This window comes from Streptomyces sp. NPDC032198, assembly GCF_040636975.1.
Classification (GTDB): domain Bacteria; phylum Actinomycetota; class Actinomycetes; order Streptomycetales; family Streptomycetaceae; genus Streptomyces.
In genome coordinates this window covers 1-57671 of record NZ_JBEZVL010000020.1, presented here as the reverse complement: position 1 = coordinate 57671, position 57671 = coordinate 1, and the positions used below count along the sequence as shown (strand labels likewise).

Genomic DNA, 57671 nt, shown 5'->3' with positions numbered 1-57671 from the left:
CGGCCTGAGGAACCCGGCGGCGATCACCAGCGCTCCGGCCAGGGTGACCGAGAGGGGGAGCACCGAGAGCCCCGCGTCCGTCTCGGCGATCGCCCCGGCGTCGCCGGAGAGCCCGACGGAACCGCCGACCGCCATGACGACGACGGCCGCGACGACGGCGGGAAACGCACCGCCCGGCAGATCCGCGGCTCCGGCGGCCCACAGGCCGAGCGCGGCGACGACGGCCATGGCCAGCAGCGCGGCGAGCACGGCCAGCAAGGCGTGGATCCAGCCGTGGGGGGCCCGCGTGGGCCGTGTCTGGTCGCTCACGTTGTCACGCTAAGCAGCACCGGGGCGGTCCGCCCCTCGGGAGGGCCGACCGCGTCGGCTTGCGGGCTCCCGGGAAGCGGGACACACAATAGGCGCGTAACGGAACAAGGCGTGCAGATCGCAGGAAAGCATGTGTGAACGGTCTTCGCGTCGTGGATCCCCTCCCCAGGGAAGAAGTCTTCGTGAGCGCCGAACCGCCGTCGTCAGGACGCCCCACAGGACCCCCGTCCGGCCCGCTCTCCGGCCCGCAGGGCGGTCCCCCGAGTGGCCCCCCGAGCCCTCCGCCGGACTCACCGGGCCCGCCGGGCGGCGCGAGCCCCGGAGGCGGCTCCGGCGAGGGCCCGGAGAAGCCCGACCGCCCCTGGTGGAAGTCGGCGCCGCGGGTGGCGGCGATCTCCCTCGTGCTCGTGGCCGCGGTGGTGCTGACCGTCGTCCTCACGCGGCCCGACGGCACCTCGAAATCCGGCGGCGAGGTCGCCCTCCAGCCCGCGGGGAAGCAAGGACCTGACCCCTTCACCGAGTCGACGGCCCGGGACGACTCCACACCGCCGTCCCCGAGCGCCCTGCCGAGCTCCTCGGCGTCGGCCAACGTGACGCGCGGCGTCGACGGCGCCGCTCCCGGCCTCTACGGCGGGACGCGCAAGGTCGGCAGCTGCGACGTGGAGAAGCAGGTCGCCGCCCTGCGGAAGGACCCGGCGAAGAACAAGGCGTTCGCATCGGTCCTCGACATCGACGCCTCCGCCGTCCCCGCGTACCTGCGGGCCCTCACCCCCGTACAGCTGCGCATGGACACCCGCGTCACCAACCACGGCTACCGCGACGGCGCCCCCACCGCCTATCAGGCCGTCCTGCAGGCCGGGACCGCCGTACTCGTCGACGACCGCGGCGTGCCGCGCGTGCGCTGCGCCTGCGGCAATCCGCTGCTGCCCCCTGTCGCACAGAGCTCCCCGAAGCGGACGGGTGGCGCCTGGCCCGGCTACCGGTCATCGAACGTCGTGGTCGTCGCACCCGCCGCCCGGACCGTGAATGTGTTCGTCATGTACGACCCCGAGAGCGGCGACTGGTTCGAACGTGACAAGGGCGACACCGGCACCGGGGACACGAAGACCCGGCCGCCCGCGCACCAGCCCTCCCCCTCCACCTCGACCTCCCCGCCCGAATCCTCCTCCGCGTCCCCTTCGTCCCCCTCCGCATCCCCTTCCTCCGGCGAACCCTCCTCCCCGCCCGCCTCCTCGTCCGCGTCGCCGCCGCCGTCCACGGAACAGGAGCAGCCGCCCGCGTCGCAGTCCGCGCAGCCGCAGTCCTCTCCGTGACAGATCGAGGTTCGTGATCGAGCAGGTGCCGACAGGCGCTAGCGTGGTGGGTGCTGTCGGCGAGGCCCGTGCTGGGGCGGTGCTGGATCCGGGGCGTAGGAGGGGAAAGCGACCATGCGGGCCGGAGCGGCGTCTTGAGAATTCTGCACACGTCCGACTGGCATCTGGGCCGGGCGTTCCACCGCGTGAACATGCTCGGCGCCCAGGCCGAGTTCGTCGGCCACCTCGTCGCCACCGCGCGTGAGCGCGAGGTGGACGCCGTCGTCGTGTCCGGGGACGTGTACGACAGGGCGGTGCCGCCGCTGGCCGCCGTGGAGCTCTTCGACGACGCGCTGCACCGGCTCGCGGACCTCGGCGTCCCGACGGTGATGATCTCCGGGAACCACGACTCGGCACGCCGCCTCGGCGTCGGCGCCGGACTCATCGGCCGCGCGGGCATCCACCTGCGCACCGCGCCCGCCGCCTGCGCGGACCCGGTGGTGCTGGCCGACGACCACGGGGACGTGGCGTTCTACGGCCTGCCCTATCTCGAACCGGCCCTGGTCAAGGGCGAGTTCGGGGTGGAGCGGGCCGGTCACGAGGCAGTGCTCGGCGCCGCCATGGACCGGGTGCGCGCCGATCTGGCCGCCCGGACCCCCGGCACCCGCTCCGTCGTCCTCGCCCACGCCTTCGTCACCGGCGGCGAGGCCAGCGACAGCGAGCGGGACATCACGATCGGCGGGGTGGCCGCCGTCCCCTCCGGGGTCTTCGACGGTGTGGACTACGTGGCGCTCGGACACCTGCACGGCAGCCAGGTCATCAGCGAGCGCGTGCGCTACTCCGGCTCCCCGCTGCCGTACTCGTTCTCCGAGTCCACGCACCGCAAGACCATGTGGCTCGTCGACCTCGGAGCCGCGGGGGAGATCGCGGCCGAGCGGATCGACTGCCCTGTGCGGCGGACCCTCGCGCGGATCCGGGGAGATCTCGGCACGCTGCTCGCCGCCCCGGAGCTCGCACGCCACGAGGAGGCGTGGGTCGAGGCCACCCTCACCGACCCCGTACGCCCCGACGACCCCATGGCCCGCCTCTGCGAGCGCTTCCCGCACACCCTCAGCCTCGTCTTCGACCCGGAACGCGCCCCCGAGGACCCGGACGTCTCGTACGCCCAGCGCCTGAAGGGCCGCAGTGACCAGCAGATCGCGGAGGACTTCGTGACCCATGTGCGGGGCGCGGGGCCCGACGTACGCGAACAGGCGGTGCTGCGGGCGGCGTTCGACTCCGTCCGCACCGACGACACACTGCATGAGGTGGCCCGATGAGGCTGCACCGGCTCCGGATCACCGCGTTCGGCCCCTTCGGCACCACCCAGGACATCGACTTCGACGACCTCTCCGCCGCCGGGCTCTTCCTGCTGCACGGACCGACCGGCGCGGGCAAGACGTCCGTCCTGGACGCCGTCTGCTACGGCCTGTACGGCTCGGTGCCCGGGCCCCGGCAGGGCAGCGGCCAGGGAGTGACCCTGCGCAGCGACCACGCGCAGCCTGGCGTGCGCACGGAGGTGTGCCTCGAACTCACCGTCGCCGGACGCAGGTTGGAGGTCACCCGGCAGCCGCCGTGGGAGCGCCCGAAGAAGCGCGGCACCGGCACGACCATGGAGAAGGCGCAGAGCTGGCTGCGGGAGCACGAAGCCGGTGACGGGGGCGGGGTGTGGAAGGACCTCAGCCGCTCCCACCAGGAGATCGGAGAGGAGATCACGCAGCTCCTCGGGATGAGCAAGGAACAGTTCTGCCAGGTGGTGCTGCTGCCCCAGGGCGACTTCGCGCGCTTCCTGCGGGCCGACGCCGAGGCCCGCGGCAAACTGCTCGGCCGGCTCTTCGACACGCGCAGGTTCGCGGCGGTCGAGCAGCGGCTCGCCGAGCAGCGGCGCGAGGCCGAGGGCGCGGTGCGGGAGGGGGACCGGGAACTCCTCGCCGACGCGCACCGGATGCAGCAGGCCGCCGAGGGGCTCCTGGAGGACACCGAGTCGCCGCTGCCCGACCTCTCGCCCGGCGATCCGGGGCTCGCCGAGGCCGTCCTGGCCTGGGCCGCCGTCGCCCGAACCAGCGCCCGCGAGCGCCGCACGATCGCCGAATGCGCTCTCACGGCCGCCGAGTCCGCGCAGGCCGCCGCCGCCCGCCGCCTCGACGACGTACGCGAACTCGACCGGTTGCAGACGCGGTTCGCCCAGGCGCGGGAGCGGTCCGGTCGCCTCCAGGAGCGTGCCCAGGAGCACCGGCAGCGGCAGACCCGCATGGAGCGCGCCCGCAAGGCCGAGACGGTCGCCCCCGCGCTCGGGCTGCGCCGGGCCACCGAGGAGGAACACCGCCGCGCGTCCGCCGACGAGGCACGCGCGCGTGGACACCTGCCCGCCACGTTCGCGGACTCCGGCGCGTCGGGCCTCGCCGCCGCCGCGCGCAAGGCGGCCGAGGAACTCGGCGGCCTCGAATCCGCCCGGCGCGCCGAGCAGCGCCTCGCCGAACTCGGCACGGAGCGTACTGCCCTGGAGCGCGAGGAGCGCGCCGACGACGAGCTGCTGCGCGAGGCCGCGGGCTGGCTCGACGGATGGGAAGCGACCCGGACCGCGCTCCAGGAGCGCATCGAGTCCGCCCAGGAGGCGGCGACGCGCGCCGAGCACCTCGCGGGCCAGCTGGAGCCGACGCAGGGCAGGCTGGACGCGGCACGGCGTCGCGACCGGCTGACCCAGGAGGCGGCTGCCGCGCACGAACGCGCCCTCGCGGCCCGGGAGCGCGCCACCACGGCCCACGAGCACTGGCTCACCCTGAAGGAACAGCGCCTGACGGGCATCGCGGCGGAACTCGCCGCGGGCCTCACGGACGGCGCCCCCTGCGCGGTCTGCGGAGCCACCGAACATCCCGCGCCCGCACCCAAGGACGCCGGTCATGTCGACCGGGCCACGGAGGAGTCCGCGCTCACCGCCTACCGGCAGGCGGAGGAGGCACGCACGCAGCACGATCGGCATCTCGGCGAGGTGCGCGAGGCGTTGGCGGCCGCCGGGGCCGCCGCGCTGGGGTCCTCCGGCGCGGACACGGCCGCCGAGGAGCCGGAGACCGCCCCACAGGGGCCGTCGGTCGAGCAACTCGCCGCACTGGTCGAGGATTTGCGAGGTGAACACGCCGAGGCCCGCGGCCGCGCCTCCGGTCTGCACGCCGCCCGCGAAGCCCTCGCCCAGGCCGAACGTGAGCACGACCGCAGGGTCGCCGTGCAGCAGGAAGCCGCCGTGCGGGCCGCCTCCCGCACCACTCTGCGGGACACCCTCGACCGCGAACAGGCAGCCCTGGACGTCGAGTTGACCCGCGCGCGGGGCGCCAGCGGCAGCGTCGCCGCCCGAGCCGCCCAGCTGGAGCGGCAGGCCGCGCTCCTGACCGACGCGGCGGAAGCCGCACGTGTCGCCGACGACACCGCCCAGCGGCTCAAGGACGCCGACGCGCGACTCGCCGACGCCGCGTTCCGCGCAGGGTTCGACACGCCGGGGGACGCGGCCGGAGCCCTCCTCGACGACGCGCACCACCGCGAACTGCAACACCGTATCGACGAGTGGCAGAACGAAGAGGCGGCGGTGCGTTCCCTGCTCGCCGAGCCGGACGCGGCCGCCGCCGCCCAGCAGCCGCCCGCCGACCTGCGGGCCGCGCAGGAAGCCGCCGAGCACGCCGACCGGCGCGCCCGCGTGGCCGCCTCCGCGCTCGACGCGGCCACCCGGCGCTGCGCCGAACTCGACCGGCTCTCCGAGCGGTCGGCCGCCGGAGCCCGGCGGCTCGCGCCGCTGCGCGGTGCGTACGACCGCGTGGCACGCCTCGCGGGCCTCGCCGCGGGCACCTCGGCGGACAACGACCGCAAGATGCGCCTGGAGTCCTATGTCCTCGCGGCCCGCCTCGAACAGGTCGCGGCGGCGGCGACCGCACGGCTGCGGCGCATGTCGTCGGGCCGCTACACCCTCGTCCACTCCGACGACCGCACGGGACGCGGACGTTCGGGCCTCGGACTGCACGTCGTCGACGCATGGACGGGCCGCGAGCGCGACACGTCCACGCTCTCCGGCGGCGAGACCTTCTTCGCCTCGCTCGCCCTCGCGCTGGGCCTCGCCGACGTCGTCACCGACGAGGCGGGCGGCGTACGGCTCGACACGCTCTTCATCGACGAGGGCTTCGGCAGCCTCGACGACCAGACCCTCGACGAGGTCCTCGACGTCCTGGACTCCCTCCGCGAACGGGACCGCAGCGTCGGCATCGTCTCGCACGTCGCTGACCTGCGACGACGTGTCCACGCGCAGCTGGAAGTGGTCAAGGGGCGAGCAGGGTCGGTCGTGCGTCAGCGGGGAGCCAGCGACTGATCCGCCGGTGTGCTGCGGCCGTCAGGACGGATTCCTTCACTGTCTTGCCCTCTCTGTCCTTGATCGTCTTCGTCCTCGTGTCCCCCGTCCGTCCCCCGGACGGCCCCTGTGTCTTGGCTGCCAGCGTGGTCGACTCGATGGTCCGTCCATCCCTGCAGATAGCAGGCCCCTACCGATTCGAGTGACTACCGCTCCAAGTTCGCGGCATCCTGTACCCGGGCAGAGGCTCGTCGGCCTCCCGGCGGATGCACCCCTGTTCCTCGTTGAGTCCTGCCGAGCCTCAACTACCGCCGCAGTGTCCACACGCGCTCAACTCGCTCAACCATGAAGCAGAGTTTGATACCCCCGTCCAAACGGCACTGAACTTCTCCCGAGCTCGGGCAGAGCAAGTCACGCCACAAGTGCCGATGGCACCCTCTTCCCTCGGGAGCGCCGCCGTGCCAGAAGACCAGCCGTACCGCAAGAACCCAGTCAGCGCATGAGGCTGTAGTGGAGAAGACGCGACCGGGCATCCTCCTGAGACAGGCCGAGAGCCTGGCTGATCGATTCCATCGAGAGGTCGTCTGCCGCGGCGTACTCAGCGGCGCGACGGCTGATGTTCTTGGTCGTACGCTCCAAGGCCGCAACAGCCTTCAGCGCGGCTAGCGGCGCGTCCTTGACAAGGGCGTACAACTGCTGTTCCACCCGCCCCAGCAGCTCCTCAAGCTCCGGCGGCAGCGGAATCGTCTGCGCCTCGACGTCCCGAATGTGTTGCCGCCACTCGTCGTACGGCTCCTTCATGGGGAACTCGTCGGCGAAGGCGTCGAGTTCGCCCCAATCGATCGGGTACTGGTCTTCACCACGCCAGCCACACGAGCACGCTCCCCGCGCCACGGTGGCGCGCGGCCTGTTCAGCTTCCCGCTGTACGCCCACCACTCACGCGTTCTATGGAAGTTGGCGCTACTACCAGCATCGAGCACTGCCGCCTTAGGTTCGCTGCCGTCGGCCAGGACCGCGCCCACCCAGCCCTCGTGGGACGCACCGAACTCCTCGGTCTTCCACGCCATGGGATCTCCGCTCCGTGAATGCTTGCTCAACTCCACGATGCCCCGCCCTGGCCACGGATGACCGGCGAATCCACAGACTGGCTGCACCCACGTTTCGGCGATCTCGTCAGTACTCGGGGGGCTTGTGGCACGGCAACGGGAACATCAACTACGAGCCGACTTGAGGCCCGTTGTGCATCCCGCCACGCCAAAGCCGCAGGTGACGGGCCGCTAAGGGAACGGAGGACTACCGCTTGGGGTTCGCGGCTCCTGCCTTGCTGGGGCCGGGCGACATCCAGGCCCTCCTGTCACTTCGACAGAACCCCTCCCCAACGGGCGGACGTTCGAGATCATGGAGGTATGGATGGGGGACAGGCAACGGTCTACGCCGCAGGTCTTGCTGCGAGCGTCACGCTTCTGGGCGCCGCCATTGCCTACAAGGCTGGCCGGCGACAGGTGCGTGATCAGGCTGCTGTGGAGCATGAGCGGTGGCTTCGCGGCCAGCGCGAGCAGGCATATGTGGACTTTCTGGGCGCATGCGAGCGGGCGACGGAGGCCGTTCACCAGTGCCGAGGGCAAGCGGATGAGCTGCATGGCCGTCTCGTGCGCCGAGAGATCCAGATTGGGCAGGGTGAGCCTGTCTCGATGGACGAGGGCTGGCGTTTGCATGATGCCACCCAGCAGCTGTTGAACAGGATCTTGATGCTGGGGCCGGACGCGGTCATCGAACGTGCAGAAGCGACTCAGTCCGCGATCTTCAATTTCTGCATGGCTGTGCAGGGTGTCAGCCAGCAGCTGATGCTGCGCCCAGTGGAGCAAGTGGAGTTGGACCTGGCCTCGGACAAGATGAGCGAGGTTTACGGGGCCCGCGGGGAATTCTCCGTGGCGGCTCGACGAGTGTTAACTGGCGGGGCCAACACCGTTGCCGAGTGAGGGCCGCCCTCCGAGGGGTCTTCGACGTCGAAGGGGAGAAGGTCTTGGGGGCGGCCCCCAGTTGGTCTGCCGTGCGGACGCCGGGCGGCGGAGGCTATCTCCATCGCCACGGCCGTACCGATCGCGTCAGTCAGTAGTAAGGCTCGCGGCTTCGCAGCCCTCACAGTGCGCGGAGCACAGCGTCGCGGCGCCCTGCATCTGGCCCTTGTCGCAAGCCCGGCAGTTCGCCCAGACTCGCGGGGTGAACACCACCTGGTCTGAGCCGCATGCGGTGCAGCGTACTCCGTGTACGCGGGGGAGCTTCCCGTCCTCGCCCGGCTCGCCGGCGGCGTAGCCCTGGAGCTGGACGTGCCCGCTGGTCATGTCGACCTCGGGTATGTCCGGGTGCTGTTGGTTGATGTAGAGCCACACCTGATGGCCGACTGTGCGGTTCGAGGTGAGTGGGTGCGCTTCGACCTCGGTGGTCCAGCAGCGGCCGTTCGGATTGTGGTCGGCGCCGTCTTCGGCTGCTTCGTAGTAGGTGACCTGCCATACCGCTTGCGTGTCGTCGGACAGGCCCGGTCGCATCGCCGTCGTGCGTGGGGTTGTTGTTGTCACGGGGAGAGTTCGTCCTTGTCGCGGTGCGCGGGTGGTCAGGGCAGGGTCATGCGGTGGGTCGAGGGATCCCAGCGACATTCGCGGTAGAGCCGGTTGAAGTCGTGCATGGCGCCGGGGTCGTCGGCGTTGCAGGGCTGGTAACCGTCCGGGGTGGGGCGGCAGTAGAAGCCGTACTCGGTGCATTCGGGCTCGCCGGGGATGTGACCGGCCCAGACGGTGTTGCAGGTGTTGCCGGGATGGCAGTGGGCGCGCTGGAGGCCAGTGATGGCGCAGCGTGCGATGTCGCATCGGTCGGCGTGCAGTGTGCCGGGTGCGGTGGCGCAGTCGGGGCAGCGGCCTGTGGCTGTCAGGGTGAGGTGGATGCGTGGGTCGACGGTGTTGGTAGGGGTGTCGAGCCGGCCGAGCCAGAGGGTACGGAGCGCGTTGTTGAGGTCGCGGCTGGGGGCGATGGTGTGGAGGCCCAGGGTGCGGTGGATGAGTTCGCGCAGGAGTGTGGGCGGGAGTTGGGCTGTGGCCCAGTGCAGGGTGAGTCCGCGGGTTGGGTGGTTGTGGGTCCACGTGGTGCGCATGCGAGTGGAGAAGGTGACCGGTACGGAACTGATTGGGGTGTATCTGGCGATCAGCGGCTGGTTGAGTTTCAGCCATTCAAATCCGGTTTCGGCATAGAAGTTGATGATAGTTCGTCATCCTTCGCCCAGATTTAGCGTGGTGCTGCGGCGCATGTGGAGCCAGCCGCCGGTCGGTGTGTTCCGGTGCTGGACGAGCGGCTCGTCCTGGTCGTCGTCGAGGACGATTCGCAGACGGTGTGGTCGGCCGAGGACGTCGAATCCTGCGCCGCGGATGAGTTCCCTTTGGGGGTTGTCGGGTGCGGTCTCGGCGAGGTGTGAGAGCTGCCGGTAGATCCACGAACGCCGTCGTTCGACGAGGGTGGCGGCGTCCGTGTCGGTGGTGGTGTCCGGGCCGCGGACGATGATGTTGCCGCCCCTGGTGACGGTAACGGTGAGCGTGGTTCTGTTGCTGGTGCGAACGGTGATGTCGGTGTTGCCGACACGTATGGTGCGGTCGCTGGTGGGCATGGTCGAGGGTCCTTGGAGCGGAGGGGTGGGCGGCCTGCTGGGCGAGCGTTCTGGTGCGGCTAGTGCTGGTCGCAGACCCAGGCCTGCGGGAGGCCGTGGACGGGGAGATCGAGGACGCGTCGGCCGGTGCGGGGGCAGAGCTGGCAGATGAGGTCGAAGGCGCGCAGCATGCGCAGCGGCCGTATCGGCTCCTCGTCGCGAAGCGTGATCGGTGAGAGGTGGCCTTCGAGTCCGAGGAGCCATAGTGGCTGGAGGTGACGCCGCTTCGTGAGGATGGTCAGTGGACTGTCGTTGCCGACGAGGGTGAAGGTGTCGCCTTCTTGCAGGGTGGTGGCGTGGACGGTGGGGGTCTGTTCGACGGTGACGATGAAGCCGTTGGGCATGGTGTTCCTTGGTTAGGGAGGGTGCCCCCCTCTCATTTCGCAGGGTTAATTCTACTATGTTCGAGAGGGGGGTAAAGCCCGTGTATGCAGGTCAAGCAGGGGTGGTGTGGCTTCCGTCAGGTCTCGATGCTGTCCGCATACCGCTCGGCGGTGGCGAGCATCAGAGCGAGCCCTCGGGCGAGCTTGCGGACTTCGCTACTGAACAGGACCAGCTCGACGGCTTGCCCGTCGGTGCCGACGTGAAGACGGTCGCTGTACTGGGCCCGATAGCTCATCGCTTCGTAGTGCCCTGCCCTGGCGCGTGCCCAATCCTCGGCGCCGCGGAAGCGCCCCTTCCGAAACCAGTAGCGGTTCATGGCCGCCTCGACGAACGTCCCCCACGCCCGGGCCGGCACGCGAGCCGCTTCGACTCGTGTGGTCGCTCCCTCGTTGTCGACCATGATGTACCAGCGGCCGAGCGCCTCGCTGTCGATGCTGAGATTGTTCCCGTAGCGGGCCTGCAGCGAGGGCCACACCATCTGGATCAGTTCCACCGCGCGGTCGACGGCTGCTTGCTGCGCCCTCTTGTGCGCTGCGACGGCGGTCTCCCACGGCTCGCGGTCGGTGGTGAAGCCGTCCTGCTGCGTGTAGTTGGCCACCCTCGTTCGTGCGGCCTTGTCGACCAGGGCATATCCGAGGCCCTCGGCGTGGCCGGGGGTCATCTCGGTGATCAGCTCGCGTCCTTCGTGGACGGTGTGCAGGCAGAGGTGGCGTATGTACTCCTGCTCGTCGGGCAGGGCGTCGATGATGTGCGGGTTGCGCAGGGCGAACTCGGTAGGGGCCAGTTCGGCTCCCTCGTCCCGCGTGGTCCAGGCGCCGCTAGTTGTGACGGCCTGCGAGAGGTGCTTGGAGACTTTCGGGTACCAGGTGGCCTTGCGGCGGTTGATCTTCATGGGTGTTTTGGACCGTTCAGGAAGCGATGGTGCTGGCCGACGGGGTGCGGTGCTTGGTGCCGCAGACGGCGTGAAGCACTTCCGCGAAGGCGCTGGTGGACAGGTCGGACAGGTCGAGGTGGACGATGCGAACGCGGCCTTCGTCATCGGCGTGGATGGTGGCCCTGCCGCCGGGCCAGCGCAGGTCCGCGACGCCCGGCACGGACCCGTAGCTCACCTGCGCCTCCGGGCCGGCCAGCTGCTCGGCTGTTGTCATGAAGGCCCGCAGCACGCCGCGCGTCCGGTCGGTGCGCACGCGCAGCTCGGCGAGGAGCGTGGTCCACGCGGGCAGGCCCGTGGTGCGGATGGAGTCGGCGACGGCCTGTGGGTCGCTGATGGTGCCGGTGACTCTGTGCTGGTCGCTGCGGCGCGGCCAGACGAGGGCGTGCGTGACCGACACCGAGACGCTGACGGGGCTCGACGAGCGGACGGGCGATGAGACGGCGATTTCCAGTGACATGAGCGGACTGTTGAGGAGGGCGAGGTCACTGTGCCCGCAGCTGTCTGCTGTCCAGCCGTGGCCAAGGAGGGCGGCAAGGATGCGGACATAGTCGAGTGCGGAGCGAGCGGTGGACATGGAGGACTCCATTCGAAGAGGTGGCAAGGGGGTGCTGGGGCTGGCGGCCGGCGGGAGGCCGACAGGAGCCTCCCGCCGCAGAGGTCAGGCCGTAGCCGCCAGTGCCTCGCGCTCCTGAACGTCCTCGCTGTCCTCGTGCGGCTCCGGCTCGGCGTCCTCGCGGGCCTTTTGGTCCTGCTCCTCCTGCTGGGCGCGGCCCTTGGCCACGGTCTCCGCTTCGACGCTGCTCAGCGCATAGCCCTCCGCTTGAAGGAACGTCAGCCAGGCGACGGTCTGCCCGTTGATGTGGTTGCGCCAAGCCGTGTCGTCCATGTGCTCCAGCTCGTAGGCTGCGGCGACATGGGCGAGCAGGACCCTCCAGGCGCGCGTCGGGCTGGTGCGCGCGATGACCGCACCGAACGGGTCGTCCACCCGAGTCCACTGGCTTTTGCCCTCGTTGGGGTCCTCGACGCCGAGAAAGCGTGCGGTCAGGTCGGTCCGTTTGCGGCTGACGTAGTTCTCGTATCCGTAGCTGGTACCGGTGACCAAGGAGAGGATCAGCGGCCACACCCGCGTGCTCGCCTCGGGCTGCTGGCAGAGTTCCTTGATGAAGTCGGCGCGGACCTCGCGGGCCTGCCTCCATGCCTTGTTGTTAGCGATGACCAGGCGCCGCTCGGCCCTGGCCGCCTCTTTGTCCGGTCCTGCCTGAGTGGTGTCCTTCGTGGCGGCTTCGGCGGTGAGCGGATGGCCGTGGCGGTGCCAGGCGGTGCACACCCAGATCACCTCGGCGTCGCTCGGGGCGACGCATGCCGCATGACCAGGGCAGGTGCGGTGGGTCTGCTGGGTGTGCGGGGAGCCGTCATCGGTGAGGAGGTCGGTGAGCGGCCTCGTGCTGGTGTCGGACCAGTTCCAACGCCAGTCGACGACCGTGACCGCCGCGGAGGTCAGCTCAGCGGCCTGCTGGGCGCACTTGTCGGTGAGTTCCTTCTCGGCGCGCAGGCCAGCAAGGGCGTGCTTCCAGTGGCCGTGCTTGGTGTTGTTCTCCCGCTGGTCACGCGCCTTGGCCCGCGTCAGGGCCCACAAGGCGTCCTCGACGCTTTCGACTTCCTGGAACTCGGCCAGTTCGATGAGGTTGAAATCTTCCTCGACCGCCTCGGCCAACGACGTGTCGGAGAGTTGGGCGGCCTTGCTGGCGGCGCCGAGCTCAGCAGGCTTGAAGCCCATGGCGCGCGCGTTGCGCATCTTGCGGGCCTTGGGGATGTTCATGAGGGAGAGCTGCCGGGCGGCTTCGATGTCGTCGCGGACGGAGGCCTGGCGGCGGTGCTTGTTCTCGATGAACGACACCGTCAGTGCCGCATCATCAACCCCTGCGAGGTCGTCGCGGACGATCGCGGGAACGAGCCGGTACGGCTTCTTCTTCGCCTGGGCCTTCTTCGCGGCGGCCAGGGCCGCGTTGTTGCGGCGCTGGCCGAAGATGATCCCGAGCTTCCCTTCGCTCTCGCCTCCCTGCGGGCGTAGCACGAGCGGGGTGAGGACACCGAGTTCATCGACGCTGGCCTGGAGTTCAGGGTCGGGCTGGGTGGTGTCCTCGCCGTCCGTCTCGGCGCGGTCCTTGCGGTGGTTGTACGGGTCGACAACCAGGTCGTGGGGATCGACCCAGACGAAGCGGCCGGCGAAGCCCTCGACGGTGTCGGGCTGGGCGGAGGTGGTGATGCTCATGGCGGTGGTCCTTCAAGTGACGGGGCGGGCGCGTGACAAGGGGCGCCCGCCCGATGCTGGGTTGGTGCCAGGTTCAGGACGCAGCGGTGGCCCGGTGCTTGCTGGTGCGCGTGGCCGATGCGGCACGGCGTGATGCGGCCTTCGGCTTGGTCTTGGCTGCCGGGCTATTGCAGGTGCCCGTTTCGTGTGTGACGGGCGGCAGGACGGCGGGCGGGATCAGCGCGCCGTTGGAGCGCAGACCCGGACGCGGGCCGTCGAACGCGGGCAGTAGCACTGTGCGGATCGTGTCCAGGATCTCGGCCACGGGTGAAACCGTGGTGAAGATGACGCTCTTGCTGTAGCGCATTCCCTTGGGCAGTCGGGTGTTCTCGGTGGGCGCATCGCTGGCTCCGGCCGACTGCTGGGGGGCGGGGCCGCCGACAGCGAAGGTCTGCACGGCGCGCCCCTGCCACTGGTGACGGATGCCGATGGAGCGGCCGTCGGAGTGGACGAGGCGGATCGATTTGTCCGCGAACCCGGCCGGGCTTTCTTCGGTGTCCTCGCGCCAGCCGTCAGCGAGAGCCGCGGCGAGGGGCTGTCCCAGCAGGTACAGATCGGCCTCACTGAGAACGGCAGGCTCGGGTACGTCGGTGCCTGATGCCTCCGTGTCTGTCGTCTCGGGCTCGATGGTGTCGGTGCTGCTCACGGAAGTGCTCCTAGTCCTAGGGGTGTGTAGCTAGCGGGACTTGCGCGATCCGGGTCAGGAGGCCGCGCGGATGACGGTGGCGGTGCGGATGAGGCGTACGGCGTCGTCGGAGAGGCTCGTGAGTTCGTCTCGCTGGTTGAATCCGGCGAAGAGCACGGGCCCTTGCACGTCCGCGATGAGGTCCTGGCCGAGGAGGAAGTGAAGGGCGGTGGCGGCGCACAGTTTCTCCGGCTGGCTGTTGCGGTTCTCGGTGATCAGGGCAGTGGTGCGTGAGCCGTCGGGGCGGCGGATGTAGCGCAGGGCTCCGGCGTGGCCGCCGAGCGCCTGCTGAATCTGCTTGAGCCGGATGCTGTCGTTGCCGCTCAGGTGCAGGTCGGTGATCGTGCCGTCGGTGGCGACGAGCAGCGTGTAAAAGCGTGGCGTTCAGTCCGGCTCCTAGTCGTGGTCGGTGGGGGCTTTCCCCTCCCAACTGCTAGGTTAATTCTACTATGCGCGAGGGGTGGGTCAACTGGGTTCATGCAGGTCAGACGGAGTGCTTTGGCTATGCGGCAGAGGAAAGAGCTTGGTCCATCAGGTGCTCCGCCTGGCGTAGGGCGGCGATGATCCGCGCCCTGTCCAGCACTGCGTCCCTGTGCTCGAAAACGGCACGCGCCTCGGCCATGGCCTCCGTGACCGCGTCCGGGTTGGTCAGTGAGTCCGCGCACGCCACCGTCACCCGCGGGCCCAGCTCCCAGACCATCGCATTCACCGCGCAGCAGGCGGCGGCGATCGGGTCGATGTCCACCATCGACCACTGGAAGCCGGCCGGGTCTTGGCCTCGTTCGCGCAAGTTCTGTGCGGCCGCCCGCAGCAGCCCACCGCTGCCCGCGCAAGGGTCGTGAATGTGCTCGCCCCCCTTCGGAGGGGTCGCGTCGAGGCCGGCGTCGGCGATGGAGTTCAGGTTCATCGCCTCGGCGATGGCCTCGGCGACTGGCGCCGGAGTGTGATACTCGCCGAGCCCCTGCCGGGCCCCGTGGGAGCGCAGGCTCGTCATTACCGGCGACAGGATGTCCGTCGCCGACCGCAGGAACGGGTCCTCGTGTGCGGTCAGGTCGAACAGGCCCCGCTTCAGGGCCGTTTCGGTGACCGCACCCACCGCTTGCATGCGGTACTCGTCGACATCATCGTTCAGCCACTCATGGAGGATCCTCGCGCGCTCGATGAGGTCGGGCCGGTGCATCCAGTGCAACGACCAGATCTCGCGCAGCATCCCGATCAGCTGCGGTCCATCCTGAGCGAGGATCTGGGACTTCAGGTCGGGGCCGGTCGGGTCCTTTTCGCGGACCAGCGTGAGGGCGGCAACGACGCCGACCGGCACCTCGATGGCCGTGCCCCCGTGCCGGTTGTGCCACCGTTCGGCGACTGCCTCTCCGATCTCGATCGCGCGACGGTGAGGCTCGAGTACTGGGTGCTCCCGGGGTGTGCGCCGCATCGGCGGGATGGCGGTGGCTGGCCTCGCCGTCTTCGGTGACGCCGCGGGTCGGGGGGCGAGCCTGGACGCTGCGGTGAAGGTCGCCGGGCTCGGGTGGGGCTCGGGGGTGGTTTCTGCGAACAGGTCGAGCTGCTGGGTCACGGGCGGACTCACTTTCCACGAGGGGGGTGGATACGAGGCGACCCGCCCCGGAGGGCGGGTCGCGAGGAGGGGTGAGAGTCTGAACCTCCCCCCCCTGTAGATCAATTCTACTATGGTTGGGGGTGGGGGCAACTGCGCACAGCCAGCGCAGGGGAGGGGGTCAGCCCTGATCGAGCCAGGCCATCCCGTACGGGGTCTGCCACAACCAGGACAGTCCCGCCTTGTGTATCTCCGCCCGTGCCCTGTCCCACCACACGCGACCGAAGCGGTCGGTGTGCGCCTGGACGGCCCAGGCAGCCGACGCTGCCGCCTCCGGCGATTGAAGGATCTCGGCCACCGACTGCCCGAACCCGTGCATGCGCTCACGCAGACTTGCGTGTAGCTCGGCCATCTCGGTGCGCCAGAACTCGTCACGGCGCCGCTCCTGACGCTCGTGCGACAGCGCCCATCCCCGCTCCGTGATCGCTCCGTTCTGCTGCAAGGCGATCCAGGCGGCCGCCCGCTCGCGCGACAGCACCGCAGGCTTGAACATCACGTTCAGCACCTCAAGTTCAGAGGTGTCGTCGGCGCGTATCCGCGCCCCGAACTGGGCTGCATTGGCGTTGTGCTTCGCCTGCGCGCGCTCCCGAGCGGCGGCTTCGGTCCTGGCGTCCCACACGGGAATCAGATAGTTCCACGTCGTCCTGGTGTGCTCTGGGTGCGTGTACGTCACTTTCCACAGGCCCCGCATATGCGTTCGTTCTCCTTGCTGGTCGTGCTGTTCTGGCTAGTGTCGGTGTTCGCGCGGCACGTCTACTGGGGCACTGGCGCGGCCTTGTGCTGGGCCACCCAGTCCTCGAAAGCGCGCGGGTCGACGGCGCGCAGCTTCTGGAGGTAGTGCCAGGCCATGCGGGCGTGCAGGGTGCGGGCCTTGCCGGTGAACGGAACCCGCACTGGCAGGTGCCCCCGGCCTGACGGCCACGTCAGGCGGCTGGAGCCGGGTGCGGCTGCCGCGATGTACCAGTTGAGGTTCGCGGCCAGCCGTACAGGCAGCTGATCTTCGATCGGCCCGTCCTCCATGGGCCAGATGCCCTCACCGTCGTCGGCGAAGAAGCCGTGCGGACTTCCGGCCGCGGCGTCGTGCGGCATGTTCACCCACACCCGCTGGCCGTGCTCCCTGTGCGGTTCGACGTGGATGACGGTCCGGTTGTGGGCCAGGCACGTTCCGTTCGTCTTCGACAGATAGAGGACGGCGACGCGATCATCGCGTTCGTACTCACTCATGTAAGACAATTTCCGTTCTGAAGTGGTTACTTCGAGGTGCGCCGCAGGGCGCGGACGGCCTCGGCGCGGACTGCCGTGGCCGGGCAGGGGCCAGTGATCGCCCGCACGCGGGCGACGACCTGACTGTGGTCGTCCTTGTGAAGGGCGTGCTGCAGGTCGTCCATGGCCTGCGCCACCTCGTCCACGGTGGTGGGGTGCCGCCGCCGGCACGGGCAGCTGTCTGCCCTGTACGCGGACAGCGCCGTGAGCAGATACGGGTGCTGGTCCTGCGGGACGCAGCCGCGATGGCGCATCGCGGGGCGCGCACGGCGCAGATGGCTGTAGAAGCGCAGGACGGGCTTGCCGCACATCAGGCAGGCGACGGGCCACAGCACGTCGCTGCCCGGATACCCGCCGAGCGGCGCCCAGCCGAGTTCGTCGATGCGGGCGACAGCGAGGGCGGCTGAGGTGACGTTGCGGAGCGTAGGCCCCAGCCCGGACAGGTAGGCGCCGAGCTCATCACCCCTCGCGCCGTCGATGGCGCTCGCCGGTGGCGTCTTGCTGTTCACGATCACGGCGTCCTCGGGCCGGATCATGCGGCGGTGTAAGCGCGCAGGACGGCGTACGCGGTGGCGGGCGAGGTGTCGCTGGTGTGCAGAGCAAAGGGCGCGCCCGGCTCGGCAGCGTTCGCATCGTGGAGGATCTCGAGCAGCCCGGGTGTCGGGTAGAGGTTCGTGAACCCGGCCCGGGGCGGTGCACCGTTCACTTCCGGGAGGGCGTCGAGGACTGTGCGTGCTTCCGGCGGGAAGGGATCTGCTTCACCTTCGCGGTGGGACAGCCTGTTCAGCGCGGCACGCCCGCATCGGATGACTCGCTCGGCGGTAAGCCGATTCATTCGAACCTTCACGCTCACCGCGCCGGGGCGTGGCGAGCGCATATGGATCCACAGCGTCGGGTTGGCGATGTCCTCACCCTCGAGCACGAGCTCTGAACGGGCGTTAGTTCCTTGCGCTATGGCGGGCAGTCGAGCGTCACGGAGCGGGAGGCTCGGCAGGCGCAGTGCCGCGAGGGCGTCCCGGCGCCCGAAGTGCGGCAGGACCTGGCTGTGGATCAGCTCCGCAACCTTCACGCCGTTCGCGCTCTTCATCGGGATGGTTGAGGTGAACGTCCTGGCTGGCTGGCGCGGCTCATTGTCCTGGGAGGCGAAGGCGCTGACGCTGAGCAGGCCATCACGGGTCTGGAGGCTGCAGCGCAGGCCGAGCGGGTGGGTCACGATCGCCGTGCCGAGCAGTCCGGTCACGGTCCATTCCGGTCCGAGCGCGGCTGCGGTCTGATCGGTGAGCGTGAGCAATTCGGGGGCGACGAGCTGGGTGTCGTAGGGCATGGAGTGCTTTCTTCGGAAGTGCCGTTCCGCGTCCGGGTGTTGTGCCGAACGGATGGCTGTGGGTGTGGTGAAGGGGGTGCCGATGACTGTCCAGCACTCTCTCGCTAACCATCATTCTACTATGGGTGAGGGTGGGGTCAACTGCGAAAAGCCAGGTCAGAAGGGGTTTACTCGATGGTCGAGGCGGCGAGTGCGGTCTCTACCTCCTCGGCGCTGCGACGCCCGAACACCTCGTCATAAGTGAGCAACCTTGGCAATGCGGGCGCGCAGCCATACGTAGCCGCCGGGCGTCACGACTTCTCCGGTTTTTCCGCGCGGGAGCACAGAAGCAGAGCGGTCTCCAGGGACACCAGGAAGTCGTCGCGGTCGAATGCGAGAGACGATGCGGCATGGCGTGCCGGGTGCGGCCCGGCGTAGAACTGTTCCGCGTCGCCTTCCGGATGCTGCTCGGCCCACGCGGACGCGTACTGGGTGAACGCCCACGCGTACTGGCCTGCGGACGTGGGGGATCCGAGCTCGTCCGCTGTGGCGGTGCGGGCTTCCCAGGCGGCGAGGAGCAGCAGCTGCCGTCGTACTTCCGGGCGGGTGAGTGACCAGAGGCTGGGCAGGCCGAAGACGACGAAGGCTTCCTGCATGTTGTTGTCGACGGCGACGATGGCCCGGGAGAGGAGTCGGTGGAGCGAGGCGATCTCCTGCTCGGCGTCCTCGTTGTCGCTGCTGAGGCTGTTGTCGTTCACGGATGTCTCTTTCGTCGGTGATGGTGTGGCGGCCCAGGACGGCCACCACGTGGTGCGGGATTCGGGATTGTCGGGGCCAGGGCTGCGCGAGAAGTCGCGGGCCGCGCGCACCTCGTACTCCCATGCGCCGTCCGGCCAGGGGCCCTCGCGGTCGATGACCGTGGCCGTGCCGTCCGGCAGGCTGCGGGCCCACTCCTGGTTGATGTGCCAGACGCGTGTGCCGATCGGTAAGGGATGCGTGGTCATTGATGCTCCGATTCCGCGATGCTGTCTGCGAGATATGCCTTGATCTCTGTGCGAGTGCGGCGCTTGTCGCGGTGCCGGAAGGCGCGACGGGCCCGCCGGGTCGCGGCGGCGCTGTAGAACTCGTCGGCGTAGTGATCGCCTAGTCCGATGCGGGCGATCTCTCGCGGTGTGAGGATCACACCGCGCCACCTGTCATGCGTGCGGCTTCCAGATGCCGGGCTGCTGTGATCAGCGTGCAGGCCTCGGTGTCGCGGCCGAGCAGGAACAGCCCGCACACTTCGAACATCAGCGACCAGTGACACTCAGGAACCGCATCGGCGAACTCCTCGAATGTCACGGTCTGTTTGTCCCGGCTGCGTCGGGTCCAGGCGCGGTAGACGATGCGCTGCATCGTGCGGTTGGCCCGGCGAGTTTGAGTGCTGTTGAGGCCGAGGCTGCTGATGATCTCGGCGGCCGCCTCAAGCGGCAGGTGCTTGTCGGGCACGGTGCTCATCGTCTTTCGGGGATCCGGGATCGGCGGCGTACTGACCGGGGCTGCGGTACGGCGCAGCCCCGTGGCGTGCATCAGTGGGCAGCCACGCCGAAGAACAGCCAGCCGTCCGCGCCGTCGTCTGTGGCGATCGGCAGTGCCCCGCCGCTCCCGTACTTGGCGCTGACCCGCGGATCTTCGCCGTCGAGCAGTTCCTTCGCGCGCTCCATGGCGTCCTGCTCGCTGCGCTTCGGCTCGTCGAGCAGTGATACTTCGTCCTTCTCGGCGATGGTGCCGGTGAAGCCAGAGGTCCCGTACTCCCACTCCGCGTGATCGCGGGCGGCGTTGAAGGCCGTCTGCAGGTCGGTTCCGGTGGCGGGGGTGTAGTCGAGGGCGCCCATGAGGCGGGTCCTTCCGGTGAGTTGAGGTGATGGCATGGCGCGGCCCGCCCCGGTATGAGGCGGGCCGTAGTCGCGGAGTGTCAGTGGATGTGCACGCGAGGCCGGTTGGTGCGCATCACGCGCTCCCGGGCAAGTTGCTGGCCGTCCCGCTTGCGGTAGATCTCGGTGAGCACGCTGTCGGCGCCGAGCACCACAGTGACGGCGTCTTCGAGGACGGAACTCTGCGTGCCCGGGCCGAGCGTGCTGTACCAGGCCTCCATCGCGTCGCCGTCCTTCTTCACCAGGCCGAGCGTGTCCGCGTAGGCCTCCCAGGCGTGCACGGTCATGTGCGCGGCCCAGTTGACGGCGGTTGCGGCCTGCTCCTCGGTGATGTTGTGCTCGGCAGCGACCTGCAGAACGGCGAGCGGGTCCGGCGTCGTCGTGTGCATGAGGGGTGCTTCCTTATCTCGTGTTTCAAGAGGTCGGTGGGTGTGTTTTCTCTCCCCAGTAAGATAAATTCTACTATGGAGAGAGGGGGTGTCAATTACGTCTATGCAGGTCAGGGCCCAGATCGTCGCCTCGTCGTGCGCCGTCTTACGACGCCATGCGCTCCTGACGTCCTCCGCGCGCGGCCCGCTTGCGGATACTCGCCGCACCGGCACGCCGTACATCGGCCCGCTGCGATGTCACCCGGCACTCCCCGCACAACGGCTCCCCGAGCCGCTGGTGAGCTTTCACTCCGCTGCTCGTCCCACAGGTGCCCGCCTGTGACGTGAGCTTCGACAGCGCAGGTGCGCCCGCGGCAACAGCAACAGGCTTCCCGTTCACCCACGTGCGCGCCGCGCACACCCCGTCGAACCGGTTCGCCTCCGGCCGCACCCGCTCGTAGCACTGCAGCACGAACGGACACCGCTCCGCGCAGCCTTCCATCAGTGGCTCGCACGCCTTCATGACGTCACTGGGCTTACTGCGCACCAGTTGCTCGCTGGGCACGTACCCGTCGAGGCCGGCGCACGGCGCGGTGGTGGTCCAAGCTGCGGAAGAAGTAGAGGTGATCACGGCAGGGCTTTCTCGTTGTCGCGTGGAATCAGAAAAGGGCGGGCTGCGCCTTGACTGGCGGGCAGATGGCATCCAAAGCGGCCGAGGCCTTCAGTTCCAGATCGCTGGCGCGACGCGCCCACGGGCGGTGGAACAAGGACGCCCACAACTCGGGCGTGCGGAACGGGACCGGGCCGGGAAGGTAGGCGTTGTCGTGCGCTGCCACAGCCTCGACGGCCGCGCGCAACGCCCCGTAGCGGACCGGGGTCAGACGGGAGTTCACCGTCCGGTGCACGTCATGCCAGTACACGAACCCGGACCGCGCGCCGCCACGAGCATCGACGTCGTAGCGAAACCCACCAGGCGTGGCCGACCAGCGCGTCAGGCATCCGGCATCCGGCTCCCCTTCGAGGCGCCGGACGCTGCGTCTGCGGTCACGCTCGTCGAGCTGCTTCTCACCCCACTGGATGCGCGCGTGAAGATCCGGCAAGTCGATGAACTCCAGGAGCAGTACCGGGGCGAAGAAGTCGCGCACCGACATCTGGATGTCGTCGTCGGTGAGGTTCACGCCCCGCCCCCGGCGCCTCCACTGGTGCGCGAGCAGACGGCGAGATGCGCTGTCGCGGCCTCGATGAGGGGCTCCAGGCGCAGGTCCCCCACTTCGTAACGGCAAGGACATGCGGGCAGACTGTCGTAGACCACGCACCGCCAGGCGGGCGCCGGCCCGTCCTCGGGCACATGGCTCACGTGCCAGCCCGCGAGCGCCCGCGGAGCCCAGCGGTTGAGGGGTAGGGAGTCTTCGCAGGCGACCACGAACAGCGTGCCATCGTCGGCATAGGCGCAGATTGCAAGGCCGCCGCGGGTCTCCACGTATGGGTGCAGTCCGGCCTCTTCGAGGGCGCCGTGCACATCGCTGTACACGGCGAGGGCGCGGTCCTCGTCCGGTCCGTAGGTGGCGCGGATACTGGCCACCTCGGCAGTCACATCGAACATGTCCATCCAATCCGTGAGACGTTGTGTACTGACCTATTTCTGGCCAATGCGCAACGCTCGGCAGTTACTTGATCTTCAGTGCTACGCGCTTAATGAAGTGGTCGCCAAATCAGCTCTTCGGCACGCCGACTGCCAGGGTCGGCGTGCCCCACGCGCTCTGTGGAATGTCCATGAACGGCACCCCTGTCAACGGCAGATCATCCTTGGGCTCCCGAGCGAGCGCCAATGCCTCCCACCCCTTGCTCTCCGGTCGACGCTGCGCCTCAGCAAAGCTCTCACCGTGATAAGCGATCACCCGCACCTCGCCACCCCGAGAGGTCACCTGAGACATCCTCGCCCTGGTGAATGCATCAACGGGTTCGCCGTCGGGCATATAGGCGATTCCGCGGCAGATCGAGTCGCACATCATGCCTGCCCCCAAGGGGCGATGAGCGGGGCCCTCCCTGCCCATTTAGTGAATTCTGCTATGTAAGGCAGGGGTGGCGAATCGTCTAAATGCGAACCGCTGCACAGTTGTACATCAGCCTATTTCTGGGGGTGACTCTACCTTCCCGCCACCAGCTACAGGATCCCGCCTCCCACCCCGCATGGCAGCAAGCTGCTGCCGCGCCACCTCCGACAGCCCCGTCGCCTCCGGCTTACGCCGCACCTGCGCCAGCACCCGCTCGTTCGCCTCCCGCTCGCGGACCTTGAACCGGTCCTTCTCTGCCCGTTGCTGACGCACCCGCTGCTGCCTCGGAGTCGTACCGCAGCCCCGGCACGAACGACCCGGCTCATCCGGATGCGTCGGGCACGAACTCACCCCTGCTTCTTCGAGCGGAGCGTCAAGCGGCGCCCCCGCAGCGCCAGCTGTGGGGGTAGGGGGGTTCTTCTCTGGATATTGGCTCTGGTTACTAACTAGAACGCCCGAAGATCCGGTGTCCGGTGAACCGGCGTCCGGAAAACCGGCGCCCGAAAACCCGTCTTCGGTCCCGCCAGCCGACCCCCCGTCGTCGATGGCCTCGGCCTGCCCCACTCCGGACGGCTCCTTCCCGGCGGCCTGACCGCCCTGGTCCAGCCGCTTCCTGAGCCTGCGCGCCACACGCTGCGCCTCCAGCTCGCGGTACTCCTCGGCCGCCCACTCCTGCGCCGTGTCGTACACCTCCGTGATCCGGCCCAGCGTCCCGTCCGCCATCCGCTCGGTCACCACCCGGTAGTAGCCCAAGTCCTTCAGCTCGCGCAGCGCCGTCTTGATCGCCTCCTTGCCCTCCTTGCCCGCGCTCGCGATCGACTCGGCCCGCACTTTCCACGCATCCGGCTTGGAGATCAGGAAAGCGAGGACACCGCGCGCTCGAAACGACAGCCGGGCATCCTCGAGGGCAGCCGTCGGTACCACCGTGAACCCGGTGGTCAGATGGCGGCGCAGGATCGTCACGAGAATGCCTCCAGGGCGGTACTGAGCGAGCTAGTGATCAACAACAGGGAGCAAGGCCCCGCACGCCGGTGCGGGGCCTCTATGGGGGCGTCAGGCGGGTGTGCGGGCGGGGCTGACCTTGATGGACAGCGGGGTCTTCTGTCCGCCCGCCTTGCGCATCGGCACCGTCATGCCGGCGCGGCGCAGGACATCCACCATCCGCGGGGTATCCGGGAGCATCGGCACGACCAGGTCGGCGTCCTCGAACCGCTCGACCATCGTGGGCACGTCCACCTCGTCCTTCGGGTTGCCGCCGCTCCAGCCCAGGTGGTTGGCGCCGTAATTGCCCTCGGGGGAGTCGTCGAGCATCGCCCGAGCCACCTCTTTGAGGCGCTTGCCCTCCCGGTACATCTCGTGTCCGCGCACATACTCCGCCAGGGCCTGCGCGCGGTCGGAGTTGTCGTGGACGAGGATCGTCTGCGCGGGCCGCCCCGGCGCCACATCCGGCCAGCAGGTCTCACGGAAAGGGCAGTTGTCGCAGATCACTGACAGGCCGGGCCCGTCATGGTCGCGCCGCAACTCTTCCGGGGACGCTGCTTCCAGGACGCGGTCCACCCACCAGCGGGCCTCGCTGGCCAGCCACGGGTCGAAGTCGAATTCCTGCAAGTGCTCTTCGCCGGTATCGCGGCAGACGAACCGGAACCGGATGCGCCGGACGTCAATCGGGCCGAGCCGGTGCAGGTACCGTTGGCCGGGTATATCGGCGAACCCGGCCGTGCGCAACAAGTCGGCGTACAACAGCACTTGCCGCATCTCCGCAGGGGTGGGCCCATACCGCAGGACGCGGTCCCAGATCCGGCCGGACTTCGTCTTCACATCCTCGACCGTCACGACATCGGCGGGCTGGCTGGGCCGGTGACGCTTGGGCAGCCGCGCCGCGGTCGCCGCATCAAGCTGCACGACGTCGATGTGCCCGCGCAGCACCTCGTCGGTGACCGTGCGCTCGACCAGCCACCCGTACTCGCGGCGCGCATCCTCCAGCAGCCCTTGGTGGATGTAGGTGCCGAGGATCGCTGCCCGCATGTCCGGGCTGTGGGTGCGCTCGACGTCGTGAACGATGTACCCGGCTCTGCGCGAGCAGATCGTGTCCGATGCGCCCAGCTGTTTCTGGCGCGAGCGCGGCCGACGCGCGTCGGCGGCGTGCGCGGCATCCCAGATCGACAGGGAAGCGGGCACACGGAAGGTTGTGGCGGTCACAGCAGTCTCCAAGAGGGCATGCCGGGGCCCGGCCCGTCACAGCGGGCCCCAGCGGGAAGTTGGCGGGAGGTCAGGCAGCGAACTCGCCGGGCGGCAACTTCTCGAAGTCGCCCTGGTACTCGGCGTCGTGGTCCTGCTGCTCAGCCGCAGCCGCCCGCAGACGCGCACCGTCGTCGCTCGTGGGGTCGCTGAACTTCTTCGGGTTCTTGACCTCGGCGGCCTTGTGCTCGATCGCGGCCCGCACCACCAGCACCTCGTCGCGGCTGAGATCCTCATCCGCTTCGACCTCACGCCACAGCTTCTTCAAGCCCTCGACGCCCTGCTCGGCTGCCTTGTGGACCTTCGGCAGCCACAGCTGGGCCAGATCCCCGGTCAGCTCCGGGGCGGCTTTGGGCTGGTTGTGGATCGAGCAGCCCATGAGACCGAACACCAGGTTCTCGATGGAGAAGTCCGGCAGTGTCTTCGGCTTTCCGCTGCGCGGCACCTCGAACTTGAGGGAGCGGGCGCCGATGATCTGGGGTTGCTCATCGCGGCGCAGTCGTACCCACACCGTCGCATCGAAGGCCAGTGACTTGTGCGCCTCCACCCGCCAGTCCTTCGTGCGGGGGATGGGATCGCCGTTGCCGTCGACGGCTGCGACCTCCTTGCCTCGCGCAAGCAGGATCACGATGCCCGGCATCGTCCGCAACAGATACATGACGCGCTGCCACCGCTCTGCGGCGTCGTTCCACAAGTTCATGGACGGCTTGACTTCGGCGTCCGGGTCCTGGCGCAGCACCTTCTGACCGTTCTTGGAGCGTCTGGCCCGCTCGTTAGTCCAGTTCACGAGCATCCGCCACAACATGGAACCCGAGTCGATGACCAGAACGACCGGCTTCTCCTTCGCAGTGGCCGCACGCTTGGCCTCGGCGTGTACAGCTTCGACCTGGCTGAGGATGTCTTGGTAGCTGCCGTTGTGGTCGATGAGCAGGTAGTCCGCGCCCGGCACGTTCGCGTACTCGTCGGCGGTGTCTTCGCCGAGCTCCAGCCAGTACGCCTGACCGGTCAGTTTCGAGCCGGTGAACGCCGCAGCTTCATGGCTCTTGCCGCTCTTCTCCTCGCCTTCGATCAGGATGATCGGCCAAGGGATAACGCCGGTGGGCTTGCGGGTGCGCAGGCGTGGCACGGTCGTGCTGGACACAGAACATCTCCAAGAGGTTCCAGAGGAAAGATATGCACTGGCCTATTTCTAGGCAGTGTGGATCTTCCTGATTTCGAACAGAGGGGACCACTCGGGGTGCAGGTCGATCAGGCGCCGCGCGTAGCGGGAGCGGAAGTCGTTGTTGAGCTTCCAAGCTTCCCCGCGCGTGGCGATTCCGTACTGCCAGCGCAGGACCTCGAACAGCATCCCGATGCCGATGCGCTTGAGTCCGCGCTCGACGCAGTCGCCCGCGAGGCTCTCCAGGTGCTTGAGGATCCAGGGGTTGAGATGGTCGAATGCCTCGAACCTCTCCTGGATCGTCAGCTTGCCGCCCGGGTTCTCGGGCTGCCGGACGGCTGCGATGGGCAGCTCTAGCTGCACGGTCACTACGGCTCTCCTTGGTTGATGTATCGCAGCCTATTTTGCATGCGGTCGATGCGGCGCCTGTACGCACCCTCAGTGGAGTAGGTTAATTCTACTATGAATCAGGTGGAGGGCAACTCCGCCGAACCACCTCAAGGCGGCGGCCCGGCGGTCGCGACGACGTCAGGCCCCGTCTACGGCAGCCTTGCCCCGCTTCGAGATCGCCGACCCGGGACCGTCATACCGGCCTTCCCGCAAAGCCGCAGCAACATCATCCTGCAGCTGCCACACGCCACCACGGCTCTGCGCCACCGTGTGACCCGCACCCTCGAGCACGGTCGACAACAGCCACAGAGGGGAGCCGCCCAGGAGGTAGTCCTCGGCCGGCAGCATCCCGCCGCCCCGGTTGCGAGTGTTCGACACCACGAACTTGCTGACCTGGAACAAGGCCGCATACTCCTGCAATCCCACCAGCGGGGGCAGTTCGCCCTTCTTCATCGGGCGGACCGTCGCCCGCTGCTCCTCCGCCAGCTCGGCGAGGAGCTCCTCATCCAGCTGCCGACCGCGACTGCCCGGCGGCAGCGCGAAATCCACAGCCAGGCCACCGGGCCAATAAGGCTTGCCCGAGACGATCACAGCATCCTCATAGGAGAGGATCCCGTCCGGGATCCACCGGTCGCTGACCGCCGTCGGCGCAACGTTGTAGATCTTCGCGAACTCCTTGCGGCCCACGATCAGCGGCTTCGCCACGACGGCCTCCTTCCACCTTGCTCTACTGACTGGGCATAGCAGAATACGTCCAGCAGGTGCGAAATCCGCACCCCAGAGGCGTGCCACCGCGACTGTTAGCCTGGAAACGCACATTCCAAGAGGTGCACCAAGACCCCCGGACCTGCTTCGTAGCCGATGCTCCGGGGGTCTTTGCGTTCCCGGCAGCTACTTACTGGGTGTGGCCCATCAGCTGGATGGGAGGCGTGCCCGCCTTGAGCTTGTTTCCAACCTCTGGTGGAGTCTCAGGGGCACCTGTAGGTTCTCCGCGGTGAATCTGATGGAGACACAGGGCCTTGCGTCGATGATCGACGAGGCTCAAATACGCTGGGTGGCGCTGGGTGACACGACTTGGAAGCCGCTCGTGGTCATGCTCCATGGCGGTCCAGGTCTGCCGGACTATCTGGGCGACGTCGCCACAATGATCGCGGACCTCGCACCCGTGTACCGCTACGACCAGCGCGGCACGGCCAGCTCCCCGTGGCAGGGTCGCCATACCTTCGCCCGGCATGTTGACGATCTCGCTGAGCTTTTCGACGTGTGGGGCGCGCCTGAGGCCGTGCTGATCGGGCACTCCTACGGCGCCACCCTGGCCAGCCGGTTCTGCATGGCCCACCCGGATCGGGTGGCCGCGATGCTGCTGATGTGCGGGCCGTTTGTAGGCGAGTGGCGCACGGGGGACCGAGTGCAGCGCGACCTCCGCATGTCCGCAACACAACGGGAGCGACTCCGCGAGTTGCAGCAGTTGCCGCACCGCACGGAGGACCAGGAAGTCGAGTTGCTCACGTTGTCCTGGTTCACCGACCACGCCGATCCCGAACGCGGTTGGCACTGGGCCGCCCAGGGTGCCCGGCAACGCCGCCCCATCAACTGGGTCATGAACCGTGAACTCGGGGAGGAAGGGCATTCAGACCCGCTCGACCAGCACCTTGACGACCTGCGCGGGTGCCTGCCCACGCGGGTGGAGATCCTCGGCGGTGCTAGTGATCCTCGCCCGCTGTCAGCACTTGAATCGCTCGCGCTCCGGCTCGATGTTCCACTGACACGGGTCGACAACGCGGGACACGAACCCTGGCCCAGTCCGTGAGCTCCGACGAGCCCCCGGCTACCCGCACACACAAAGAGCGCACAACTCTGCTCCCGCGGACTAGGGCAGCCCGTCGAAGCCGATCTGGGCCATCCCTCAGAACGGGCCATACCCAGCGCGATCCTCCACGTGTGCCGTAGAGACCTAGCCACAGCACGGTGGCTAAGCGGACTTCAGGTGCTGGGTGAGCTGCTGGAGCGTGGTCCAGGAATTCGGATCGGTGCCGTCGCCCAGGATGTAGTGGAGCGCGGGCCGTGAGGTGTGGCCGAGTTGAGCAGGCCGGAGGCCGCCCTGCGGGTGCTGGGCGTGGGCGCGGCCGATCTCGCTCACGGCATTTGCGCCGAGAGTGAAGGAGAGGGGGATGGGCGGGGCTTCGAACCGGGGCGGGACGGTGAGGTCTCGGCGCGCGGAGCGGAGTGTGGTGAGCATGGAGGTCAGGCCGTGCTCGGTGGCGAGGGTCTCGGCCAGCGGGGCGAGGACGTCCAGGGGCGGGGCTTCGTCGGCGGTGTGGCCGAGGGTGAGGGTGATGTGTTCCTCGATGCCTGCCGAGGTGTGGGTGATGCGGGTGGTGGCGATGGCCGGGCGGTCCGGGGTGCCGACGGTGGTCAGCCAGGTGGGGATGTTCTTCTGGGCGCGGGTGCGGGCCAATTCGGTCAGCTGGCGTCGGGACCAGGGCAGGGCGATGGGTTCGGCTGTGGACCAGCCGGCCGGTGGGGCGCCGGTGAGGGCCTGCCACGCCGCTTCCAGGGCGCCGCCGAGCAGGAGGTGTTCGTCGGCGGGGTGGGTGGTGTGGAGGGAGAGGATCAGCTGGCGCTCACCCTGCGCGTCAGGGGAGTCGGGGGTGGGCCTGGGTTTGAACGCCTCCGCGATCCGGGCGTTTCCCTCCGCGGTTCTCGCCGGGGTGAAGTGGCCGTCCTGCCAGTGGAGTTGAGCGCCGGAGAGGCCGTCGTAGTAGCCACTGTCGGGGTCTTGGATCACCCAGCGGTTGGGGTGGCCGTGCAGTGCGTTGCGGGTGGGGAGGGTGAGGCTGGTGTGGGGTGGCGTGACGATCTGCAGGGCGCGGTCGGATGCGGACGCGGTGCGCAGGGCGTCGGCGAGCCAGCTGGTCATCGCGACGACGGGGCGGTCCTGGATGACGACCGCGGCTTTGTCCGTGAGGACGTCTACGGCCGGTGGTGTCGCTTCGGGTGCCGGTGCGGCGGTGGCGGTCTCGGGGGTGAGCGGGACGACGTCGGTGTGGGCTGCCTCCGAGGGCCAGACTGTGCCGTCGAGCACGGCGGTTAGGCGTCCGGCGAAGGAGCCGGCGAGCCGTTCGCCCTCCTCGATGGCGGTGGAGGCGCGGGCTTCAGTCCACCAGAACGGCTCCTTGGGGGCAGCCACTTCGGCCCCGAGCAGGCGCTGTGCCTCGCCGGGGACCTGGACCAGAAGGGGCGCTTCGACGGAGACCAGCGGGCGGCCGCCCGGAGCGCAGAGCTGGACGACGGCGCCCTCGGCCAGGGGGTTGATGCCCAGGTCGGGGCCGCCTGCGAAGAGTCCGGCGAGCAGGGTGTTGATGTCGGGCATCTTGGGGGTGAGGGCGATGACGTCCTTGGTCACTGCTGGCGGGTCTCTTCCGGCTCTGTTGGTTCTGTCGGTTCTGTGGCGAGGGCGGTCTGGATGAGTTGGTGGCGGCGGCCTCGGCGGATGAGTGTGCCGCGGCCGGGGGGTTGGGTGGAGGCGTAGAGACCAGGGAAGAGCTGGCCCTCGGTGCGGTCGCCGGTCATGAGCAGGGCGGTGGTGCCTGTTTCGCGCAGGGTGGTGAGGAAGGGGTCGTACAGGGCGCGGGAGGCGCCGGCGACGCGGCGGGTGACGATGAAGTGCAGGCCGATGTCCTGGGCGGAGGAGATGTAGGGCAGGAAGGGTGCCAGGGGTTGTTGGCCTGCGGTGGTGAGGATGTCGTAGTCGTCGACGAGGATGACGATGCGCGGGCCGGTGAAGGCCGGGGCGTCGGTGATCGCGTCCGGGTCGGCGGTCTCGGGCAGGCGCTTGTCCAGTTCGCCCGCGATGCCGTTGGCGAGGGCGGTGGCGAGTTTGGCGTTGTGGGCGTAGCCGCCGCGGTAGGGCTCGGGGATGACGCCGCGCAGGCCGCGGCGCGGGTCGAAGACGCCGAAGACCAGGTTCTCGTCGCTGTGGCGGTCGATGAGCTGGCCGGTGATGAGCTTGAGCAGGTTGGTCTTGCCGCATTCGTTGTCGCCCAGGATCAGCAGATGCTGGTCCTGTCCGGTCAGGTCCAGGAAGGCCGGGGCGAGGGCGTCCTGATCGACGCCGAGCGGAATGCGCGAGGGCTCGGCGTTGACCGAGGGCAGCTTCGCGGCGGGCAGGGCGGTGGGCAGGACCCGTACTGGGGCGGCAAGTTCGCCAGACCAGCTGGCACGCAATGTGCGCCCGGCGCGTTCCAGGGCGGGGCCCAGGTCGCCGGTGGACGCCTGTCCGTCGATGCGGGGCAGGGCGGCGTGGGCGAAGAGTTTGGCGTCGGTCAGGATCCGGCCTGGCGTGTCCGCGCTCAGTGTCTCGGACAGCTTGCGGTCGACGCTGGAGTCGGAGGGGTCGTTCAGGCGCAGTTCGATGCGGGTGCCGAACATGGACTGGGTGGCGATGCGTACGTCGTTCCAGCGCAGCATGCCCGCGACGATGTGGATGCCGTAGCCGCTGCCGCGCTTGAGGAGGTCGGCGACGGTGTCATCGAGCTCGGAGAACTCGTCGCGCAGGGCGCCGAATCCGTCGATGAGCAGCACGATGTCGGTCGAGCCCAGCTCGGTCAGGCGGCCCTGGGCGCGCAGGTGGCGCAGCTGGTCGACGGAGTCGATGCCGTGCTCACGGAACAGCTCTTCGCGCAGGGCGAGCTGGGCGCGTACTTCGGCGACGGTGCGGGCGGCACGCTCGTGGTCGGCGCGACCTGCGATGCCGCCTACGTGCGGCAGCCCGGAAAGTGCGGTCAGTCCGCCACCGACCAGGTCGAGGCCGTAGACGGCAACCTGGGCCGGAGTGTGAGTCAGGGCCAGGGACAGCGCGAGGGTGCGCAGCAGGGTGGTCTTGCCGGACTGCGGGCCGCCGATGACGGCCGTGTGTCCGCCGGCCACGGTCAGGTCCAGGATCCAGGGTTTTTGCCACTGCTTGGCCGGATCGTCGAGGACGCCCAGAGGTATCTGCATGGCGCCGGTGGAGGTGGCCAGATGCAGGCCGCGCTCCGAGGCCTGCACAGGTCCGGCGGCGGCGTCGAGCGAGATCGCGTCGGGCAGCGGCGGCAGCCAGATGCGGCGTACGGGTGGGGCGGCGGTGCACAGTTGGTCGACCATGGCCGTCAGGACGGTCGGGCCGGTCTCCCGCTCCCGCATCGCGGGTTCTTCGGGCGCGCCGGTCTTGGGGTCCTGGCCCGTGTTGAAGGTGGGGTAAGGCCAGGCGAGGGATTCGGCGTCCGTCTGTTCGCGTAGGGCTGGGCCGCGGTGGCCGCCGGAGACGTAACCCGCCTTGAAGCGTTCGTAGGTGGAGGTGTCGACCTTGAGGTAGCCGAAGCCCGGCAACGGCGGCAGATGGAAGGCGTCCACGGTGTCCAGGACGGTGCGTGACTCGTCGGCGGAGAAGGTGCGCAAACCCAGGCGGTAGGAGAGGTAGGTCTCCAGGCCCTTGAGCTTGCCGGATTCGATGCGCTGGCTGGACAGCAGCAGATGCACGCCGATCGAGCGGCCGATACGGCCAATCGAGAGGAACAAGTCGATGAAGTCCGGCTTGGCGGTAAGCAGTTCGCCGAACTCGTCGATGACAACGAACAGGTGGGGCAGTGCCTCCAGCTCGGGCCGCTGGGCGCGCAGGGCGGCGTAGTGGCCGATGTCGGCGACGTTGCCGGCGCCCTTGAGGACCTGCTGGCGGCGCTTGACCTCACCGGCGAGGCTGGTGTGGACGCGTTCGACGAGACCGGCCTGGTTCTCCAGGTTGGTGATGACACCTGCGACGTGCGGGAGTCCGGTGAAGGGGGCGAAGGTGGCGCCGCCCTTGTAGTCGACCAGCACGAGTGCGAGGTCTTCGGGGGAGTGGGTGGCGGCCAGCGCGAGGACCAGGGTCCGCAGGAGTTCGCTCTTGCCGGAGCCGGTCGCGCCGACGCACAGCCCGTGCGGGCCCATGCCCAGTTCGGAGGACTCCTTGAGGTCCAACAGGACTGGTTCGTGGCGGTCGTTGAGGCCGATGGGCACGCGCAGGAAGTCGCGCTCGCTGCGTGGCGCCCACAGCTGGTCGAGGTCAAGGGCGGCCGGGTCGTCGATGCCGAGAAGGGTGGGGAAGTCGACGGGGCCGGAGATGGGGGTGCCCTCGGCGGCGGACTCGGCCGACAGCCGCAGCGGGGCGAGCATGCGGGCCAGGCCTTCGGCGCCCGCGACGCTGACCGCGTCCGCGGTGCCGTGGCCGGGCAACGCGTCGGGGGCACGCAGGTCTTCGACGCTCACCTGGTCGCCGTCGACGGTGATCCGCACGCTCACCTGATCCGGTTCATGGACCTGTTGTTCGAGCAGATGCAGCACCGTCACACCCATGCCCGTGAGGTCGACAGCCGAGTCGGGGCGGGGGAGTTCGGTGGCTGTGCTGCCGTGACAGTCGCTGACGACCAGGAGCCGGTCGTTCATCCGAAGCGCGTTGCGGTCGGACAGGCCGCGGCGTACTTCGGCCGCGTAGGCAGAGCGGCGCCTCAGATCGGGGGCGCACTGGCGGGCGAGCTGATCGAGGCTCGGGGAGATGCGTCGGGCGGCGACCGGCCCGTCGTCCTGCTGGGCGTCCAGGACGTGGGGAAGCCACTTCGCCCACTCCCACTCCTCCAGGCGTTCGCCGGGCACACCAAGGGCGATGGCGACATCGTCGGGGGCGTGCGTCACCGCGGTCTGGATCAACAGGGCGCGGGCCACGCGCATCACGCCGTCCCGGTCGCCGATAATGCTGACGTTGCCCGCCCTGTCCAGCGGCGCGGTCAGCGGGAAGTCGGTGGCGGTGGTGAACCGGTGCTGCAGCGCACGCGCTTCGTTGAGCATGAACGGGTCGGGCGGGGTGAGCACGCCGCTGCCTTGATTCTGGCCGATCGCCAGCCCCTGCACGGGTACGTCACCGGTGCCAAGCCTCACTCGCAGGAAGTCCGCGTCCAGACGGCGCCGCTCCCACAGCCGGGCCGGATCACGCACGAGGTCGTACAGCGCCGCGGGAGGCGGATTGAGAATGCGTGCCTGACGCCGCAACCCTCGCTCGGTGGCGCCGAGTTCCTCGCGCTGCTCCTCCACGTACTCCAGATACCGCTCGCGCTGCGTACGCCGCGTGCGCTGGGCCTTGCCGCGCTGGGACAGGAACAGGGCGACGGCGCCGAGGAGTGCGAAGACGAGGACGATCGCGCCGATGGCAGCGAACTGGCTGTTGCGGATGACCGTCATCATGACGACCGAGCCCATGACGCCGGCCATCGGAAGCAGTGCGGTGGCCGCGTTGCCCATCTTGCCCTCGGGCAGGTTCGGGGGCGGCTCGATGGTGCGCTCGGGGGCAGCGGCGAGAGGCCGGGTGGAGCGAGCCGGGCGGTGTATGAGGCGGTTGGTCATCGCACCCGCACCGCCCGCTGCATCGCTTCGGCGGCCAGGTGGACGGCGGCGTCGCGGGAGCTCTGGCTGAGCATGCCGGTGTGGATGGGGCCTCCTTGGGCCAGATGACGGTCGTAGGGGAGCGGTATTACGGCAGCTCCCGTCTCGCGCAGGTGCGCGGCGGCCGTCTTCAAGTCGAGCGTCGTATCGGGGGAGTTGGCGGATAGGGCGACCACGGTGGTGGCAAGCGCCGAGTGCGGCAGTTGGGCCAGCCAGTCGAGGACCAGGCGGGTGCCGTTGACGCCCTCGGCTGTCATCGGGGCGACGACGACGCGGGCGTGGGCGGTGTCCATCGCGGTGCGTGCCACTTCGCCGGGCAGCGTCTCGCAGTCGACCACCGACACCGCGAAGTAGCGGCGCAGGGCGAGGGTGACGGTGCGGTAGGTGGGCACGTCGAGCGGCGCGCCGACCCGTCCTCGACTGGCGGGCAGCAGCCAGCCGCCGTCGGTGACCGGCACCAGGTAGCCGGTGACGTCGGTGAGTTGCATGGCAGGGCTCAGGATCTGGGCCAGATCGGCGCAGGCCCAGCGCACGGACTCCGCGCCCAGGCGGACCGGCAGGGTGCCGAGCGCGGCATCGGCCTCCAGGGCGAGGACGGGATCGTGCCGGTAGTGATTGAACGTACGGGCCAGGAGAGCGGAGACGGTGGACTTGCCGACGCCGCCGCGGATGGAGGTCACGGCGATGACCCGTCCGGTGGTGACCGGCTGCTGGACCTCACGGGCGAGGCGTGTCTGCTCGGCGACCTCTTGGCCTGCCGAAGCGGTGAGCTTGCGCAGCGTACGACCGGTGCGCCGCGCGGCGGAATCGCCGTGCTGCGGGCCGCCCAAGGCGCGGGCCAGGCGCGGATCGACGGTGGGTACGGTCTCCGGGGTGGGCATCGGGACACGAGGGTCGCGAGCACTGCTGCGTACGGGGCGGACCGGAGCGGTCGGCTGAGGAGCCGGCCGTGGATCCACGGGCGCTTCACTGTCCGCCCTGCGGAGCACGGCAGTCGGCTCGACCGCCGGGCCGGTGCTCGCACCCAAATCCCTCAAAACGTTCCGCTGCCAGTCATGTTCCTGAGCCACGCTGCACCCCTACGCGAAGGTATCGAGCAGTCGCCCGTACACACCGAAAACCCCGATGACCAGAGGCAGCAGCGCGATCACGCCGACCGACTCCAGGACGTCTCCGAAGCGGCGAAGCCGCACCCGCACATGCTCGGCGGGCTGTACCGCAAGGACCACCAAGGGAGCCAACGCGAGCCCGGCCAGCAAGGCCAGCGGCCCACCGCCGGACGACCGCCCCAACCAGACGCCGACCAGCGCGACGACGACGACCGCGGCAGCAGCGAACAATGCCACCACCTCGGCGACCAGCGGAAAGGCCCGCGCCCGCAGTGCGAGCACCACCGCGGTGACCACCGCGAGGAGCACAGTCCACACGGTCGGCGCCGCGAGCGCCATCACGCCCGCCCCGGCCGCCGAGACGGCCAACACGACGGTGGCGACGGCCAGTCCACGATGGGTGGCGGTCAGCGCAGTACCCACCCGATGACGGCTCACCGACGAACCACCCGAGCGTCGGTCGTCGAGACCCGACAACCCCGACGCCATCAGCGCGATCCGCGGCAGCACACCGAGCACCACCACCGACACCACGGCGAGCAAGGAACCCATCCGCGCCTGCCCGGTAGCCGCGTGCGCCCCGTCCTCCAGCGCGACGGACGCTTCCCACAGGACCAGGCAGCCGAGCATGACCGCTGCTCCGATCGGACCGCCCCGCCCCAACGGGGAGAACCACCCCAGGAAGAGCAGCACCAGCATCCCCGCCAGGGACACCCCTGCCAGCCGCGCGGCGCCGGACCAGACATGGGCGTCGGCCAGCGTCCAGACCCCGAACGCCCCCAAAGTCCCGGCGCAGACGATCAGAGTGGCGGAGAGTGCTCGCCGCTTCATGCGCCCCAGCACGACCCCGGCGATGCCGACCAGAACGGCAACGCCCACCAGGACATTGCCCACGTCCACCAACTCGAACTCGCCGCGTGCTAGCACTCCGGCCACGAGAGCCCAGACGACGGTGGCCGACCCGGCCACCACCCGCCGACTAGCGGGCCGCCACCGCCAGGCCCGTACATCCAAATCATCGGCAGCCTCATCGGCGACGTCATGCACGACCGGAGCCGAGGGCGCATCCTCCGCCCGCACCAGCCGCAGCACGGCGCCGTCAGATATCCCGGCGGATTCCAGCGTGCTGTCGTGTGCCAATGCAGAACCGTCTGCGGTCACCAGATGCCGCAACATGGGCTGGCCGACAGCCTGATCATCGAGCAGCCGCAACACTTCCGGAAGCAGCAGCCCGACCGGCTCCTGAGAGGGAAGGACAAGGTCCACCCGCCGCTGCTCTCCGACCAGAGTGACCCGGCTCAAGGCCGTACGACTCGTACCGCTCGTGCGGCTCAACGGCCCCGCAGATATCACGCGTTCGTACCTATCATCGAGAGGAAGGGGTTACGGAGGGAGAGGGGGACGGCCCGGAGGAGGAGGAAGAGGGCGCCGACGGCGAGGACGAAGGCACGGAGGCGCTGTAAGGGCTCTTCCCGATAAGCCGATGCGAGATGAACGACCACCCCACGCACCCGGCACACAACACGGCCGAGATCACCACCCCAGCGAACACCTTCCCCAACCGCTCATCGATAGTCCGGCGCTGACGCTGGGCTCCGAACAGCAGGGCGTCCCGCAGCCGTCGGCGTCGCACAGACACCGACTCCAGCAGTTGGCTGTCGTAATCCTGGGCTGCCACAGTTGTCCGCTTCTAGTTCGTTTGCCCTTTTAGGGCGCGTGCATATGGTGGATTCGTCGAACCTTGCAAGGTATAGGGCTCTCGCTGCCGCCCGACGAAACAGGATCATCTGCGACGCCACTCAGCTATCGGGGGAAGTAGGCCAGCCACGTGCTTCTCGCTGCAGGTGACCAATGCCCTCACGCGTGCCTCAGGTGGGGAACTCGCCGAGCCAACCGCGCTGGAGGAGATGTTTGGGTAGGTACTCCGACTCGACAGTAATGGGGAATTCGGCGTCATATGCAAGGCATGCCATGGCAAGTGGGCCCAGGGCGACGAGGCCTGAACTGCTATTGAAGCGTTCTTCATCTTCTGTCCAGTAGTCCTTGTGCCAGTTCAAAGCATCGATCAGAGCCTCGTTGAACTGCTCGGGTTCCTGGGTGATGTATTGGATGAAGAGGTTGATGGGGGGGTACTGAATCTTCAGAACCAGGTCCTGGTCTCCGGCGGGCAGCGCATTGGGGTCTGTGCCAGCCATGGCGGCAGACAGCGGATCGCTCAGGTCCCCACCTTCCCGCAGCCACTTTTGCAAAGCGTCAATCCATGCATAGACATACTCGGCATGAACTGTGCCAGACGCCCTCAGTAGTGCAATTGGCACCTCGGCAAGCTCAGCCAAGCGGCCTCGCTCGCGGCAGATAATTGCGAGCCAGAAAGCAGTGAGCCAATTACCGGCATCGGAGTAGGTCTGTGGTCCCGTAGCCGGGATTGCCCTTACCTGATTGGAAATGCGGCACTCGACGAAACCCTCCGTAATGACGGCCGACCTGAACACTGCAGACCCCACTTGCATGGCAGTGACCCACGCCTCCCACGTCGGAAGATCTGCCGCCCGGGGGTCGCTGCCGCAGTGAGTCTGCGCAGCGAGCAAAGATGTGCCGAGTGCCAGATTGAAATTCTGTGGAGACTGCTCCAGGGAATCAATCCTACGGCTGGCGCTCTTGTCGAGCAGCTGTGCGCGATTCTCTGCATTCTCGGCAGGAAAGCCATGGCGAGGTACGGTGGATCCCATGCCTACTTCTCCCTGTTGAACTTGAAATACTCCATCAAGTACCCATGGTACTTGTCCCCGACCGGGTTGGCTCTGACTGCCACGTAATCCAGCCTCCCGTCCGCTAGGGCATTCGTAAGGCTTTCTGCGAGTTCAATCTCTCCGCGGTCCATCATCTTGAGGATGATCGCATCGAAGTACTCGCGTGTCCCTTGCCTGTAATCTACATTTCCGATCCTTCTTTTGCCGAGTTCGGTCTTGAGGCTGGCCTTGGCCTCTACGACGATGAAGCGATCTCCCTTTTGCCATATCTGATCAAAGCGATGCCTTCCTCGAGATCCGTCATCGAGTCGCCTGGCGCCTTGATAATGGTCCTGGATGGCGTGAAGTTCGGCGGCGTTTTCCCCGAGATCTTCCCCAATATCGCGAACGGCCGTGTGTGTTGTTTTATAGTGTGCTATCGCCTCCTCCATTAGGCGTTTATTTTCGGCGCTCTTGTGCTTTTCGTAGGCGTCTACTGCTGCTTTCTTGTTCTTCTCGGCCGCTATATCGTCAACGATGGCACTCTTGCGCTGCGCCGCCTGTTCGTGGAAACCTTCAAGGACGTCAGGGCGAACGCTGGAGGGCTTTCCGATTTCCTGTCTGGTCTGGTACTCAGGTTCGACGATATGCGATTCTGCGGTCCACGGGCGATTAGGATCCCCTGTACGGAGGAGACGTGCCTGCAGCTTGTCGCCGAATTCATCCCTGAGTTCAAGTCCGAGACGTTGACCGTCGTCCCGGAAGTACTTCTTGCGCCAGTCTGGATCCGAGTTGGCTCGATCAACTTGCCGCTGAAGGATCTCTTCTTCGGTCGGCCTGGCAGAACCATCGTCAGCCCGGCCACCATCAACGTTGTCGCCCCCGCCACCACCATGATGCCCGGTTGGCCCACTACGCCCATAGCTAGCACCTCCGCGCCCGATGGGGCCGATGTCAGGTGAACCGGTTGTGCCACCTGCCGTATTGCGACCGGCTGGCTCACGTGCCTGCGGTGTGGAGCCATCGCTACTCCCAGCGGCGTTATGACTGGCCTGCGGCGGCAGGTTCTCACCCGCTTGAGCACTGGCTTCCGGCGCCCGCGCGCCCGCGCCGACGAGCTCGTGCTCCCTTGGCACGGCGACGGAGGGGGTGCGTTCGTCGGCGGAGAGTTCGGCACGGGGCGGTGTGGTGTCGGGGACGCCGTCCCTGAGGATGACGAGCTCGCCGTTCCTAACGTGGAGTTCAGAGCCTGGGGCGAACCTCCACACGCTGCTGACGGACCCGGTGCCGGGCGCGTTGCCGAATCCGGCGCGGGCGCGGGCGGTGACGTCTGCGATCTTGGGTACGGCTCGGGTGGTGGCGCCGACGGCCTTGGCTGTCGCGCTGAGAGGGTCGATGGCCTCGCCGACCTTGGCGAGGGTACCGGCGGTTTTGGCGACGGCGCCGCCCTTGGCCAGCTTAGAGACGGCGGCCATCGGTCCCGAGGCGAGGGTCAGGCCATTGAAGAAGACGGTGCCCGTGGCCTTGCCCGGACGGTCGGCCCAGTCGTCCCAGCCGACCAGGGCCTTGCCGAAGGCCTTGGTGTACGGGCGGCCCTCGGCGACTTGTTCCTTCCAAGGCGAGTCTTGCTTGTTGAGCGGGTCGAAGAGGTAGGACTCCAGGCCCAGGACCGTCATGCCAAGACCCTTGCGGGCCGCGTTACCGTCCGCTCCGGGGCTGAAGAGGTCCACGAACCCGGTGACGGTGCCGACGATGTTGTCCTTGACGCTGACGCCGGCCTCCTCCACGTGATGGGAGAGGTCGAACTTGTCGTAGGTCAGGGCCTCCGGGGTCCCCCAGGGCAGCTTGTCGGCGTGCTTGAGCGCGTCAGCGGTGTAGCCGTAGACCTGCGCACCGCGTGGGACCAAGGTGCCCTCGTAGCCCTGCGGCACGTACTGGGTGCCGTCCACCAGAGCCGTGATCTTGTTGTTGGCAGCGGTCTCGGCGGCGGTGAAGTCGGCCTGGGCCTGGGCGACCTCCCCCCACAGGGCCTTGTGCTGGTCGATCTTGTCCTGGTCCTGGGTCCACTCGTCGTCGATCTCGCCGCTATCGGACTTCAGACCCGCCACGAAGTCGCCCACCCGGGTACGGAGATGGTCCAGGCGAGCGAGGATGGGCCTCACCGCGCCAACGTAGTCGTCCAGCGCCCCGGCGACCGTCTCGACCTTCGAGGCGAACAGGTCCGCACGATCCCGCACCGGCGCCGTAGAAGCGAAGAGCTCCTCCGCCTCTGGCGCCCGGTAGAAGGCCCCCAACCCTTGGAACTTGTTGTGCGCCACACCGCCCGCCTGACGCAGGGCGCCGGCGTGGGTCCGTAGCCCGGAGGCGTGCCGCTCCAACTGCTCCAGATCACCGGTGAAGTGGGGGACATCCTTAGCAGTGATCACAGGGAGCCCCGCGTGAGAGGTGTGGGCCGCTCCAGGACCGGGTCGACGACACTGGCCGCGGACTGCTGTATCTCAGCCGCGATCTCCAAGTCGCCTGCCTCGTAGGCAGCGGTGGCCAGCATCGCGCCATTGACCGACTGCCCGGCCCGCGCACCGATGAACTGCACTTCCTCGGCGGTGCCTTCGGCGAACTCGACGAGCGCCGAGGCAACCAGACCCCCAACCGGACTCTGGCCCCCGCCGCCAGCATCCCCCGATACCAGGGAACCGGACCACTTCGCGGCGCCTCCCAAATCCTCGCCGTACCCGCCGACGTGCCGATCCAGAGCACCCAGTACATCGTTCACGTGCGACAGGACGAGATTCACCCCGCCCGGCTCAATATCCCATTTCGGCATGCCAACCCCCTACTTCAGCCCCGTGACCCCGTATCCGCCCCAGCCCGCCCGCAGCGGCCAGTCGGTCAGCCGATGTTGTCGACCGCCGCGCGCGCCCGCGCCAGGGTCGACTGCGCGGTTCCGTCGTTCTGCTCCAGCGTGGTGCGCACTAGACGAATGATTTCTCGCACCTCGCTGGCCGCCTTGTTCCAGCGGACTTCCTTGCCGTGGTAGTCATCTGACACGCCATCGGCCTGGTAGTCGGCCATCGCTGCCTTCACCGCCCGATCGCGGTCGCCGAGCACCCGCTCCAGCTGGCCGATGATGATCTGCAGGCCGCCCTGCACGTCGGACGAGGCGCCGGTGTCGTAGGAGCGGCGGTCCTGGTTTCCAGCCATGGCGAAGTTCCCCCTGTGTGCGAAGTGTCGTGTTGTGCGAGCAGGCCGACTCGTGGGTCAGCCGGAGAAGCGTGCGCCGTCGAAGTTCGCCGCGCCCATGTTCTGGTGGGCGTTGTCCGACTGCTCCTGGTCACCGGAGCCGAACGCCGTGTCCATGCCGGCCTGACCGCCCAAGATCGAGGACAGCGCCCCGTTTAGATCTGAAGTGATCTCATCCGCCCGCAACTTGAACGAGTCGAAGGTCGCTTTGCCCGCCCCGTTGAACTTGCCCTCCAGCGGCTCCGCCGCCTGGACCAGCAGACTGATCAGCGTCCCGAGATCGTCACTGGACCCCACGGTGCTCTTCCCCAGCACCGCGAGAGTCGTGTCTCCCATGTCAAACTTCACGAACCCACCCCCGAATACGTCGATCACATTGGTATCGCGAACCGCGTACGCACTGCGGCCCGTTCACTGGTCACAGTGGGCACATGCGCCCCTCACGCCCCGTAGCGTACCGAACATGCTCTCCCGCGAGACGTAGCAGGTGCAACGCAGCTAGGGGTGATGGCGTGATCTGTGCCATGGCGGGGGAATTCAGAATGCGAGTACGGCTAAGGACGCGCTGCCTGTTGCGTGCTGTGGCGTCACCGCGCATGCACTGAGGAAGCCGCGAGTGAGGAGCCTCAGGCTGCTGCGAGAAGCTGCTGACACTCTCGGCTCGACGAGCCCGATCGAACGGCATCCGCCCGCGGGCCACGTGACACCCGGCACGACAGGCGACCGGGAGCCGGACTTGCAGATGAGCAGGGCGTGTCGGCCATGGAAGGGCAGGGCGGCAGCCCGAGCTTCCGCTCGAACCACACCCTCTTTCCCGCGCGGTCAGGAATCGTCCCCCAGGCATCTGCCAGAGCTCTGACCAGAAGCAGCCCCCGACCGGTCTCGTCATCTGCCCCGGTACCCGCCGGGGCTGGGCTGGCGGACTCGACATCAGTGACCTCGACGCGGAGCCGCGCCCCGACTCGGCGCACGCATACGACGCACGGCGCACCAGTGTGCACGATGGCATTCGTGATCACCTCACACGCCATCAGCTCCACCTCGCCCGCCACCTCCTCATCCATGACCAGGCCGATCCTCCGCGCACGCGCAACTACCCTCCGCCGCGCAAGGGGCACCTCCTTGACGGAGGCCGGAACCTTGAACGCGTAGGGCAACTCGGAGAGCAGGCAGTGCGGCATGGCTGAGACCTTTCGCAAGACAGCGAGTTGGGGCATCAACGCGATCTCCCATAGACCAGAGGATCGTCGCCCGCCTGCCACAGGCCACCGGCATCTTGGATCGGGACCCACCGAGGCGGCGGACGTCCACCATGCCAAAGAATTGCCCAACTCCTCATTTGCGGAGTGATATCACCGCAGTAATGATCGCTCCTGGCGAGCCGAGCGCCCATGGCTGCAACAACCGAAGTCTTTCGCCACTCAGCGAGGAACCGGTTTTACTCGGCGGCGGGCAGCGCGGACAGCCCAGTTGAGGCTCCCTTGGGGGCGGAGATCGACTAGAGATCAGACCACGCCTGTACTCCAGACTCGCGCACGGTCTCAGCTGCGAGGGCTTCTGGTTGCCTCATGCCATCGGTGGACACGCGGGGTTCCCCGGAGGTATCCACTTAGATCGAATGGTGGATGCGCCGCCAGGCCACTCACTGCCGAATGGCGACTACCCGAGCGCGAACTGAGCCTGAGCTCGCCCATAGTGCGAGTGGGGTGTCGGCGGCTATCGATTCACCATCGGTTCGCGAGCGTTGTCACAGGCCGCGCGACTGCGTCGCCATTCCCCTGCAGAATGCGAGATGGCCCCCGCGGCAGTGCGCGGGGGCCATCATCTGTTCGATGAGACTCAGCGAGCCTTCTCGAACGCCTCACGGACCGTGGCCGGCACGCGACCGCGATCGCTGACCTCGAAGCCATTCTCTTTCGCCCAAGCCCGGATCGCCGACGAGTCGTCCTTCCCGCCCGTCGCCGCCTTGGCCTTGCCCCTCGCCTTCGCGCCACCGCGAATCCTGCGAGCGCCGTCAGCGTGGAGATACGGATTCAAAATCTCAAGGAGCTTCTCGTAGTTCTCATCTGTGAGGTCGATCTCGACCCCAGCTCCATCAATGAGGATGCTGTGCGTGGTGATCTCCGACGATTCCTCGCCGGTCAAGTCATCCACATATGTTGTAACTATCTTCTGGGCCATGGTGGGGATCGTAGGACACGTTCAGCCGGTTCCGACAATCGCTTGCGCCTGGGATAGATGACTGCCTGTCTCCCGGCCGTTATGAAGGTATCGAGGCGCGCGGGCTCAGTCCTTGACGCTGTGCGGAGGTTCGAGCAGCAGAGCTCGGTGGGTCTTGCGGTCTTCGCTGCGCTGCACTACTTCGCCGGTGCCGAGGATGGCGGCAGCCAGGGCAAGAATCAGCCCCGTCGGCAGTCCGTCCACGTAGTAGGCGATCAGAGAGAGTGCTGCTGAGACGATGGCGTACAGGCGGGTGCTGTGGTCGTGGATGAAGTTGCTCAAGTTCGGTTCCCGTAGGCGAGTTGGTGTAGGAGGTCCCAGCCGCGGCGTCCGAGCGAAGGATCGTCGGGGCGGCCGGTGCTGAAGAGGTTGTGCTTGCGGTTGAACCCGGCCACGGCCTTCTGAGTCTGCGGGCCGTAGTTGTCGGAGAGCGGCACCGAGCGGTCCAGCCAGCCGGTGTCCTTCAGCGCCTGCTGAAGACCCTTCGCAGACGGTGACGAACGACCCGGAGCAAGACCGTTCGGAAACGGAGACGGCGTATAGGTGCCGCCGCCCGCCTTCCTTGGGAGGGTGAGCTTCTGCCCCGGTGTGATCACGAACGGTTTCTTGATCTGGTTGGCCTGGGCGAGGAGCTCCCAACGGATGCCGAGCTTCTTGCCGATCCCGGACAGCGTGTCGCCGTTCTTGACCACGTAAGTCGACGAGCTCCCCAACGAGCCGCCCGCTGAACCACCACCCGAACCTCCGCCGGAGGGATTGGACTTCAGTCGGGCAGAAACACGCTCGCGCAGCCACCCCATGGTGAAGCCCCTGGGGTCAACTTTGCCGGGCTGCCACTCCTTGTGGCCGATCACGCTCGCCGCGCTCCAGCCGTGCGCGCGACACAGCGCCGCCGCCGCTCGCTCGATCGCATCAAGCTGCGCCTTCGGCCACGGATCCGTGCCATCGCCGCGGTTCTCGCACTCGAAACCGTAGAAGTGCGTGTTGCCGTCTGTGTCCGCCTCGTTGGCAGCGGGGAGCCCGCGCTCGGCGATGACAGCCCGCAGCACATCACCATCACCGCGGCCGGCGTGGTTGGTGCGGCCGTGACCGACGAGGTACACGGTGCCGTCCTTGGCGATCATGCCGTGACACAGCGGGCCCGGCAGACCCGCGTACCCACGCTCAACGATGCTGACGGTGTTACTGGTGCCCGAGGTCACGGTGTGGTGGATGACCACGCCGTTCACCGGTCCGAACGGCCCCTTGTGGTTCCTGTTGTGGGTTCTCCACCCAGGCCGCTCCACCACGTGCACGCCTTCGGCGCGCAGCGCGGCAACGAGACGGTGGGAACTGATAGGTGTCGCCACGATCGGCGCTCACTGTTCTCCCCGCGCCCAAACTTCAACTTCTGGTGACTGCTACGCGGTGGTGCCTCGCGAGGCCAGCCACAGCTGGAGGGCCATCAACAGCACCGGCGAGACGAACGAACTGAACACCAACCGACGCGTCGCCATAGCCTGCGCCTGATCCTCACGGCGCTGTTGCTCCGTGCGCTCCAGGCTCTGATCCACCTCGGTCCGCAAGGCGCCAAAACCCGTCTCAAGATGTGTGATCCGCTGCTCGACCCCGCGCTGATCCGCCCGGTACACGTCCTCGGTCACGACGTGATCAAGGCGGGCTGCCAGCCGTGCAAGGTCCCCGCGAAGATCCTCCCGAAGTTGCGAGACGGCACGGTGCAGCTCCCAGAGCGTCGGCTCGGCGCTGGGAGGCATGGACACCGCGATCACTCCTGAGCAGCCCCGAGCCCTACCGTGATCGTACGGGGGCGAAGGAGGAAGGGCCCTGACCTGCCCCTTCCGTGCCAACTCGATAGCGTGCGGCAGCTGTCCGGACCGCTATGTGGCGTAGGTCGGGCCGCCGTTCTGGCCTGTGATGAAGAGTTGAAGAGAGGCACTCAACGCCAACGACGAAGACTCGGAACGGTAGTTCAACGGCAATGGTGAAGGCTGGACAGAGACGCCTAACGATACGGAGGCTAGTCGAAGGCTTACACCAGATCTGATGTAACCAAGTTGAGATGTGACACATAAAGCTTGAGCGTTCCGGCACTGCGGGATACCGCAATCAACTACGCTCGGCGCTACCCGCCAAGAGACGAGAACTTAGACATCTCCTTCTGTGAAACAGATGGGATGTCGCGCAACGGGCTTGACCGCCAACAAGCCCGCTCTCGTACCCCGCACAACAGGAAGCCCCTGCCCGCACCAAGCCGGCGCAGACAGGGGCCCTGCGGGAGCGGCCGTAGAGCAGCCGACCTCGGTGGTAACGACATCGAGGTCGGCCCCTCTAGGCCACGATCTTGTCTGCTACCGCGTACGCGAACGCAGCGAAAGCGATGAGCACAAGATCGCGATAGCCGAGGTGCCTAAGCCACTCCCTGAGGCGCTGCCACATATGAGTCCTCCTGACACGAAACCCCGGCCCCGGTTGGGCCGGGGAGCAATAGGTCAGGTCAGGACGACTGCGTCGCAGCACTACAGAGACTACGTGGAACTTGTGCGTCAAAGTGGGTAGTTGAAGAAATCGTGTGCCTTGAAGTCGCCGCCGGTGCTCCGGTCCTTACCGAGCTGCGACGAAGGAAGCCCCAGCCCTGGGTCTCGACGTTTCCTCTTACGCGGAGGCGTCTGGTGTGGACTTCGCTGCCTCGGCCGAGACGGGGATGAGGGAGGTGAAGGCCTGACCGCACCGCATGCAGATCCCGCGGTAGGTGGGCGGCTCCGCGTTCGCGTAGAAGGTCGCCGTGAACGGACGCCCCGCCACGGGGCATCCGGGTACGCGGCAGGTGGCGGTCATGGTGACCGGGGTCGGCTCGTCCATGGGTGGCTCAGTCCTCTCCAATGATCATCCAGTGCACGATGGTCTGCGTGGTGTTGGTGCGGTGCACCCAGATGGTCAGACCGCTCGATGAAACAGCCGTGACGCCGACGCCCACGACGGTCTTGCCGGGCACGGAGGTGACGGGGGTGATGAACGCGTGGAAGTTCTTCCCCTTGATGTTCCCGCCGCTCAAGGTGACGGATGTAGGTTTGTTGGCCACCGGAGTGATGGTCGCCGTTCCGATGGAGACGTTGTCCGACCGCAGCACGCCGGCCGCCCGGATCGATGCCGCGAACAAGGTTGCGGTACCCTGCCCCAGCGACAGGCTGCCGCCGTCTTCCCCAGACTCCAGCTGCGCGGAGTTCTTGCCGAGGTAGAGGCGCCCTCCAACGGGCTTGGCCCCCTTGGCGGTGATTCGCTCCGCGGCGAAGAAGTCGTTGCCGAAGAACGTCCGCCACCTGTAGATGCCACTGTCGTCCGCGTCGGTGAACGTCCCGGAGTTGATGCCGATGTTGGCGTCCGAAGAACTGGTACCGCTGACGTTGATGTACGCCTGGTTCGAACCGTCGACGGATGACCAGTAGATGTACGGGTAGACATCGTTGGGTTCCATGCCGATTGCCGAGCCGTTCGTGCCGATGGCCCGCAGCCGGGCCGCGTTGAGGACGACGCGCGGCCCCTCGGTCGCGGTCTGAACCGTGGCGCCGGTGATGATCTTGCCGTTGATCGCGTCCGCGTCCAGCAGGTCCGCAGTGATCGCCCCAGCGGCAACGTGATCACGCCGCACGACCCCTTGCCCCAGGTCCTCGGATGCGGCCCGGCGTGCCGAGGCCTCCACTGCCTCAGACGGCGGGCCGGGTATGCCGGACGTGTTCACGGCGATCAGACGCACCCACACGGGTCCGTAGTGATTCACCGCGACCGTCACCGAGGCCCCCGACGCAGCCTCGATCGTCGTGGTCGGCCACCGCACATCCGGTTGCCCACTGGGCGATGACAGCACGTGCACCTGCACGCGAGACAGATCCAACGGCGCTGGCTGCCCGTCGGCGAAAGCCCCGTCCCAGGTGATGCGCACACCTCCAAGGACCGGCTTCACCACGGCCGGCGAGGGCATGGACGGCCGGGGGCCGTTGACGGCAGTGACGCCGCTGGTGCCATCCGGCTGCTGGCCGATGACCGCGCGCAGCGAGCCGTTCTCGTCGTACACGTCGACCGCGCCGTTCTCCAGGCTGGCGTTGACCAGCTTGGGCGAGCGGATCATGGTCTGCACGAGCTTTTCCAGGCGGGCCAGGCGGGCGCCGATGTCGTTACGCACAAGGTTCCTTCGAGGTCAGGTGGCGGTGGCGTACTGGTGGGCGCCAGCCGGTTCGAGCTGAAGCTGCGCGGTCTCGCCGGCGTCGGAGTCGGGGCGGATGGTGTAGCCGGTGATGCGGCACCAGCCCGACCAGTTCGCCCACTCGTCCCGCACCGCCACCCGTACGTCGTCACCGACCTGCCAGGATCCGATCGGCGCCGCGGGATGGTTGCGGACGGTGATTTCCTCGACGTGCCCCAGGCTCTGCCGCCAGGCCCGCTCCCGGCGGGCACGCTGGGCGAGCGCGTCACGGCCGCGCACTTCGGGCAGCTCCAGGACGTGTTCCAGGCGCAGCCGCTTGTTGCGGACCGCGTCGGCGGCCCGCTGCTGGGCGCGGCCTTCACCTGCCCCGGTGGCGATGACGACCTGCGCGTACTCGTCGGCGCTGTAGGTGACTGGCGTGTGCCCGACGATGTTGGTGTCCGAGGAGAACGCGATGTCGCTGCGGCGCGCACCCAGACGCGGGTAGCCGATCTGGATTCGCCGCACCGTACGCTGGTCCTTCCCCCACCAGGTGGCGCACGTGTAGTCCGGCGAATCGGGGGCCTTGATCAGGTCGTCGAAGAGGTCGCCGAGCACCGGTGTCTCCCACCAGCGTGATTGCCACGGCTCTGCCGGGCTGCCCACCTTGGCTGTCGACGTCGTGTCGTCCACGGTGATGCCAAGGCTGCCGTCCGGGATGGACTGCGTGTAGGTGACGATGTCGCGCATCACCCGGCACGGGTCCGTGTTCACGTACGGCCCCCGGCCGCCGAGCTCACCGTCCAGGTCATGCCGGTACTGAAGGTAGGAGGACCATCCCGCGGCCTCGACCTGCATTGTGCCGCCGTCGGGCTCGGTCTGCCAGATGATGCCGCCCCACCGGATCCGCCCGCCCGCCTCGGCGTACAGCAGCGTGTTGCCCGGGTCCGTCAGCCCCGGATGCGACCACGCAAGGCGGGGAGACAGAGCACCCCGCAGATGGCCGGGCCCGTTCAAATCGGGGCCGAACTCGACTCCCCGAAGGGGGAGATCGTGCGACAGCCACTCCCCGGTTAGAGCGTGCTGCGTCAAATACCTGTAGGCCACTGCCAGCTACACCGGGCCCTCGGTGAACTCGACATCGGCGATGATCGACGTACCGCCGTCGACACTCAGGTCGCCCTTCCAGTCCTTCGCCATCTTCGCCTGCATGTACAGCACCTGCGTAGTGCCCCGGTAAGAGACGGGCAGCGTGAGAGTGTCTGCGACCACCGTTGTCTGCCGGCGCACGACCTTGCCCTGGTTGTCGTCCACGACCGTGTCCTGACCGTGAACCGTGCCGAACACCAGCTGCAACCTCCCGTACAGCGAGTCGAAGTCCATCCGTAGACCGGCGACCGTGATGGTGACGATCAGCTTCGTCGCCCACTCCGGCACCGGCACCTGCCAGCGCGCCTCGGGCGGCCAGTCATGCCACGTGTCGTCGTCCTTCCACGCCTTGGTCAACTTCGTCGGATACGCCGTGTGCAGGGTGCGTTCCCTGCGTGGGTTCGCCACCCGCCGCAGATCGCGGATCATCCCCGCGGTGACGGTCCCGGTGCTCGCGGGCAGGTCGACGCGGGCCAGCGGCACCCCCGTCACCCCCTTCGGTACCGCAGCCGCAGTGGACGGCACGTTGGGAATGACGTCGAAGAAGTTGACCGCGTCCTTCGCCGGATCGAGCCCTCCCTCGAACTCCGGGTCCTGCACCCGCAAAACAATCAGATCCGAACGTGGCGCAGCCCCAGACGGCGCGATATCCACCGTGGCCGCGCCGATGTTGTACGCCGTGTAGGAGCCCTGCCACGCCGACGCCTTCCCGCGGATCACTGCGGACCCGTCCGCGATCTGCACGCCACCGCCGGGCACCGGCAGTGGCGTCACCTTGAGGTCGGCGGCCTCGGTCACACCCTCCGAGCCGTGCGACAGATCCTTGATCATCTGCCGGAACGTTTGAGCACTGTGGGTGGCGCCGTTCACCAGCAGCGGGGCCTGGGGGAGCGTCATCGAACGAGGTTCTCCTTCGGGTTCACGAGAGTCTTGAACGCGTCACGCCACGCCACCGTCAGGCGGGCGGACGCAGTGGGATCGGAAGCGGTCCAGCGCACTTCGGAACGGCCCTTCGGCAGCCTGAAGCTGCCCAGAGGCGAGGTGGTCGCGACGGTGCCGCCGCCCTGCCGCGTCACTGTGCGACGCCCGGGCCGGGTATCGATGGTCACGTAGTCGCCCACCGGCACGGTGATCCCCAAGTCGATGCGTCGGCCCGTCTCCGCATGAGTGATCACCGGGTTCGCACACGGCCCGTGCACCGTCAGCACTGGGTAGGCGTCGATGGTGCCGTTGTTGGTCACCCACCCCGGCCGGTTCTGCCCCGACTGGTCCCCATCGCTCACCCGGATCGGAGCCTGCACGGGCGCGGTGAAGCCGCCACCGGACAGCCATCCCAGCCGCAGCCCCACCGACTGCTCGACGTCGGCGTAATACCGCGAATCGGGAGCGGTGAACTCAAGATCGAGAGGCACCCAGCCCAACGCTGCCCGCTCCCACGACGCCTCCACCTTGCGCAGCCGCCCGAAGAGGGCACGGACCGGCGCACCAGGCCACTTGATCCGCAGCGCGGTCACCGCGCCGCCCACCGTGCGCACACGCGGATCGTCGGCGGCTTCCTCAAGCTGGGCGACGATACGGGCCGCCGTAGCGGGATCACCCGGAGTCTTCACCCCACAGTCGATGCGCAGCGTGCGCGCCTCATACCAATCCGCGCCGAGCCAGGCACCGTCCGCGTTCGGCTGCTCCACCAACTCACCACGCACAGCCGGACGGGCCAGGCCCTCGACCTGCGCGACGGGCACACTCGTACCGTGACCGAGCCGGACTCCGGCGATCTCCAGCTGGAAATCAGTGAGGTAGCTCATCGCAGCACACCGCCTCGTCGGGCACGCCGCATCTGATACGAGACCGTCGCTGCAATGTCGTCGGCCGTCGCGGCAGAACCGGAAACGTGGATCGTCTGCTGCCCGATCGCCGGAGCCTGGTGCACCACCGTCACCCGGCCGCGCCCCGTATGAGCGTCCACCAGACGACGCGGCGCAAGCCCGTACCCGAACCGGTCCGCGGTCTCAGCCAGCACAGCAGTCGCCCGGCCACGCTTGGCACCGGCATGCGGGATGTAGGACTCGGAGCCAGTCTCCGGCTCAGCAAACTTGATCAGCCCGCGCGGCGAGGAGTACACGCCCGGCTCCCAGATGCCGCCGTTCGCGTACGCCTTCCCCGCGTTCGCCTTCACCAGGTCGGACAGAAACCGGTCCGCCTTGCCCGTTTCCTTGATGTGACTCTTTGCGAGGTTTCCGACCTCGATGATCCGGTCCTCGGCCAGCCCCGTCGCCTCAGCGACAGAGTGGATGCCCTTGTTCTTCGACAACGCCCCGATGAGCTTCACCAGGTCCGCGAGTTGGTCACCATCGAGGGTCGTTGCGGCCTTTTTCGCGGCCGTGTTGGCCTTCTGCGCCTTCTTGCGATCCTTGACCGCCTGAGCGGCCAACGCCTCCGCGGTCTCATCGCCCTGCTCGGCAAGACGCTGCGCGAGCGCCGTGTTCCCGCGCGAGGCGAGCGTCGTCAGGTTCTTCTGGAAGGTGCTGTTGTTCTTGACGGCGTTGTTCAGCTGGCCCGTGTAGTCGTTCAGCGTCGCCCTGGCAGTACCGGCGAGCTTGGTGAGCTGGGCGGCCATGTCGCGCACGTACCGGTTCGAGCCGCGAGCCATCTTCCGGGTCAGCGCGACACCGTCTTCACCCATCTCCTCCAGCGCCTTGGCGACATCCGTGCCCGCCCTGCGGGCCACCGTCGACAGGTCGTTGCGCCATCCCTGGGCTGTGCGCACCGAGTGGCGCAGATTCTTCTCGAACCGGTGCAGGTCGAAGTGTTCCTTGCCGCCCTTGCCCTTGCGCTGCGACTTGGAGATGACATCGGAGATCGTCAGGCCGGACGAGCCCAAAGGTTGATAGGACCAGTCGGACAGTCCGCCCGAGGCGTTGTAGACGACCTGCCCGCCGAAGCGGCGTGCCACCTCGTTCAGGATGCTCTTCGACCGCGCCCGCTTACTGGGGGCCAGAGGGAGGTAAGCCTCGCCCTGAGTCTCGTCCTCCGCCCATACCCGCCATGTGCCGCCGGGCGCGATCTGCGCGACATGGTTCTCCTTACGGACACCACCGTCCGCGTAGGTGACGATGCCGCCGTCCTTCTTCCCCAGCCGGTACCCGTCCTTGTAGGGCCCGTAATTGCCGCCCTGCCGGACGGTGTTGAGATACTCGGTCTTGTAGACACCGATGCCGATGGTCTTGCCGCGCAGCCCGTTGATGGCGCCCTGGATCGTTGCCACGTTGCTCGTCGCGTTCCCGGTGGGCACAGTGATCGTGACGTTCTTGCTGCCCGGAACAGCACGGATCTTGAAACCGAGGCCTTCCAGCTGCTTGCGCGCTTCCCCGGTGGGCGCGCGCATGGTGACCGTTTTGCCGCCAGGGACCCCAGAGATCTTCTGCTTGACGGCCTCCAGGCTGCTGATCGTCACCGCCGTAGCCGAGGTGACGCTGACGTGTTTGCCGCCGGGGGTCTGCGCGATCTTCGAGATCAGCGCGTCCAGATCCGTGCGCGCCAGATCGGTCGGGGCCGTGACCTCGACCCTTCGGTCCTTGAGATCCTTGATCTTGAAGCCGAGCTTCTCCAGCTCCTCGCGGGCCTCGTTCGACAGAGTGGAGATGGTGACCGTCTTCTGACCAGGTGTCGCCTTCAACGCCTGTTGCACAGCGATCAGTTCAGCCATCGACTCGTCCATGCCGGCCGTCTGCAGGAGGATCGACACTTGCTCCGGCACCAGGCCTGCGTTGTCCGCGAGCTTCGCCGCCGCCTCCGCGGACAGTCCGAAGCCCTCGGCGGTGGAGATCGCCGAGTCGCGGGCGGTAGCCATCTGCTCCTGCGCGGCCTTCAACGCCTCCGGAACCGTCTTCCCGTTGGCCTCCGCGTACTGGTAGGCGGCCAGCGCAGCATCCGCGGAGTTCGCCGACAGGCCCTGCAGCAGGTCGTACAGCTTCTGCCCGTTGCGGGTGACCGTCGACAGCGAACCGTCCATGTTGAGCAGGGACTTGCCGTACCCCTGCGCGTGGTCGGTACCGCCCTTCAGCGAATCGGCTGCATCCGACACTGACCGATTCAGCCGGGCCTCGGCAGCGGAGAGGTTCACTGAACCGCCCGCGAGGATGTCCAGAGCGTCATGCAGGCCACGCGCACGGGAGTCGGCGTCTGCCGTCGTATCCGACAGGCGGCGCATCGCGTCGGAGAACTTCCCAAACGGGCCCACCGCGTCCGCCGCGGACCGGCCCGCGGCACCATTCACGCCAGCGAGATCCCTGGCGTCCTTGACCGCCTGGGACATCTCGCCCTTGACGGAACCGAGCGCCTCAGCAGCGTCATGCGCACGCTGGCCCACATCGGTGTACATGACGCCGCCGCCGCGCACCGGCTTCAGGTTTATCGCGGCGACGTCCTCCATACGCTTCTGGAGTTTCCCGAGGCCGTCGTCCTGGCTGAGGTAGGCGTTAGTGAGGTCCTTGACCGGCACTCCGGCCTTCGACATGACGTCGACCAGGCGCTCCTTGCCGTCAAGGACCTTGGTGTCCATCAGCGACTGCGCGGCCGCGGTGCGGACGCTGTCCGTCACGGCACCGTTCGACTCGCGCAGCGCCTGGGTGAGGCTGCTGATCCGCGACTGGTGCTCGGCAGCCGCCTGGGCGGCTTGCTGCTGGTGAGAGGCGAGCATCGACAACCCGACACCTGCGGCGGCAAGCGCCACACCCCACGGTCCGCCAAGGGCCCCCATCAGGCCGCGGGCCGCACCACCGACTCCAGTGCCGATCGCACGCGCCACCCCGGTGATCGGGCCCGAGGCATTGCGGAACGCACTCGCCATCTGACCCACAACAGGGATGCGGGTCTGCATCACTGCGAGGGCCTGGCCGATCCGGCCAATGGACTGCCCCTGTGCGGCCGCGAGATGCGACTGGACCTTCATCTGATCCCCGAGGGAGCGGTACGCGCCCACGACGGGCCCAGAAACCGTCTGACCGAGCCGCGACATCATCGGGGCGACACGGCGCGCGAGGAGCATCGCGATGACCGCAGTCTGAACCGGCCCCGGCAACGCCCCGAAGCCGCGCACCAGGCCAGCCACGATGTGCCCGATCGGGACCAGTGCACCCGACACGGTGCTGGCGGTCGCGGAGACCAGGTTCAAGGCGGTGACGATGATGTCGAGCGCGGTCCCGCCCGCATCAGCCTCTTCCGCTACATCGCCAATCGCGTCGGCGACGGGAGAGACAGCTGAGCCGACGTTGCGCGCGACGTCGATGAGGGCGCGGCCGCCGTTGACGAGAACGTTCACCCCGGCGGCGGCAGTGTCGAAAGCGAGGTCCTTCAGCGGCCCGCCCAGACCACCGAGAGAATCACCGACCTCGTCCAGCCCCGACGAGAGCGCCCTGGACATCGACGGTCCGGCGAGCGTGTACAGGTCGTGCACATAGTCGATGACGGCCGCCATACCGGGGGTGGCCGCAGCCATCCCGGAGGTCAGCAGCCGGGTGACCTTCTCCAACCCCGGCGCGGCCGCGGTGTAGAGGACCTGCCCGGTGTTCGAGGCTTGGGTCTTGAGCTGCGTGACCGCACCCGCCAGACCTTTCGTCTGCGAAGCGGCGATCTCCTCGGCCGCGCCGGTACGGGCGATCGCCGTGTGCATCTGGTCGAAAGACTCGACACCCTGATGCGCCAGCGCCGACGCACCCGCCAGCGCCGGTTTACCGACGACGTTCGCCAGTGAGCCAAGGAAGTCCTTCTGGCTCATCTTGTGCTGAGCCTTTTCGAACCCGTCGATGACCGTGCGCAGGCCCTTGAAATTCCCCTGCGTGTCCCACGCTTCGATGCCGAGATCAGCTAGGCCCTTGCGCATGTTCGCGGTGGGCTTGGCCAGGTTCGTCAGCATCCCGCGCAGGGACGTTCCTGCTTTCGAGCCGAGGATGCCGGAGCGGGCCAGCATCGCCACCGCCGCCGAGGTGTCCTCGATCGAGATCCCGAGCTGGGCGGCGACCGGCCCGGTGTAGGACATCGCGTAGTAGATGTCCTTGAGCCCACCCGAGGCGGCGTTCGCCGACGAGGCGAGGACATCGGCGGCCCGACCTGCGTTGTTCGAGCTGAGCCCGAACTGGTCCATAACGTCGCCCAAATAGCGGGCGGCGTCCGCAGCCGAGAGGTTGTCGGCCGCGGCGAGCTGCATCGCAGCCCGCGCGTTCGCGATGGACGACGTACTGGTCTGGCCGGCCTTGGCCAGCTCCAGCATTGAGTCCGCGGCCTTCGCCGCAGACGTGCCGGGGATCTTGAGGTCGGCGCCGAGCTCGCGGGCCTTCGCCGCGGCCTGCACCATCTCCAGGCCGGACGCGTTGGTGACCGCGCCCCACTTGTTGATGGCCCGCTGGTACTCGTTGCCCTCTTTCGCGATCTCCGCGAGCCCGGCAACGATGCCGCCGCCTACCAACAGGCCGCGAAGTTGGTGGGCTTCTTGCCGGGCGCCGAGCAGCCCGTGGCGCAGCTGCCGCATCGACGCGTGCCCGTCCGCACCGGCACGGCGCAGCCCAGCACGGGCACGATCGGAGTCGCGGGTGAGGCCCCGCAGCCCAGTGGAAGATCTGCGGGCGCCGGTCCCGATCTGGGTGAGGTTCCGGTTGAGGGTGGCGGTGTCGCGGCCCAGGCCGCGCATGGCGCGGGAGGCCTGGCGGATCTCCGACAGGAGGTGGGAGAAATCAGCCCGTGCCTGGACGCTGAGCGTGTACGACGACACCAGCCGGTGCCCTTACTCCCCGCGCCCCTCTCCTAGCCCCCACCCTCAACCACCCGCTACTGCACGGCGCGCGGCACCAGGCCGATCCGCACCCCGTACCCGTCCGGACCGTCGGGCACCTGATCCTGCTCGTGCGCGATCAGCTCACAGCCGGTGCACCGCACACTCGTGGTGACGTACGCGAACCGGTCACCACCCTGCTGCTCGTCCCACTCAGCCGACCGCGTTCCGCACTGATCACACATCGTCCGCTGATACGCCACGAACGACAGGGCCTTCGCCCTGTCCAGCTCAGTCCAACGGCCATCGCCTGCACCGAGGAACTGCGAATGCGGGATACCCCACCGGTCGCACAGCTCCAACTCGGTGCGGAGCTGTGCGTCCGTGATCAGCCTTTTCCCAGCTCCACCGTCGAAGTACGGACGATCTGCTGGGCCTGCCAAGCTGCCGCGAACAGCGCGTTCGACTCAGCCACCGGCCACGAGTCGAGCAGATCCTGCGCGTCGTCCTCGCTCATGCCCTCCACGGTGTTGTGCTCGTCGTCCCGCTCGATGTGTGCGGCGGCTATCAGAGCCGCGGGGAACGTCTCAGGGTTCCAGGCGTCCCCGTCCTCGGCCTGAGCCTCGGTCGGAGGGAACCGCTTGATCAGCCCATCCAGGATCGGCCGCGGCAGCGCCTTGAACGTCAGCTCGATCGAGAGGTTGTCGAAGAACTCCTGCGCATTCTCGACCTCCTCCTCCGCCTTCGCCGTCGCGTCACTGTGCGCGCGGCCGTTCTCCGCATCCGCCATGCGACAGCGGGCGAGATCCCGCAGCGTCTCGTCCAGGTGCCGCTTGGCGTCCTGGTCGTCACAGATCACCAGCGTGTACTCAGGCAGCTGGCGGGCACGAAGCCGGGCCAGCTTGCTCGCCCAATGCGCATCACGGGCAACAGCCTTGGCCGGCGGAACAGGAGCGGCCTTGGTCTCCGTGGACACCGGCATCACTTCTCGACCTTCGGCGGCACGGCAGCCGGCACGGCGGCGTCCTGGGTCGGCTTCTCCGTGATCGAGAAGTTCACGGTGAACTTGGCGGCCTCGTTGTCCGTCGAGTAGTTCGGCGATCGAGATCCGATCCGGACCGGGAACACGTCCATGGACCGGGAGGCGGCGACATCGCCCTTGCGGAGGAAGACGACCCAGCCGGTGTCGTCCTTCTTGAGCAGCTGCTCGATCTCGTCGGACACCTTGTCCTCGTAGAACCCGAGGGAGGAGTCGTCGGCCTGGTCAGTGCCGGGGATCTTCGACTCGAAGGTGCTGCCGAGGTCGGGTGTTTCGATGGCCTGGTTCGACAGCGTCCAGCCGTCGATCGCCGCGATCGCGTCGGTCAGGTCGGTGCCGGCCGTGAGCTCGGCGCGGGTGGGGACGTGGCCGGTGTCGTTGACGCTCTTGAGCCACAGGACGCGGGTCACTCCGCGCCGGGAGAACTTCTTTACCTGCAAGGTCTGCTGTCCGATTCCGGGACGGCAGCCACACATCTCGGGAGGGCCCCGTCCCTCGACGTCCTGTCGGGGAACCGGCCCAAACCAATGGATGGTTGGGCGTCCGCGCGGGGCCTCCGCGGTGAGAATGCAGGCGTACCCACCCAAAAGCGGTGAGCCGCTATATCTGCATGTAGATCACCATACTGCCCCTGAGGCCCATGCTCGAGCGCGCGAGAGTCGGCCCGAGTTACGCGACCGGCTGCGAGCCAGACCTAGGCCAGCTATGACTGTGTCTCGGAAGGTGATCAACCGTGGGGAGACAGAGTGCCGTCCATAGCACGCCAAAACATGAACACCGCCCTGGCCGACGTTGAGACCCTGGCCAACGCCGGACGGGGTATACCGAACGGACCCGCAGTGCGGGCCTCGTTGATCCTCCTGTGCACCGCGTGGGAAACGTACGTCGAGGACGTGATCCGCGAGGCAGCGCGCGCAATCGTCGAGAGCCCTGACTTGACGCCCGAAGGACTGCCGGATCCGCTTCGGCAGCGGATCACCAACCGGGTCAAGAGCAAGAACCCGTGGCTCCTCGCCGGCGACGGCTGGAAGACCTACACACTCCAATGCGTGGAAGAACAGGTCGGCGGACAGGCCCTCAACACACCCGACTACAACAACGTGAACAAGTTACTGGAACAGATCCTTGACCTGCCGAAAGCTCTCGAACAGTGCACCTGGCAGGGGATGCCCTCAGACCGCGTGACCACATATCTGGACGACGTCATCCAGATCCGTGGCGAGGCCGTACATCGGGGCACGACACCAGGCGACTTGAACATCACTGGCGTCCTCGACTGGCACGGCTGGATCACGAGGCTCTCCGACAGGCTCGACTCTCTGATCACCGAGCACTTGTGGAGCCAGCACCGCCTCACCCTCGGTGATAACACCTGAACCCGGCGCCACGGGCGCTCAGTCGCAGGTGCTGCGAGAGGCTAGTTACTTGCCCCTGAAGAAGTCCGGGTCTGCCTCTGGGTTGTCCTCTGGGGCGAGCTGGTGAGGGCAGGGCTATGGCCGTCACAGTGGAGGCGGGTA

57 protein-coding genes and 2 pseudogenes (1 of these 59 running past the window's edge) are annotated in these 57671 nt (G+C 67.9%); 6 read left to right on the top strand and 53 right to left on the bottom strand.

What is annotated here, in order from left to right:
• Positions 1-228: the 5' portion of a streptophobe family protein gene (locus tag AB0E78_RS38560; RefSeq protein ID WP_361843573.1), read on the bottom strand. The gene continues 966 nt to the left of window position 1, outside the view; the window shows 228 of its 1194 coding nt (coding positions 1-228); its start codon is at positions 226-228; its stop codon lies beyond the left edge, outside the window.
• 263 nt (positions 229-491) lie between these two features.
• Between AB0E78_RS38560 and AB0E78_RS38555 the strand changes: the two genes are divergently transcribed.
• From AB0E78_RS38555 to AB0E78_RS38545, 3 genes are all read left to right on the top strand, one after another.
• Positions 492-1622, top strand: a complete 1131-nt coding sequence (locus tag AB0E78_RS38555; protein WP_361843331.1) for a DUF6777 domain-containing protein — start codon at positions 492-494, stop codon at positions 1620-1622.
• Between the two features lie 134 nt (positions 1623-1756).
• The gene (locus tag AB0E78_RS38550) at positions 1757-2920 is read left to right on the top strand and encodes an exonuclease SbcCD subunit D (protein ID WP_361843329.1); all 1164 of its coding nucleotides are present in this window, start codon (positions 1757-1759) and stop codon (positions 2918-2920) included.
• Positions 2917-5988, top strand: a complete 3072-nt coding sequence (locus AB0E78_RS38545) for an SMC family ATPase (protein WP_361843326.1) — start codon at positions 2917-2919, stop codon at positions 5986-5988. The genes AB0E78_RS38550 and AB0E78_RS38545 overlap by 4 nt, the downstream gene beginning before the upstream one ends.
• Positions 5989-6459: 471 nt before the next feature.
• Here the strand turns inward: AB0E78_RS38545 and AB0E78_RS38540 are convergent, their stop codons facing one another.
• Entirely contained in the window at positions 6460-7035 is a 576-nt protein-coding gene (locus AB0E78_RS38540; RefSeq protein WP_361843324.1) for a hypothetical protein, read from the bottom strand.
• Between the two features lie 339 nt (positions 7036-7374).
• Here AB0E78_RS38540 and AB0E78_RS38535 point away from each other — a divergent pair, with 339 nt between their 5' ends.
• The gene (locus tag AB0E78_RS38535) at positions 7375-7947 is read left to right on the top strand and encodes a hypothetical protein (protein ID WP_361843321.1); all 573 of its coding nucleotides are present in this window, start codon (positions 7375-7377) and stop codon (positions 7945-7947) included.
• A 126-nt stretch (positions 7948-8073) separates the two neighbouring features.
• Here the strand turns inward: AB0E78_RS38535 and AB0E78_RS38530 are convergent, their stop codons facing one another.
• From AB0E78_RS38530 to AB0E78_RS38405, 26 genes are all read right to left on the bottom strand, one after another.
• Positions 8074-8544: a hypothetical protein gene (locus AB0E78_RS38530; RefSeq protein WP_361843319.1), complete on the bottom strand. Its 471-nt coding sequence runs from the start codon at positions 8542-8544 to the stop codon at positions 8074-8076.
• A 35-nt stretch (positions 8545-8579) separates the two neighbouring features.
• Positions 8580-9113, bottom strand: coding sequence for a hypothetical protein (locus tag AB0E78_RS38525; RefSeq protein ID WP_361843316.1), 534 nt, complete (start codon positions 9111-9113; stop codon positions 8580-8582).
• A 114-nt stretch (positions 9114-9227) separates the two neighbouring features.
• On the bottom strand, positions 9228-9620 hold the full coding sequence (locus tag AB0E78_RS38520; RefSeq protein ID WP_361843314.1) for a YgjP-like metallopeptidase domain-containing protein: 393 nt from the start codon (positions 9618-9620) through the stop codon (positions 9228-9230).
• Between the two features lie 59 nt (positions 9621-9679).
• Entirely contained in the window at positions 9680-10003 is a 324-nt protein-coding gene (locus tag AB0E78_RS38515) for a hypothetical protein (RefSeq protein ID WP_361843312.1), read from the bottom strand.
• 116 nt (positions 10004-10119) lie between these two features.
• On the bottom strand, positions 10120-10935 hold the full coding sequence (locus AB0E78_RS38510; RefSeq protein ID WP_361843309.1) for a hypothetical protein: 816 nt from the start codon (positions 10933-10935) through the stop codon (positions 10120-10122).
• A gap of 16 nt (positions 10936-10951) precedes the next feature.
• A complete protein-coding gene (locus tag AB0E78_RS38505; RefSeq protein ID WP_361843306.1) occupies positions 10952-11551 on the bottom strand; it encodes a hypothetical protein in 600 nt (199 codons plus the stop codon).
• An 84-nt stretch (positions 11552-11635) separates the two neighbouring features.
• Positions 11636-13249, bottom strand: coding sequence for a ParB N-terminal domain-containing protein (locus AB0E78_RS38500; RefSeq protein WP_361843304.1), 1614 nt, complete (start codon positions 13247-13249; stop codon positions 11636-11638).
• A gap of 73 nt (positions 13250-13322) precedes the next feature.
• Positions 13323-13934 carry a hypothetical protein gene (locus AB0E78_RS38495; RefSeq protein WP_361843302.1) on the bottom strand — a complete coding sequence of 204 codons (612 nt, stop codon included), beginning with the start codon at positions 13932-13934 and terminating at the stop codon, positions 13323-13325.
• A 541-nt stretch (positions 13935-14475) separates the two neighbouring features.
• Complete coding sequence (locus tag AB0E78_RS38490) at positions 14476-15291, bottom strand: N-6 DNA methylase (RefSeq protein ID WP_361843299.1); 816 nt, start codon at positions 15289-15291, stop codon at positions 14476-14478.
• 415 nt (positions 15292-15706) lie between these two features.
• Positions 15707-16276 carry a hypothetical protein gene (locus AB0E78_RS38485; protein WP_361843297.1) on the bottom strand — a complete coding sequence of 190 codons (570 nt, stop codon included), beginning with the start codon at positions 16274-16276 and terminating at the stop codon, positions 15707-15709.
• Between the two features lie 62 nt (positions 16277-16338).
• Entirely contained in the window at positions 16339-16809 is a 471-nt protein-coding gene (locus tag AB0E78_RS38480; RefSeq protein ID WP_361843295.1) for a hypothetical protein, read from the bottom strand.
• 26 nt (positions 16810-16835) lie between these two features.
• Positions 16836-17384: a hypothetical protein gene (locus AB0E78_RS38475; RefSeq protein ID WP_361843292.1), complete on the bottom strand. Its 549-nt coding sequence runs from the start codon at positions 17382-17384 to the stop codon at positions 16836-16838.
• A complete protein-coding gene (locus AB0E78_RS38470) occupies positions 17381-18172 on the bottom strand; it encodes a hypothetical protein (protein WP_361843289.1) in 792 nt (263 codons plus the stop codon). The genes AB0E78_RS38475 and AB0E78_RS38470 overlap by 4 nt, the downstream gene beginning before the upstream one ends.
• 290 nt (positions 18173-18462) lie before the next feature.
• Positions 18463-19155, bottom strand: a complete 693-nt coding sequence (locus AB0E78_RS38465; RefSeq protein WP_361843287.1) for a hypothetical protein — start codon at positions 19153-19155, stop codon at positions 18463-18465.
• Positions 19152-19334 carry a hypothetical protein gene (locus AB0E78_RS38460; protein ID WP_361843284.1) on the bottom strand — a complete coding sequence of 61 codons (183 nt, stop codon included), beginning with the start codon at positions 19332-19334 and terminating at the stop codon, positions 19152-19154. The genes AB0E78_RS38465 and AB0E78_RS38460 overlap by 4 nt, the downstream gene beginning before the upstream one ends.
• Entirely contained in the window at positions 19331-19639 is a 309-nt protein-coding gene (locus AB0E78_RS38455) for a hypothetical protein (RefSeq protein ID WP_361843282.1), read from the bottom strand. Before AB0E78_RS38455 ends, AB0E78_RS38460 begins: the two co-directional genes overlap by 4 nt.
• Positions 19640-19719: 80 nt before the next feature.
• Positions 19720-20025 carry a hypothetical protein gene (locus AB0E78_RS38450; protein WP_361843279.1) on the bottom strand — a complete coding sequence of 102 codons (306 nt, stop codon included), beginning with the start codon at positions 20023-20025 and terminating at the stop codon, positions 19720-19722.
• An 80-nt stretch (positions 20026-20105) separates the two neighbouring features.
• A complete protein-coding gene (locus tag AB0E78_RS38445; RefSeq protein WP_361843276.1) occupies positions 20106-20453 on the bottom strand; it encodes a hypothetical protein in 348 nt (115 codons plus the stop codon).
• Between the two features lie 638 nt (positions 20454-21091).
• Positions 21092-21610, bottom strand: coding sequence for a hypothetical protein (locus AB0E78_RS38440; RefSeq protein WP_361843274.1), 519 nt, complete (start codon positions 21608-21610; stop codon positions 21092-21094).
• Complete coding sequence (locus AB0E78_RS38435) at positions 21607-22035, bottom strand: hypothetical protein (protein WP_361843271.1); 429 nt, start codon at positions 22033-22035, stop codon at positions 21607-21609. Before AB0E78_RS38435 ends, AB0E78_RS38440 begins: the two co-directional genes overlap by 4 nt.
• 109 nt (positions 22036-22144) lie before the next feature.
• Entirely contained in the window at positions 22145-22486 is a 342-nt protein-coding gene (locus AB0E78_RS38430; RefSeq protein ID WP_361843268.1) for a hypothetical protein, read from the bottom strand.
• A 69-nt stretch (positions 22487-22555) separates the two neighbouring features.
• A complete protein-coding gene (locus AB0E78_RS38425) occupies positions 22556-23449 on the bottom strand; it encodes a hypothetical protein (protein WP_361843265.1) in 894 nt (297 codons plus the stop codon).
• A gap of 90 nt (positions 23450-23539) precedes the next feature.
• On the bottom strand, positions 23540-24685 hold the full coding sequence (locus AB0E78_RS38420; protein ID WP_361843262.1) for a hypothetical protein: 1146 nt from the start codon (positions 24683-24685) through the stop codon (positions 23540-23542).
• A 70-nt stretch (positions 24686-24755) separates the two neighbouring features.
• Complete coding sequence (locus AB0E78_RS38415) at positions 24756-25865, bottom strand: AAA family ATPase (protein WP_361843259.1); 1110 nt, start codon at positions 25863-25865, stop codon at positions 24756-24758.
• A 48-nt stretch (positions 25866-25913) separates the two neighbouring features.
• A complete protein-coding gene (locus AB0E78_RS38410; RefSeq protein ID WP_361843256.1) occupies positions 25914-26252 on the bottom strand; it encodes a hypothetical protein in 339 nt (112 codons plus the stop codon).
• A 159-nt stretch (positions 26253-26411) separates the two neighbouring features.
• Entirely contained in the window at positions 26412-26978 is a 567-nt protein-coding gene (locus AB0E78_RS38405) for a hypothetical protein (RefSeq protein WP_361843254.1), read from the bottom strand.
• A 298-nt stretch (positions 26979-27276) separates the two neighbouring features.
• On the opposite strand from AB0E78_RS38405, the gene AB0E78_RS38400 reads away from it, so the two are divergent.
• Positions 27277-28083 carry an alpha/beta hydrolase gene (locus tag AB0E78_RS38400; protein ID WP_361843569.1) on the top strand — a complete coding sequence of 269 codons (807 nt, stop codon included), beginning with the start codon at positions 27277-27279 and terminating at the stop codon, positions 28081-28083.
• A 162-nt stretch (positions 28084-28245) separates the two neighbouring features.
• Here AB0E78_RS38400 and AB0E78_RS38395 read toward each other — a convergent pair whose 3' ends face one another.
• The 25 genes and pseudogenes from AB0E78_RS38395 to AB0E78_RS38275 all read right to left on the bottom strand — a co-directional run bounded on the left by AB0E78_RS38395 (position 28246) and on the right by AB0E78_RS38275 (position 56594).
• Positions 28246-29679: a DUF6177 family protein gene (locus AB0E78_RS38395; protein WP_361843251.1), complete on the bottom strand. Its 1434-nt coding sequence runs from the start codon at positions 29677-29679 to the stop codon at positions 28246-28248.
• Positions 29676-33686 (bottom strand): type VII secretion protein EccCa, encoded by a 4011-nt coding sequence (eccCa, locus tag AB0E78_RS38390; RefSeq protein ID WP_361843248.1) that lies wholly within the window; start codon positions 33684-33686, stop codon positions 29676-29678. The genes AB0E78_RS38395 and eccCa overlap by 4 nt, the downstream gene beginning before the upstream one ends.
• The gene (locus tag AB0E78_RS38385) at positions 33683-34606 is read right to left on the bottom strand and encodes a type VII secretion protein (protein ID WP_361843245.1); all 924 of its coding nucleotides are present in this window, start codon (positions 34604-34606) and stop codon (positions 33683-33685) included. Before AB0E78_RS38385 ends, eccCa begins: the two co-directional genes overlap by 4 nt.
• 198 nt (positions 34607-34804) lie before the next feature.
• Positions 34805-36169, bottom strand: a complete 1365-nt coding sequence (gene eccD, locus AB0E78_RS38380) for a type VII secretion integral membrane protein EccD (RefSeq protein WP_361843243.1) — start codon at positions 36167-36169, stop codon at positions 34805-34807.
• A gap of 31 nt (positions 36170-36200) precedes the next feature.
• Positions 36201-36512, bottom strand: a complete 312-nt coding sequence (locus tag AB0E78_RS38375; RefSeq protein WP_361843240.1) for a hypothetical protein — start codon at positions 36510-36512, stop codon at positions 36201-36203.
• Positions 36513-36702: 190 nt separating this feature from the next.
• Complete coding sequence (locus AB0E78_RS38370) at positions 36703-37563, bottom strand: immunity 49 family protein (RefSeq protein WP_361843238.1); 861 nt, start codon at positions 37561-37563, stop codon at positions 36703-36705.
• 2 nt (positions 37564-37565) lie between these two features.
• Positions 37566-39989 (bottom strand): hypothetical protein, encoded by a 2424-nt coding sequence (locus AB0E78_RS38365; RefSeq protein WP_361843236.1) that lies wholly within the window; start codon positions 39987-39989, stop codon positions 37566-37568.
• Positions 39986-40387 carry a DUF6507 family protein gene (locus tag AB0E78_RS38360; RefSeq protein WP_361843233.1) on the bottom strand — a complete coding sequence of 134 codons (402 nt, stop codon included), beginning with the start codon at positions 40385-40387 and terminating at the stop codon, positions 39986-39988. The genes AB0E78_RS38365 and AB0E78_RS38360 overlap by 4 nt, the downstream gene beginning before the upstream one ends.
• 65 nt (positions 40388-40452) lie before the next feature.
• Positions 40453-40764: a pore-forming ESAT-6 family protein gene (locus AB0E78_RS38355; protein WP_361843230.1), complete on the bottom strand. Its 312-nt coding sequence runs from the start codon at positions 40762-40764 to the stop codon at positions 40453-40455.
• Positions 40765-40821: 57 nt separating this feature from the next.
• Complete coding sequence (locus AB0E78_RS38350; RefSeq protein WP_361843567.1) at positions 40822-41151, bottom strand: hypothetical protein; 330 nt, start codon at positions 41149-41151, stop codon at positions 40822-40824.
• Between the two features lie 278 nt (positions 41152-41429).
• A complete protein-coding gene (locus tag AB0E78_RS38345; protein ID WP_361843228.1) occupies positions 41430-41984 on the bottom strand; it encodes an ATP-binding protein in 555 nt (184 codons plus the stop codon).
• 658 nt (positions 41985-42642) lie between these two features.
• Entirely contained in the window at positions 42643-42984 is a 342-nt protein-coding gene (locus AB0E78_RS38340; protein ID WP_361843226.1) for an Lsr2 family protein, read from the bottom strand.
• A 105-nt stretch (positions 42985-43089) separates the two neighbouring features.
• Positions 43090-43305, bottom strand: coding sequence for a hypothetical protein (locus tag AB0E78_RS38335; RefSeq protein ID WP_361843225.1), 216 nt, complete (start codon positions 43303-43305; stop codon positions 43090-43092).
• Positions 43302-43499: pseudogene (locus AB0E78_RS38330) on the bottom strand (peptidoglycan-binding protein); the annotation flags it as partial. The pseudogene AB0E78_RS38330 and the gene AB0E78_RS38335, both read right to left, overlap by 4 nt.
• Positions 43500-43580: 81 nt before the next feature.
• A pseudogene (locus AB0E78_RS38325) lies at positions 43581-44372 on the bottom strand (N-acetylmuramoyl-L-alanine amidase); the annotation flags it as partial.
• 51 nt (positions 44373-44423) lie between these two features.
• On the bottom strand, positions 44424-44783 hold the full coding sequence (locus AB0E78_RS38320; RefSeq protein WP_361843223.1) for a hypothetical protein: 360 nt from the start codon (positions 44781-44783) through the stop codon (positions 44424-44426).
• Between the two features lie 892 nt (positions 44784-45675).
• Complete coding sequence (locus AB0E78_RS38315; RefSeq protein ID WP_361843221.1) at positions 45676-45882, bottom strand: hypothetical protein; 207 nt, start codon at positions 45880-45882, stop codon at positions 45676-45678.
• Between the two features lie 7 nt (positions 45883-45889).
• Positions 45890-47200 carry a hypothetical protein gene (locus AB0E78_RS38310; RefSeq protein ID WP_361843219.1) on the bottom strand — a complete coding sequence of 437 codons (1311 nt, stop codon included), beginning with the start codon at positions 47198-47200 and terminating at the stop codon, positions 45890-45892.
• A gap of 15 nt (positions 47201-47215) precedes the next feature.
• Positions 47216-48217, bottom strand: coding sequence for a hypothetical protein (locus AB0E78_RS38305; RefSeq protein ID WP_361843217.1), 1002 nt, complete (start codon positions 48215-48217; stop codon positions 47216-47218).
• A gap of 96 nt (positions 48218-48313) precedes the next feature.
• A complete protein-coding gene (locus AB0E78_RS38300) occupies positions 48314-49219 on the bottom strand; it encodes a hypothetical protein (RefSeq protein ID WP_361843214.1) in 906 nt (301 codons plus the stop codon).
• A gap of 23 nt (positions 49220-49242) precedes the next feature.
• On the bottom strand, positions 49243-50091 hold the full coding sequence (locus tag AB0E78_RS38295) for a hypothetical protein (RefSeq protein ID WP_361843211.1): 849 nt from the start codon (positions 50089-50091) through the stop codon (positions 49243-49245).
• A gap of 59 nt (positions 50092-50150) precedes the next feature.
• Positions 50151-55115: a phage tail tape measure protein gene (locus AB0E78_RS38290; protein ID WP_361843209.1), complete on the bottom strand. Its 4965-nt coding sequence runs from the start codon at positions 55113-55115 to the stop codon at positions 50151-50153.
• 56 nt (positions 55116-55171) lie between these two features.
• Positions 55172-55360, bottom strand: coding sequence for a hypothetical protein (locus AB0E78_RS38285; RefSeq protein WP_361843206.1), 189 nt, complete (start codon positions 55358-55360; stop codon positions 55172-55174).
• 143 nt (positions 55361-55503) lie between these two features.
• Positions 55504-56097 carry a hypothetical protein gene (locus AB0E78_RS38280; protein ID WP_361843205.1) on the bottom strand — a complete coding sequence of 198 codons (594 nt, stop codon included), beginning with the start codon at positions 56095-56097 and terminating at the stop codon, positions 55504-55506.
• Positions 56097-56594 carry a hypothetical protein gene (locus AB0E78_RS38275; RefSeq protein ID WP_361843203.1) on the bottom strand — a complete coding sequence of 166 codons (498 nt, stop codon included), beginning with the start codon at positions 56592-56594 and terminating at the stop codon, positions 56097-56099. The genes AB0E78_RS38280 and AB0E78_RS38275 overlap by 1 nt, the downstream gene beginning before the upstream one ends.
• Positions 56595-56924: 330 nt before the next feature.
• On the opposite strand from AB0E78_RS38275, the gene AB0E78_RS38270 reads away from it, so the two are divergent.
• Positions 56925-57530 carry a HEPN domain-containing protein gene (locus tag AB0E78_RS38270; RefSeq protein WP_361843200.1) on the top strand — a complete coding sequence of 202 codons (606 nt, stop codon included), beginning with the start codon at positions 56925-56927 and terminating at the stop codon, positions 57528-57530.
• The last annotated feature ends 141 nt before the right edge of the window (positions 57531-57671 follow it).

What these genes read in the sequence shown, in the direction of transcription:
- AB0E78_RS38475 (WP_361843292.1), bottom strand. Translation starts at nt 17,384, where the DNA reads ATGATCCGGCCCGAGGACGCCGTGATCGTGAACAGCAAGACGCCACCG.
- AB0E78_RS38270 (WP_361843200.1), top strand. Translation starts at nt 56,925, where the DNA reads ATGAACACCGCCCTGGCCGACGTTGAGACCCTGGCCAACGCCGGACGG.
- AB0E78_RS38525 (WP_361843316.1), bottom strand. Translation starts at nt 9,113, where the DNA reads ATGCGCACCACGTGGACCCACAACCACCCAACCCGCGGACTCACCCTG.
- AB0E78_RS38360 (WP_361843233.1), bottom strand. Translation starts at nt 40,387, where the DNA reads ATGCCGAAATGGGATATTGAGCCGGGCGGGGTGAATCTCGTCCTGTCG.
- AB0E78_RS38485 (WP_361843297.1), bottom strand. Translation starts at nt 16,276, where the DNA reads ATGCGGGGCCTGTGGAAAGTGACGTACACGCACCCAGAGCACACCAGG.
- AB0E78_RS38430 (WP_361843268.1), bottom strand. Translation starts at nt 22,486, where the DNA reads ATGGGCAGGGAGGGCCCCGCTCATCGCCCCTTGGGGGCAGGCATGATG.
- AB0E78_RS38385 (WP_361843245.1), bottom strand. Translation starts at nt 34,606, where the DNA reads ATGCCCACCCCGGAGACCGTACCCACCGTCGATCCGCGCCTGGCCCGC.
- AB0E78_RS38470 (WP_361843289.1), bottom strand. Translation starts at nt 18,172, where the DNA reads ATGCCCTACGACACCCAGCTCGTCGCCCCCGAATTGCTCACGCTCACC.
- AB0E78_RS38450 (WP_361843279.1), bottom strand. Translation starts at nt 20,025, where the DNA reads ATGGGCGCCCTCGACTACACCCCCGCCACCGGAACCGACCTGCAGACG.
- AB0E78_RS38445 (WP_361843276.1), bottom strand. Translation starts at nt 20,453, where the DNA reads ATGCACACGACGACGCCGGACCCGCTCGCCGTTCTGCAGGTCGCTGCC.
- AB0E78_RS38285 (WP_361843206.1), bottom strand. Translation starts at nt 55,360, where the DNA reads ATGTGTGATCAGTGCGGAACGCGGTCGGCTGAGTGGGACGAGCAGCAG.
- AB0E78_RS38515 (WP_361843312.1), bottom strand. Translation starts at nt 10,003, where the DNA reads ATGCCCAACGGCTTCATCGTCACCGTCGAACAGACCCCCACCGTCCAC.
- AB0E78_RS38510 (WP_361843309.1), bottom strand. Translation starts at nt 10,935, where the DNA reads ATGAAGATCAACCGCCGCAAGGCCACCTGGTACCCGAAAGTCTCCAAG.
- AB0E78_RS38520 (WP_361843314.1), bottom strand. Translation starts at nt 9,620, where the DNA reads ATGCCCACCAGCGACCGCACCATACGTGTCGGCAACACCGACATCACC.
- AB0E78_RS38340 (WP_361843226.1), bottom strand. Translation starts at nt 42,984, where the DNA reads ATGGCCCAGAAGATAGTTACAACATATGTGGATGACTTGACCGGCGAG.
- AB0E78_RS38435 (WP_361843271.1), bottom strand. Translation starts at nt 22,035, where the DNA reads ATGTTCGATGTGACTGCCGAGGTGGCCAGTATCCGCGCCACCTACGGA.
- AB0E78_RS38355 (WP_361843230.1), bottom strand. Translation starts at nt 40,764, where the DNA reads ATGGCTGGAAACCAGGACCGCCGCTCCTACGACACCGGCGCCTCGTCC.
- AB0E78_RS38370 (WP_361843238.1), bottom strand. Translation starts at nt 37,563, where the DNA reads ATGGGATCCACCGTACCTCGCCATGGCTTTCCTGCCGAGAATGCAGAG.
- AB0E78_RS38505 (WP_361843306.1), bottom strand. Translation starts at nt 11,551, where the DNA reads ATGTCCACCGCTCGCTCCGCACTCGACTATGTCCGCATCCTTGCCGCC.
- AB0E78_RS38500 (WP_361843304.1), bottom strand. Translation starts at nt 13,249, where the DNA reads ATGAGCATCACCACCTCCGCCCAGCCCGACACCGTCGAGGGCTTCGCC.
- AB0E78_RS38535 (WP_361843321.1), top strand. Translation starts at nt 7,375, where the DNA reads ATGGATGGGGGACAGGCAACGGTCTACGCCGCAGGTCTTGCTGCGAGC.
- eccCa (WP_361843248.1), bottom strand. Translation starts at nt 33,686, where the DNA reads ATGACCAACCGCCTCATACACCGCCCGGCTCGCTCCACCCGGCCTCTC.
- AB0E78_RS38400 (WP_361843569.1), top strand. Translation starts at nt 27,277, where the DNA reads ATGGAGACACAGGGCCTTGCGTCGATGATCGACGAGGCTCAAATACGC.
- AB0E78_RS38465 (WP_361843287.1), bottom strand. Translation starts at nt 19,155, where the DNA reads ATGACCACGCATCCCTTACCGATCGGCACACGCGTCTGGCACATCAAC.
- AB0E78_RS38480 (WP_361843295.1), bottom strand. Translation starts at nt 16,809, where the DNA reads ATGAGTGAGTACGAACGCGATGATCGCGTCGCCGTCCTCTATCTGTCG.
- AB0E78_RS38545 (WP_361843326.1), top strand. Translation starts at nt 2,917, where the DNA reads ATGAGGCTGCACCGGCTCCGGATCACCGCGTTCGGCCCCTTCGGCACC.
- AB0E78_RS38315 (WP_361843221.1), bottom strand. Translation starts at nt 45,882, where the DNA reads ATGGACGAGCCGACCCCGGTCACCATGACCGCCACCTGCCGCGTACCC.
- AB0E78_RS38345 (WP_361843228.1), bottom strand. Translation starts at nt 41,984, where the DNA reads ATGCCGCACTGCCTGCTCTCCGAGTTGCCCTACGCGTTCAAGGTTCCG.
- AB0E78_RS38540 (WP_361843324.1), bottom strand. Translation starts at nt 7,035, where the DNA reads ATGGCGTGGAAGACCGAGGAGTTCGGTGCGTCCCACGAGGGCTGGGTG.
- AB0E78_RS38280 (WP_361843205.1), bottom strand. Translation starts at nt 56,097, where the DNA reads ATGCCGGTGTCCACGGAGACCAAGGCCGCTCCTGTTCCGCCGGCCAAG.